A 57671-nucleotide genomic window follows, 5' to 3' on the forward strand; every position below is an offset into this window, starting at 1 on the left:
TATAAAAAATTACTGATTAATTTAACACAATTGGCACTATGTGAAATGCTTTGATCTTATTTTATTAAGATCGATATCCTATTCGTTTTTTAAATCTCAATAGCCTGTAGAGAGGTCGATTTGAAAAAAATTATATTCTCTCTAAGAAATTTTGATATGTTTTGCCGAGCTCTAATCGTATCTGTACGTTTTTTCTTACACCAATTCCAGTCAATGACCCATATTCGTACCGATCCAAATCACCTAATATCAACTCATCAGGAACAGGAAGTTCCAAAACATAAAACAAGAATGATAAGTTTGAGCATCAGGACGTGAGGTAGAACAGGAGTTATACCTAAAGTGCGAAATACGAAAAAGCCCGACAGGATGTCGGGCTTTTTTTTATTCGATTTGAATTTGTTTTGCCCAAAACTCAATAAGAAATTGCAGAGATTGGCTGAGCGGTTTGTAGCTTGGCCAAATCGCATGAATTGGCATATCTAACCGATTGGTCGTATCACTAAATGCTAAACGAACTAAACTTTGCTGGTTAAAATGCGCTTTCACAACAGAAAGGGGAAAATTTCCCCAGCCCAATCCTTGCTCGACCATCTGAATTGCCATCGACAAATTATCAGTCATCCAATAAGTTTCAGAAACCAGAATGCGTGGATCGGGTAAAGCATAATGTTTACTCGCCACAATAACTTGTCTAGGATCATGCAGATCAGTTTAATAAAAGCATTTTTGTTAGATTTAAGCCTGATGGTTCTGATACCTTGTTATACCTTTGTTTATAATTATCTTTTCGACCATATTTTTGATTTACCCAGTCATTTGGTAGAGTCGAAACCTGTATCTGTTTAAGTCATTCCTTCATTTGAAATGTATTTTTATCTATGTGTTATTGATCTCAAAATCAAAGAATTATTTGAAAAAAGAGCGTATTTATATACGCTCTTTTTGATGGATTTTTAATCTAATTTGAAGGAAAGATTTCAAATTTAGAGACGAATCCACGTCATATTTCTAAACGTATTATTATTCGGGTTTTTCGCATTTATTGTGAGCATTTTACCTGTTTTGCTTAAACGCGCATTCAAAGTATATTTATATCCATCATAAGGATTGATCCATACACCTTGTCCAAACTCTTCATTTAGATTCAGCATTTTAAGATTACTCAGTACTTCCATACCAATAATCGGCTGATTTTTTAAAGCACCAGTACAAGGGGTGCATAGTGTAGGAATCGCCTCTTTGCCTTGAGGGTACATTTTCACAATGACAGCACTGTATTGTTCAGTTTTAGAATTACGTCTGATCACAATATCAGATAGATAAGAACCACTCCGTTCATCTACCACTTTCCAAGTACCGATCAATGGATCAGTAGGCATGGCGATTGCTGAAAATGAACTACTTAAGCCTAGGAGAAAGGCGAAACTACGAAAGAAATGAGAATTCATAAAATATATTACGTCTAAAGAGAAATGTGTGAGCGGTGAAATTAATCAAAATATTATTATATTATTATTGTAATTAAATTGTAATATCAAATATTTAGGGAGCAATTTTAGCTCCCTCTATTTTAACCTATACGATACAAACGTTCTTTGGGAAAGACAGCGGTAAAGGTTGAGCCTTCGTTTTCTTTGGAGCTAATTTCTAAATGGGCGCCATGTTGCATTAACACATGTTTGACAATTGCTAAGCCTAAACCTGTCCCCCCTGTCTGACGGCTACGTGCGCTGTCAACACGATAGAAGCGCTCAGTTAAACGGGGTAGATGTTTTGGATTAATGCCAATCCCATTATCTTGTACGGTAAAGTAAGCGTGATCGCCATCTTCATGCCAGCCAATCGTAATAATGCCACCTTTCGGTGTGTATTTAATTGCATTGGTGATTAAATTACTAAACGCACTGGCAATTTCCATATCAGAGCCGATTAAATCACAATGACTGTCGATATCTAAATTTAAAGTATGACCATAATCGAGATTATAAGCACGCGCATCATCAAATAATTGATTCATCAAATTTGCCATGTCAATAATTTGATTTTTAGCAACTTTTTTATTGTTCTCTAAATTGGATAAAAGCAATAAATCATTCACCAATGCATTCATGCGTTTGGTTTGTGATTGCATTTGAGTGAAAGCGCGTTTCCAGCGAGGAGTAATGTCATCTTGATCGATAAATGTTTCGATATAACCACTCAATACGGTGAGCGGTGTACGTAATTCATGAGAAATGTTGTCCACGAAGTCTTTACGCATTTGTTCAAGATTATGTACGCGAGTAGTGTCATATGCCACCAATAAGCGGCTTTCACCACCAAAACGAGTTAACTTGACTTGCACATATCGGTCTTCGTCCATTTGAGCCTGTAAACGGATACCATCAGGTGCTTGATCGATATGATTAAAATATTCAATAAAGCTGGGTTGACGCAAAATAGCCAGTAAATTACGTCCGCGATCCAAAGGATTGATACCTAATAACTTTTCGGCAGCGGGGTTCCACCATTCAATCTGATGTTGGTCATCAATCAAAACGACAGCTTCCGCCAATGCAACCAGAGATGATTGAGCACGATCAATCAAACCTACCATTTCGGCTTGAACGATACGTTCTTGTCGCTGCGCTCGATAGACATTAAATAATAATGCACCCCAAATACCGCTTAGATTTGGGGGAACATCATAGGGACGATTTGAGATCCACTCATTGACTAAATACAGTGAGCGCAGTTGGAGTATAAAAAAAACGACAAACGCGACAAAAATACAGCTCCAAAAGTATCCAACCCCGAATCCAATTAAGCTCGCAATCAATAAGAAAAAAAGTAGCAGTCTTAGATCTTGTTTTGCAAACGTCCATAAATTGCTGTGACGGAAACGTTGATGTTCACGTGCCAGTTCAGGGACGGGATAAGGTTCATACATAAAGGATTTTAACCTGCTGCTAAATCAGCTCGTGTAGAAAAACGATAGCCTGTGCCACGTACTGTTTGTACAAAACGATCTACGCCAAAAGGTTCTAAGACTTTGCGTAAACGTCGGATATGCACGTCAATGGTACGATCTTCGATATAGACATTACCGCCCCAAACTTGATCCAGTAATTGTGCACGTGTATACGCACGTTCAGGGTGCGTCATAAAGAAAGCCAATAAACGATATTCGGTTGGACCCATATCGAGAATACTGTTACCAAAGCTCACACGCTGACTGACTGGATCAAGCATTAAGCCATTAGCATCAATGACTTTTTCGCCACTGAGTGCATTTGCACGACGCAATACAGCTTTGATACGAGAAACCAATTCACGTGTAGAGAATGGTTTGGTCATGTAATCATCTGCACCCGCATCTAGCCCTTGCACTTTATGGTCTTCTTCACCACGTGCTGTCAGCATGATGACAGGAATTTCAGCTAAGTTTTCATCACGTTTGAGACGACGGCATAGATCTACACCACTGACACCACCCGGTAGCATCCAATCCAGCAAAATAAGAGCAGGACGCTGATCGACGATAATCTGATGCGCTTGTTTTGCATCCTCAGCTTGTAAACATTGGAAGCCTGCCATATCCAAAGAGGTATGGATCATTTCGCGGATCGGTAGCTCATCATCGACAATTAAAATATAGTCATCTTTCACTGCGCAATACCCTTAAAATCTGTAACGGTGAACCGTTTTGTTGTTATGACAGGCTTATTACAAAGATTAATTATGACAATATCATTGCAAAAGAGTTAATAAAGTCGAATTTAGCAATAAATTGTGACAATTCTAAGGCAGAGTAGTGACCAAATAATGACAAGTTGTTTGCAAATAAAATAAATGAATTCATTTGGTTAATACCATCGAAACCTTTTTATTTTGTTCGTCACAAAACTGTAAAACGATTTTAATTTTTTTGTGAGGTGGTTTCAATAAATGATAAAAACACAGCACAACAAGCAGATAACACATCTTCTAAAGGCTGTTTAAAACCTTCGGAAACCCAACGAATAATAATATGCGTCACATATCCATTTAAACCTGTTGCCATTAATGAAACTTCTTCATCACTTTGTGGCACATTTGGCATGGTAATCATCATGAATGCTTGAATAATACGATCAAATTGGGTCAAAGTTTCCTGAATCGTGGCTTGATTATGCAGGTCTTGAACCAACATGGCATCGATATAAATAATTCGTGCCATACGAGGGTCATCTTTAATTGCACTTAATAATGCGGATAAACCTGCCGTGACCATATTCTTAGGTTCAGGTGCAGCCATGAGCACAGCTTGGGTTAAACAATTTTGCATTTTGCCAATCATTTTTAAGAATACCGTTTGGAAAAGTTCCTCACTTTTCTTAAATGATTCATAAAAATAACGCTCAGTCAGCTTCGCCTCATTACAGACATCTTTGACAGTGACCGAAAAAAAACCCTGTGTACCATAGGTCGCAATGCCTGCTTCAATCAATTTTTCGCGGCGAGCTTCTTTGCGTTCAGTTAAAGAGAGACCTTTAAACTGGCGCTCTTTCGCTTCGGTATTATTTTTCTTGCGTGTCGCTAGATCTTCAGTTGCCATGGAAAAACCGTTCCCTAAAAAGTCTTTAAATCGTATGTCTAAGATTTATTTGCATTTTAAACAGGTCTTGCGAATTTATAATAACTAAATTTCGTAAAACTTATTTCATCGTGTCTAAACATCTTACGTCATGAAATGTAAATAGACCTAATATGACAAGCAATATGTTGGTTATTGCCATTTGTCTTAAAGCTGTAGTGTACTATATTGACAACCCGTATTGTCAAAATTATATTGGTTATAGCTTAAACTGCACATGATCAAGACAAATGTGTGCATATCATTCGAAATACAAAGGATAGGCAATGAAAAATTTTAAAAATAAAGTCGCAGCGATCACAGGTGCAGGTTCTGGGATTGGACAGCAATTGGCAATTTTATTGGCTAAACAAGGTTGCCATTTGTCATTGAGTGATATCAATGAGAAAGGATTAGCGCAAACTGTTGAGTTGGTAAAACAAAATCCAATCAAAGTAACGACCAAAGTTCTTGATGTTTCAAACCGTGAAGCGGTGAAGCAATGGGCGCAAGAAACTGTTCAAGATCATGGCTCAGTGAATATGATTTTTAATAACGCAGGTGTGGCACTTGGCTCAACTGTTGAAGGCGCAAGTTATGAAGATTTAGAGTGGATCGTCGGAATTAACTTCTGGGGCGTGGTTTACGGCACCAAAGAATTTTTACCATTCATTAAGCAAACCAAAGATGGTCATATCATCAATATCTCAAGTATTTTTGGTTTAACTTCGCAACCAACACAATCTGCATACAATGCAACAAAATTTGCGGTACGTGGTTTTACTGAATCATTACGTCAAGAACTTGATATTGAAAAGAGTGGCGTAAGTTCTCTTTGTGTACACCCAGGTGGTATCCGTACCAATATCGCAAAAGCGGCGAAAATGAATGACAGTTTAAAGAGCTTGGGCATGGATCCAAACAAATCGATCAAGCAGTTTGATAAATTCTTACGTACACCGCCAGAAGAAGCTGCACGTCAGATTTTAAATGCAGTGTTGAAAGATAAACGCCGTCTGTTAATTGGAACAGATGCGCGTATTGTGGATTCTTTCCAGCGTTTATTCCCAACGGGTTATCAACGTCTTGCAGCGATTGCAACGAAAATGATGTAAGTCTTGGCATCATGATAGAAAAAGCCATTCTTAGAGAATGGCTTTTTTATTTGAGGATCAAAGAAATTTTTAAATAAGGACTTTGATCTTGGTTTTCTTCCAAACGAACTGATAATAAGAGGCTTGTAATACACATAAGCACACAAAAGAAAGCGCGTAAGCAGTCCAAATGCCCGTTAAGCCCCATAACGAACTAAACCAATAGGCACAAGGAACTTCAATTAAAATAATAGTGAGAATATTAATCATCATTGGTACATTGACGGTTCCACTAGCTCGCATGATTGAAGCAAAAATAGCGCTCGCACCGAAGAATAAAATTGACCATAACACAATAAATAAGAGCTGCTGCCCAAGTTCAATGACGCTGTGATCGGTAATAAATAGAGCCATTAAATATTTGGAAAATAAGTAGGCTAAAGTGATCAAACTGCCCGTGAATATGACATTCATTCCCAAAGCGGTTCGTGTGACTTTGGCTAATAGTTCGGGTTTGCCTGCACCAATCGCTTGAGCGGCAAAAATAGAAGCCGCAATTGAAATAGAGAGGGCTGGAAATTGAATGTAGTTCAGAACTTGATTGACTGCGCCATATGCGGCAGTTGCGTGTGCGCCATAACGATTAACCAAACCAATAATGACTAAGCCTGCCAATGAAGTTGTCACCATTTGGATGCCTGTTGGGATACCAAGCTTTAAGATTAGTTTGCTTAGGTTGCTATCGTGACGAATACTTTTCAATAGACGGGCATCTATTTTCAGTGGATGGTTCTTATAATTGAGATAGAAGCTCAGAAAAATAAGGACTGCGGCATATCCCATGATTGTTGCAACAGCAGGCGCGACAATGCCTAGAGCAGGGAATCCAAAATAGCCTTTGAGCAAAACAGGCGTGACCGTCAAACCAATCAGACTGGTTAGGCTCAATGCAATTAGAGGGGTAACACTATCACCGACACCGCGTAAAATCGAAGTATAAATAATATAGACAAACAATAATGGACTACCCACCAGCATCCATCGAACATAGGGCAGAGAGAGGTGCATGACTTTAGGATCTGTACCTAATAATTGCAAAATATGCTCGGCAAAGCTCCAACCTAAAACAGCAATAATGCTGCCACCAATCAAGGTCATAAATAGGGTAGAGCCAATCACACTTCTGACTTTTTCAAGATTTTGCGCACCCCATGCCTGTCCAATCAGTACAGTCGTTCCCGCGGAGATCCCGATCACAAATGCCAATAAAAAGAAAAGAATTGGGAAGAATACAGACACCGCAGCAATCGCATCTACTCCCATCATTTGTCCGACAAAGATGGTATTAATCGTTCCTGATAAGTTCTGTAAAATGTTGGTGGCAATCAAGGGAACCAGAAAAACAAAAAATGTTTTCCAGAGATTGGGTTGCATGACCAAAGGTTGGCGGGGTGTCATTCTATTTCCTTCACGCTTCGCCCAGAAACGTTTCTATTTTTCCACCATACCATCATCGGTCATATTGACGTCATGATTGTTCGGTTTATTTTTGTTGATCAACACTCTGCAAGGATTGCTCCTGCACGTTGTAAAGTCTGATCAGTTTTGGCAAAGCAGAATCGAATCAGGCGTAGTGACTCGGGCGCTTGTTGATAAAAAACGGAAATAGGAATCGCGACAATTTTGTGTTGCTCTGCGAGGAATTGGCACATTTCCACATCATTCAAGTCAGGGCGAATCGCACTATAATCGAGATTTTGGAAATAAGTGCCTTGTGATGGAATAAATTGCAAACGTGAGTTTTGAATTTGGGTATTAAAAAGATCCCGTTTTGCCTGATAAAAGTTCGGGAGTTCCTGAACGTGCTCAGGATGTTGCTGCATATAGTTCGCTAATGCTATTTGGCAAGGTGTGGTGCCGCAGAAATTGGCAAATTGATATATTTGACGAAACAAACGCATTAAATGTGGTGCTGCAACGCAATAACCCGTTTTCCAACCTGTGACATGATAACTTTTGCCAAAAGAACCGATTACATAACTGCGTTCACGTAATTCGGGGAATTGCAGTGCACTAAAATGTTTTTGTCCATCAAAAACGAGATGTTCATAGACCTCATCAGAGAGCACAACGATATTTTTATCTTGAATGAGTTCAATCAGTTGATGCCAGTCTTGTTCTGACCAAATCGCACCAGTCGGATTATGCGGTGTATTGACGATAATCATGCGAGTTTTTGCATTGATACAATCTTTAACTTTTTGCCAATTCACCTGAAATGTTGGTACCTCTAAATGAATATGAACGGATTTCCCCCCTGCCAGTTGTACTGCAGGGGCATAGCTGTCATAGCTCGGGTCAAAAATAATAACTTCATCATCTGCATGGATACAGGCTTGAATGGCACAAAAAATCGCAATGGTTGCGCCAGGGGTAATGGTGATTTCGGTGACAGGATCGAGTTGCAGTTGATCTCGTTGTAAAAACTGTTTGGCCAGTTGTTCTCTGAGTACTAAAACACCATCTCCCGCAGGGTATTGGTTATAACCTGAAAGCGTGGCTTGGCTCAGCGCTTCAAGCAATGCAGGTGGAGCAGGGAAATCGGGGAAGCCTTGAGACAGATTCAGTGCATTCAGTCGTTGTGCGAGTTCAGTCATCACGCTAAAAATAGTCACGCCTTGGCTTGGAAGTTTTGACTGAAGCTGCAACATTGTTTTTAACCTGATTGACGTTTTGTTTTGCCGTGATTGTATAGTGAAAAGTGATGCCTGACCAAGTTATTGTGATTAAGGTAAATGTTGAATTTTGCCGTTAATCGACTGAAAAAGGTGTCTTATGTCAGGAAAAAGCAGGTAATTGTGTCTGAATAAAAACAATAGTGACGGAATTGGTCATTTTTTATTGAAAATTGTCTAAAAAATTGTTGTTTTTCATGATGATACGCTATTTTAGTTGTTGCTGTAAAGCGCTATAATTTCTATCGAGGGGTTCAATTAAATACCAATTATCGTGAAATGGGACATAGAGTAATGGACAGTTTCGATCTAAAAATACGCTACCCACATCATATTGATTTAAAAGATGTAGAGCAGCTTGAGGCACTGAATACCATTGGGGTATTAACTCGTTTTGATAAAATGGGCTGGAAAAAACAATTAAGCCGTTGGCTGCAGCTTGATGGTGCTAGCCCAACGTTTACCATTACCGATGAAAAGACAGAACAGACCATAGAAATCGTATTGAATACCTACGGATCATCTCAGGAACTTAACTTTATCGTCAAGACAGACATTCCAGTGGTTGTCCCTAAAAAACAAATATTTGGATTAGTTACACGACAGGCGAAAGAAAAAGTTCATTTTAAACAACTTTCATTGGTACAAGTGAAAGCCTATCTAACTGCATTTTTAAAACAAGATACAGATACTTTGATTCGTTATTATCAAGAAAGTAAACAGCAACTGGCGCAATCTGCATAACGATGAGGAGCAAATTCCCCCATCGTTCTGTTGCTATTTACAAAACATTTTCAACAATGGCACGAATGATACCCAGCGCCAAACCAATAAACGCCCCGACAATCACGCCATTGACACGGATCATGTGTAAGTCACCACCGACCTCACTTTCGATTTTGGCAATCATTTCGCGTGAATCCCACTCGTGGATACGTTCGCTGATATAACGGATGATCTTGTCGCTGTATTGCTCACTGAAATTAGTCGCTAAGCCGACCATTTTCTCATTCAATACTTGACGTACTTTTTCATTCTGAATCAGGCTTTCACCAAGCTGTTGTAATGCCGCCTGTAAATTCGTTGCAATACCAGAATCTGCCTGCATTAAATCCGTTTTAATCGCATCACATAAAATTGCCACAGCACCACTAATAAAGTTCAGCACCTGTGGACTGTCCAGCACATCATCCTTGCTCTGATTTAAGCGCTTGCTGGCTTCACTGTTGCTGTCCGCAAGCTGCAACATCAGATTATGCGTGGTGGTTTCAATGTCCTGCCGCCACGGATGTTCAGGGTTGGCCAACATCGATTCAACTTTTTCAATCAGTGAGTCAATTGTCCGTTGTTGCACATCAATCCCAATCCAGCTTGCGCCTTTGGCTAGTTTCCAAACACCTAATTCTTGGAACAGTTTACGTGATAGATCTCGTGCCTTTTCAGGATGAGAGACCATCCACTCATGCGCCAGATCAAGACCGCGTTGTAATACGTCTTGATGGAAATCATTTTCCAAAACAGCACGTAACATTTCACTGGCGAGTTTATTGATTTTGGTACTGCGTACCCATTGCACACTATTGTTTTGCACAAAGTAGGCAATTTGATCTTGGCTCACAAATTCAAAAATTTTCGGTACAGTATGTTGAATCATCTGTACGACTTGTTGGTTATTTTGAGGGTTGGCTAGCCATTGACCGACGGCCAAACTGAGGTCAGCATTTTTTAAACTGCGTTCAACGATTTGAGGAGATAAAAAGTTTTCTTGTACAAAGCGGCCCATTGATTCTGCAATACGCGCTTTATTCCGTGGAATGATTTCGGTATGGTCACGCAATAGTTTGGGTAAAGGCATTTTTCCAAAAGGATTGCGGAAAAGTACAGTGACAGCGTACCAATCAGCCAGCCCACCAACTACACCTGCTTCCGCACCTAACATAAAAATATGAATGACCCATTTATATTCAGGTAAAAAATGCGCCGCGACCATTAAGCCAATCCATGCTACAACCGCAATGATCAATGCCATAGTGGCGAAGTACTTACTTCTTTGCAGGCTCGGTACGTGAATTTCTTCGACTGAATTCATTGAGTCATCCTTATCAATTTACTTTTTGTTTTGAGGTGGCGCAGGGGGCTGCAACACATCTCCTGTTGGACTCAATCCGTATTTTTGCCCTAATGATTGCAAAATGAGTTGCGCATCAAAAGCATCAGGTGATTGCTGCTGAGTCTGAAAACACTCGATAGTATACGACACTTGGATTGGATCAAGATTGACCACTTGAGGCATATCATAGAATGGGTCAGGCCAAAAGGCAGGATGTCGGCGATAATAACCATATGGGTAATAAGAGGGTGTCGGATAAATCACAGCTTGGCGTTGCGTTTTATGTCGTGCATTACTTGGATCATCAACAACGGTAAAATAACGGAAACCGTTTTTGACTGTAGTTTGTGCGGCTTTGAGTAAAGTAATTTCTTCTGCCGTACCATAACTCAAATTATTATCTGCCTGAAAACCGACACGGAACGTTTTATTGTTTAGTGGATAAGCGGTGAATTGACCCAGTTGATCGAAGGTTTTGGGTTTTGATGGAACAGTTGCACATCCTGCCAGTGTTAATGTAACAAGGAGAGGGGCACATATGAATAAAGATTTCATTTTGCAATTCCTATGTTCAATATCTCAGGGGACGAGAGACTTAAAAGCTGCTATTCGGTTGTGTTAAAAAGGTCAGTTCTTCAGGTGTCGAGCTTCGACCTAAGATGGCATTGCGATGTGGATAACGCCCAAAACGGTCAATAATCACTTTATGCTTTTTTTCAAAGCTCAAATTAATTTCGTTCCCTAAACGTTGGAACAGTTTTAAAGCAAACTCGTGCATTAATTTAGATTCACTATGCATAAATGGCATATATAAAAATGAGCGTTGTTCGGGATTCAGTTGAGCATCGAGTTGTAAACTAATTGCTTCTTGAGCAAGCATCAATGCCATGCTGTCATAGGCAAAAGCTTGCGCTTGATCACGGTATAAGTTGCGAGAAAATTGATCCAACACAATGATTTCGGCTAAACGACCCTCTGGTGTGTGTCGCCAAGACCAAAGCTCTGCTTGGATCGCTTGATGGTGAATTATTTGAAATTGGTCGCGAATTTTTGCATCAAACTCATCACTTTTGGCAAACCAAAGTGAACGATGCTCAGGGTCAAACCAGAAGTTAATAATGTCCTGTGCTTGCATAGTTCAGTGCTCATGAGAAGATTTATTTTTAATAAAATCACAATTTCAGCATGTCTTATATAACAAGATTGTGATAAAAATTGCCAAACTAAATCAGATGACTAGATCACAATTGTCGTTATAATTGGCAGAATAACCAAGTCGCGACCATTTATGTGGTTGGCTGATCTTAAATAAGCGAGCATATAAATTATGAATCAACCCAGCATACATTCTTCCTCTGTGATACCGACTTGTGTAGATGCTTCGCTATTAAAGGGGATGCTACGCGGCATTGAACGCGAAAGTTTACGTATGCAAAGCAATGGATTTTTATCACAAAAAAATCATCCTGAAGCTTTAGGTTCTGCACTAACACATCCGCATATTACGACAGATTATTCAGAAGCATTGATGGAGTTTATTACTACACCGAAAACAACCATCACGGCTGCATTAGATGAATTAAGAGATATTCATAGCGTGGTACATCAGCAGCTAGAAGAAGGCGAAAGATTATGGCCACTGTCCATGCCGTGTATGTTGGATGATAATGAAGAAAATATTCGATTAGCACAGTACGGCACTTCTAATATTGGCCGCTTTAAAACCTTATACCGTCATGGTTTAGGTGTACGTTATGGCCGCCGTATGCAAACCATTTCTGGCGTGCATTACAACTTATCTTTCCCGGATCAATTGTTTGCAGTATTGCAACAACATGAAACCAAGCCAGAATTAAAACAACTCAGTTTGCAGGATTATCGTAGCCATCGTTATTTTGGCCTGATTCGGAACTTTATCCGACTTACCCCTTTAGTGATGTATCTGTTGGGTGCAAGCCCATCGGTCTGCCGCTGTTTCCTAACAGGCCGTGAACATCATCTACAGCCACTGGTCAAGGGCACTCTCTATTTACCTGAGGCAACTGCCTTACGCATGGGGCGTTTGGGCTACCAAAATTCAGCACAAAAAGAATTGGGCATTCATTATAACGATCTACACGATTATCTTGATGGATTACAAAAAGCGGTACATACCCCTTATCCTGAATTTACCGATTTAGGTTTAAATGATGAACAGGGTGAGCCGATTCAAATCAATGATCACGTGCTCCAAATCGAAAATGAATACTACAGTCTAGTTCGTCCGAAACAAGTACCACAAGCAGGTGAAACCCCATCACAAGCATTGAAGAATCGTGGTGTTGGGTATGTAGAATTACGTGCCGTAGATGTGAACCCTTATAGTGCGATTGGAATTGATGAAATTTCAGCGGGTTTTCTTGAAAGTTTAGCATTGTATTGTTTATTAAATGACAGTCCTGATTTGTTTGCAGAAGAGCAAGAGCAAATTGATCATAATCAAACTGAAGTGGTCAATCGTGGACGTGCAGTAGATGCTAAAATTATAGAAGGTGAAACAATAGTTTCACTGCATGATTGGGCACAACGTCATTTAAATGCGATTCAAGACTGCGCTATTTTGTTAGATCAAATGGATGGTTCACAGTTATATTCTGAGGCAATCCAAGTGATGCAGCAGCGTTTAGATCATGTTGAAAATACCCTTTCCGCGCATGTGATTAAAGATACTTTGGATAATGGTGGGACATGGAGCTTTGGGAGTATCATGGCTCAACAACATGTCAATCATTATGAACAACATCAATTGAGTGCAGAAAGAGAACAATATTTTGCAGAATTAGCGCAAACATCGTTGCAAAAACAGGCGCAACTTGAACAAGATAACGACATCAGCTTTGAACAATATCTTGCGCAATACCGTTAAAATTTTAGAGGACTTCCCATGCGATGGACTTACCGCTTAGTTAGTGCATTATTGGTACTAACGAGTATTATTGGTATCTCGTTTGCGTTGTATTTAGAACATGTGCAAGGTTTGGAGCCTTGCCCACTGTGTATTTTCCAACGTATTGGCTTAATTGGAATGGGATTGATTGCCTTAGTCGCATTTATTCATAATCCGATTTCAAATGGTTTTAAACGTTTTTATGCACTATTAGCAACCCTATCCATCGGTTGGTCAGTGGGCGTGGCATCTCGTCATGTTTGGCTACAGCATTTACCACCTGATAAGGTGCCAAGTTGTGGTCCAGGCTTGGACTATTTAGTTGATGCATTGCCAATGAAAGCGGTATTTCAGGAAGTGCTTTCAGGTTCAGGCGAATGTGCAGCAATAGATTGGACTTTCTTAGGACAATCTCTACCCGTGTGGTCGTTGCTGTATTTTAGTTTGATCTTATTGGTATGTTTGTGGCAGTTGTTTAGACATTATAGTGTTGCTAAATAATAAAAAAGCCAACGATACGTTGGCTTTTTTTTAGATCAAGAAGACTGACATCAGGTTTCTACGATGCCATCTAAATCATCAAAAGTATAATTATTCGGAACATTGATTAAATGTGTTTGGATACCTTCCTCAACGACTTCGTCAACATCGGGATATAACCAACGTGTAATCTGTTCAGCAACACTCGAATGGTACTGAATTTCAAAATGGTTTAAACCATAGAATACGGCTTTATGGGTTTCTGGTAATTTGAGTTGGAAGCGTGGATTTTGATGTTCACCTAGCGCACTTTCCACACTGACCAAATAATCGCCAATGACAGAGAGTGCTTTATTACGCAATTTCTCAAATTCTAAAGTACCTGCGATTAAGAAGGTATTGATATGAGAGGGTAATGGTGCAGGTTTACGATTATCATCAGCAAAGCCAATACGTGCATTATTATGTTCCCAATCGTCATCTCGAACACTGCCATGACGCAAATCTAAAATACCATTACTACGAATGTTGATCAGTTGACCAATTAAGCTAATAAAAGGAAACGCGCCCAATTTATCCTGCAAAATAAAACCAAAGCGTTCTAGCGCCGCACCATGATGTGGCGAACCAATACAAACTAAATTCTCAACCATATGCACCCATTGATAGAGATTCTGTTTGCCATAAAATAGGGCACTACGAGAAACCAAGCCACCCATACTATGTCCGATTAAATCAATGCTGGTGATTCTTGGATTTCGTTGTACTAAATCTTCAAGTACATTGGCAAAGCTTCGACCATTTGCAGAAATACGACGCCCTGTATTGTAGTTCAGATATAACATGGTGTTGTTGTCCCGTTGCGCAAGCAGACGTTCACCAATTCCACCATAACGGCTATTTGACCAGCTGAGATGATTCATACACAGACCATGTGTAAGAATGACAATACGACCAGTTAATTCACCTTGTTGTAATGATCCATAATGATCATAAAGCACCATAGGTAAAGCCATTGGGTTGTGTTGTTTTAAGAAAAAGTCTCCAAAAATCCCGTTTAATGCACCCACCACGAAATGCAGTGTTGGTGTCAGGGGTTTATCATGCAGCACAGGGAATTTTTCAATAATATGACGTAAACTTGGTGCAAGAAAACTGCTACCGTACTTCTGTAATGTGTCATAAGAAAATTGATAAAATTTTTGTAACTGTGGAAGTTTCTGTAAATTTTTAGCTTTTTGTGCGCTTAAACCAAGTGTTGTCCGTAACACTTCTGTTTGCACTAATTGCACCAATTCGTGAACACCACTTAAGCTCGTGCTCACAACTTGCGCCAAACCTTCCAAAACATCTGCCTGACTCGGGGGTGTACTGTCCCATTTGCAGTAGGTTTCATGCAGAGGCGTTAAACTTGGCATATTGATTTCCCCATCCTTGATATATACCGAAGGTTTGAAGTAATTGACTTAATATTCTGTAGATAAACTACAACAAACGCTTACATCTTATGTGTTTCATAAGTAATTTTTTTAGAATACTGATGAACGGAGTGCACTATCGTTTTTTGTGTCAGACAATATCAAGCTTAAATGTAATTTATATTGTTATTTATTTATCTATTAACCTAAATAATGTGATTTATTTGATAATAAGTCAAGCTGTTGCCTATTATGGTGCGTATGCAATTTATTTATTTACATGGCTTTCAAAGCAGCCCCATGTCAAAAAAAGGGCAACAATTAGAACAATATTGCACAAATGTTGAGCATGCTGATGTGCATTTACCTGATTTGAATAAACCGCCTGAACACGTTTTAAGAGATGTTTCTAAGCTGATTGAAAGTTTACCACTCGATCAAGTTAGATTGGTTGGAAGTAGCTTAGGGGGATTCTATGCGACATATTTTGTCGCAAAATATGGATGCCCTGCTGTACTGATTAATCCTGCTATGCAACCATGGCAGTTATTCGAAGATTTATTCGGGATTGAACAAATCCCACTCAAAGTCACTGATTCATGGACACTCGATGCCGACCAATTGCAGCAATTACAATCAATTGCTGACACGAAGTTAAAGCATGCTGATAAAATTCTTGTACTGTTGCAACGAGGTGACGAAGTCTTGGATTATCGTCAAGCACAACGTTATTATAATGCAGCACAGCCATCTGCATTGATTTTAACCGACGCTGATGGTAATCATGCAATGGATGATTTTGAAGAAAAATTACCTTTCGTACTCCGATTTTTATCGACAGCCCTCTAATAAGGAAGTCAGACCCAGTGACACAATACACGGCACAATCCCTTGAAGTTCTTTCAGGTTTAGATCCTGTTCGTCGTCGTCCCGGTATGTATACCGATACCTCACGTCCAAACCATTTGGCGCAAGAGGTGATTGACAATGCGGTGGATGAAGCACTTGCAGGACATGCCAATCAAATTTGTGTCACCGTATATGAAGATGGTTCATTGTCAGTCGAAGATAATGGACGAGGTATGCCAGTCGATATTCATCCTGAATATGGACAAAGTGGTATCGAAATTATTTTGACCAAATTACATGCAGGCGGAAAATTCAGTACCGATAATTACCAATTTTCTGGTGGTTTACATGGTGTCGGTATTTCTGTCGTGAATGCTTTATCAACACGCGTTGAGGTTGCGGTACAACGCCAAGGTAACTTGTATCAAATGGCGTTTGAACAAGGTGAACCTGTTGCACCATTATCGGTGTTAGAAGGTAAAGTTGCGAAACGTGCGACAGGAACAACCGTTCGCTTTTGGCCAGAAGCAAAATACTTTGATAGTCCAAAATTTGCACTAAAAGCATTGAAGCATAATTTGAAAGCTAAAGCCGTTTTAGCGGCGGGCTTAAAAATTATTTATGACGATAAAATCAATAATGAAAAAATTGAATGGCAGTTTGAAAATGGTCTAGTCGATTATTTAATGGATGAACTCGAGGATCGAGAGATTCTACCTGATCCTGCCTTTGTCAGTAGTGGACAAGCAGAGCGAGCAGCTTGTGAATTTGCGATTTGCTGGAATGTTGAGGGTGGTGAACAAATACAAGAAAGTTACGTCAATTTGATTCCAACTGCACAAGGGGGAACCCATGTCAATGGATTGCGTTCAGGGGTCACGGAGGCGTTACGAGAGTTCTGTGAATTACGTAATTTATTACCACGTAATATGAAACTTTCGGCAGAAGATGTTTGGGATGGGGTCAATTTCATTCTATCGCTGAAATTTCAGGAACCGCAATTTTCGGGGCAAACCAAAGAACGTTTATCGAGTCGTGAAGCCTCCAATATTGTGCTGAATATCGCCAAAGATGCCTTTGCTTTATGGTTAAACCAACATGCTGAGATTGCAACGCAGTTAGCTGAAATGGCAATTGCTAAAGCTGGGCGTCGCTTAAAAGCAGCGAAAAAAGTGGAGCGTAAAAAGATCGTCTCTGGTCCTGCGTTACCCGGAAAACTGGCTGATTGTGTGGGTTTAACGCGCGAAGACAGCGAATTATTTATTGTTGAAGGTGATTCTGCGGGTGGAAGTGCTAAACAAGCGCGTGACAAGAATTTCCAAGCGATTATGCCGATTCGTGGAAAAATTCTAAATACATGGGAAGTATCTTCGGATGAGGTGCTCGCTTCTCAAGAGGTTCATGATATTGCGATTGCCATAGGGGTTGATCCTGGTAGCGATGATCTATCTGAACTACGTTATGGCAAAATCTGTATTCTTGCCGACGCAGACTCTGATGGTCTACATATCGCGACATTACTCTGTGCCTTGTTTGTGAAACATTTCCCGACTTTAGTTGAAGATGGTCATTTGTTTGTCGCAATGCCACCACTGTATCGTATTGATATTGGTAAAGATGTTTATTATGCGCTAGATGATAGTGAACTCGAAAGCATTTTGAAAAAAGTGAAAGGTAATAAAAATCCGCAAATCACTCGATTTAAAGGATTGGGTGAGATGAATGCGAGTCAATTGCGTGAAACCACGATGGACCCAAATACGCGCCGTTTAGTCCAACTTGATTTGGATGATGCGCATTTTACCGCAGGGTTATTAGATAAATTGCTGGCAAAAAAACGTTCGAGTGATCGTAAGCATTGGTTAGAACAGAAAGGTAATTTAGCGGATATAGTTGTTTAATTCTTTTTAATTGAAAGATTAAAAGCCAAGCTCATGCTTGGCTTTTCTTTATCTAGGGTCTAGCCCTATTTAGGATAAATTAATCTGCATCATTTTAGTTCATCTCGTTCTTTTTGTATGCAATGTTGTATACAAGATTGGATTCTTGTTTATTTTATTTAATAAATATTAAAATAAAACAATAGTTTAAATTATTGGCATAAAAATTGAATAACTCCACTCAGTAAAAATCAAAAGATCAATCTGTGGAGAACAAAGATGCAAAACAAATTAATGTCAATGTCCGTTCTTATGGCAGCGATGATGGGGGTAGGACTGGTCGGTTGTTCAAAACCAGCCGAAAAAACAGAACAAACAAAAACTGAAACGAAAGCGGCACCTGCTGCAAATGGCGATACGATTAAGGTGGGGATTTTACATTCACTCTCTGGCACGATGGCAATTTCTGAGACCTCTCTGAAAGATACTGCATTGATGACCATTAATGAAATCAATGCCAATGGCGGGGTGATGGGTAAAAAACTCGAACCTGTCATTGTTGACCCAGCATCAGATTGGCCGCTATTTGCTGAAAAAGCACGTCAGTTAATCACTCAGGACAAAGTTGCCGTTATTTTCGGTTGCTGGACGTCAGTGTCACGTAAGTCAGTTCTTCCAGTGGTTGAAGAGTTAAATGGTTTATTGTTCTATCCAGTGCAATATGAAGGTCAGGAACAGTCTAAAAATATTTTCTATACAGGTGCAGCACCGAATCAGCAAGCCATTCCTGCGGTGGAATATTTAATGGGTGATGAGGGGGGTAAAGCACAACGTTTTGTTTTACTCGGTACAGATTACGTCTACCCACGCACCACCAATAAAATCCTGCGTGCTTTCCTGAAGTCTAAAGGTGTTGCCGATGCAGACATCATGGAAGAGTACACACCGTTTGGTCATAGCAACTATCAAACCATCGTTTCCAATATCAAGAAATTCTCCGCAGGTAAAAAGACTGCGGTGATCTCCACCATCAATGGCGATTCCAATGTTCCTTTCTATCGTGAGTTAGGCAACCAAGGTATTAAAGCTGCTGATATTCCAGTGATGGCTTTCTCAGTTGGCGAAGAAGAATTACGTGGAATTGATACCAAACCATTGGTGGGTCATTTAGCGGCATGGAACTATTTCATGTCAGTTAAAAATCCGAAAAACACCGAGTTTGTGAACAAATTCAAGCAATATGCGGTGGAGTACAAACTTCCAAATGCCGATAAAGTTGTGACCAACGATCCGATGGAAGCGACTTATGTTGGTATCAATATGTGGAAACAAGCGGTTGAAAAAGCAGGTACAACGGACGTTGATAAAGTTCGTGATGCGATGGCGGGTCAAACTTTTGCTGCGCCATCAGGTTATACCCTCAAAATGGATGAAACCAATCACCATTTACATAAACCTGTGATGATCGGACAGATCCGTGGTGATGGTCAATTTGATGTGGTTTATAAAACGCCTCAAACCATCAAAGCTGAGCCTTGGAGCCCATATATTCCTAAATAATTGTCCCATGCAACCTGCTGTTTTGGCAGCAGGTTTTTCTTAGTTTTATTTCTGATTGATTTAAATAGAAAATATAAGGGGGAGTCTTATGGCGAAACACTATGTTTTGGCAATGCTCTGCATCATGGCACAGATCATGTTTAATCCTGCATGGGCAGAAGTTACCTCACCAACAACCGTGACGTCTACAACTTCTCAAGATGCCATCCAAACTTTTGTTAAATCTGACTTTGCTACTCGTCGTGCTATGTTGAATCAATGGCCAGCCAGTATTGAACAACTGGATCAGTTGGTGGCATATATTGATCAAAATGAGTTATATACCGATAGTTCAGGTCATACTTACATTTTAAAAAACGATGAAAAATTATTAAGTTATCCGCAATTGCAAGCCATCGACACTTGGCCCTCAGATTTATCTCAAGTGACGCTGGTCAATACTTTACGTAAGGCACTGAACTTTGGACAAGCCAAAGTTAAATTGAATTCAGACGATGCATCACAACGTTTAGCTGCGGTGGACATTTTAGAAAATAATTTAGATGAGCTCGATGTAGCAACGATCAAACAACTCTATCTCAATGAAAAAAGTGAAGCGGTTAAAGCACGTTTGGCACAACTGAAAGCACGTTTAGATTTTAATAGTTCAGATGAATTCACCAAGATCGAAGCAGTAAAAGTTTTGGCGGATTCAAATCGTCCCGATGTATTCGCATTGATTAACCAAAGCTTAGAACAACCACAAAATAATCCCGCATTGAAAGCAGCTTTAGTTGAAGCACAAAATAAAATTAAAACGCGTATTCAAATCAGTGAATGGTCAGGGCATGTATTTTCGGGTCTCAGTACTGCCAGTATTTTACTTTTAGCAGCGCTTGGTCTTGCAATCACCTATGGTTTGCTTGGTGTCATCAATATGGCACATGGTGAACTCATCATGATCGGTGCTTATACCACTTACGTTATTCAAAGTTTTTTTAAAACGCACTTTGCAGGCTTAGTCGATTGGTATTTATTGGCTGCGATTCCTGCTGCATTTCTGGTGAGTGCGCTGATCGGCATGTTGATTGAACGTACTGTGATTCGTCCGCTTTATGGTCGCCAATTGGAAACATTATTGGCAACTTTTGGTGTGAGTTTAATCTTGATGCAATCGGTTCGGATGATCTTTGGCGCACAGAATGTTGAAGTGTCGAATGTCGCATGGCTCAGTGGTGGTATTGCCCTGACGCCAAGCCTGATGTTGCCATATAACCGTATTGCGATTATTGGTTTTACTGTGGCGGTCTTACTGCTTCTAGTTTTCTTATTAAACAAAACCCGTTTCGGATTATTTGTTCGTGCTGTGACACAAAACCGTCAAATGGCGCGTGCCGTGGGCATTCGATCTGCACGTATCGATATGCTGGCATTTGGCTTAGGTTCAGGCTTGGCTGGATTGGCAGGTTGTGCGCTGGCACAAGTGGGTAATGTCGGTCCTGATCTTGGACAAAACTACATCATCGATGCTTTCCTTGTTGTTGTCGTCGGTGGTGTGGGCCAAGTGTGGGGTGCAGTACTTGCAGCCTTAGGTTTAGGGATTAGCGGTACAGTTCTAGAGATTGGTTTAGGTGCGGTTTTAGCAAAAATTATTCTCTTGGTTCTTGTGATTTTGTTTATCCAAAAGCGTCCACAAGGTTTGTTTGCCATCAAAGGTCGTTTCGTGGAGTAAGCCAATGAAAATCACTTCTTTATTTGCAGATAAACCGTATAGCGCAATTGCGATTGCCATTTGTTTTGCCGTGTTATTGAGCTTACCTTGGTTACATCTGTTATCCCCTGATTCAGCATTTTATCTGTCAGCGTATTGGATTACGTTAATTGGCAAAATCATGTGCTTGGCTTTGGTCGCATTGGCACTGGATTTAGTGTGGGGTTATGCAGGGATTTTAAGCTTGGGGCACGGTTTGTATTTCGCCCTCGGTGGTTACGCCTTTGGCATGTACTTGATGCGCGAATCCGCAGGCGATGGTTTACCGGATTTCATGCGTTTCCTCAGTTGGACAGAACTCCCTTGGTATTGGGTGGGGACTGAGCATTTTGCTTGGGCGATGATCTTGGTTTTATTTGTGCCTGCCTTAGTTGCGTTTATTTTTGGTTTCTTTGCTTTCCGCTCAAAAATCAAGGGTGTGTATTTCTCAATTATTACCCAAGCCATGACCTTTGCAGCGGCACTCTTGTTCTTCCGCAATGAGACAGGTTTTGGTGGAAATAATGGCTTCACGGGTTTTAAAACCTTACTTGGTTTTGATATCACCTCAGCGCCGATGCGTGCCACTTTATGTTTTGTCACTGCTTTGGTGTTAATGCTGTGTTTTATCGGCTTACGTCAACTTATGAATCGTCCTTATGGTCGAGTGCTTGGCGCGATTCGTGACAGTGAAAACCGTTTGCAATATTTGGGCTATCGCACACTGTGGTACAAGCTTTCAGCATGGGTGCTATCGGCAGTGATTGCAGGTATCGCAGGGGCGTTGTATGTGCCACAGGTTGGTATTATCAACCCAAGTGAAATGAATCCAGTCAATTCGATTGAAATGGCAGTGTGGGTTGCAGCAGGGGGGCGTGGCACCTTGATTGGGGCGATTTTAGGTGCAGGTTTGATTAATGCAGTGAAAACTTATTTCACTGTGGCTGCGCCCGAAGCGTGGTTACTGATCTTAGGTGCGCTATTTATCGTAGTGACGATTTTCTTACCTAAAGGCGTGATTGGTTTATTTGATCGTTTTAAAAAGGAGAGCAATTAAATGAGTGATTTATTCATAGACTCAGCTCAACATGGCGGTCAACTTGGTGAGGGCTATGGTCGTGCCAAAACCCAAGGTGCAGATTTTAGTCACGGGATTGCTTTGTATTTAGAAAAAGTCAGTGTCTGGTTTGATTCGTTTCGTGCGTTAAATGATTTATCACTGTACATCGCTGAGAGTGAATTACGCTGCATCATTGGACCAAATGGTGCGGGGAAAACCACATTAATGGACGTGATCACAGGTAAAACTCGTCCGACTACTGGCACAGCATTTTTTGGACAAAACTATGATCTTGCCAAAATGGGCACAGAGGAAATTGCGGAAGCTGGGATTGGGCGCAAATTTCAGAAACCAACGGTATTTGAAAATTTTACAGTCATGGAGAATTTACTACTCGCTGCACCACGCGATAAGCGAGTGAAAAAGAGCTTGTTTAGCCGACTTGATCCAGAAGCACAATTGGCATTGGATGAAAGTTTAGAGCAAATCCGTTTAAAGGAATTTGTAAAAAAGCCCGCAGGATTATTGTCCCATGGTCAAAAGCAGTGGTTAGAAATCGGCATGCTATTGATGCAACGTCCGAAGCTGATTTTATTGGATGAGCCTGTGGCAGGAATGACCGATGCAGAAACAGAACGGACGGCTGAACTGTGTTTGGAATTGAAAAAAAATCATACGCTTGTGGTGGTAGAACATGACATGAGTTTTATTGACACCATTAGTGAGAAAGTTACGGTATTGGCGCAAGGCGCAATTTTGGCAGAGGGCACATTGGCAGAGGTACAAGCCAATGAAGATGTGATTGAAAAGTATTTGGGACGCTAGGAGACTGCCATGTTAGAAGTGAAAGAAGTTAACCAGTTTTATGGTGGTAGTCATATTCTGCGTGACGTGTCTTTTCAAGCGCCTGTAGGGAAATGCAGCGTCGTTTTAGGGCGTAATGGCGTAGGTAAAACCACGTTGCTGAAATGCTTGATGGGGATTTTACCGATTAAATCAGGACAAATTTTGTTAGACGGCAAAGATATTGCCAAGATGTCGCCTGAGCAACGAGTACGTGCAGGATTGGCCTATGTACCGCAAGGACGAGATATTTTTTCAACCTTGACGGTAGAGGAAAACATCCTGATTGGCATGGCAAAATTTTCAGGCGCAAAAAACCGAAAAGTACCGAGTCATCTCTACGAAATTTTTCCTGTCTTGGATGAAATGAAGCATCGCCGTGGTGGAGATTTGTCAGGTGGTCAGCAACAGCAGCTTGCGATTGCTCGAGCGTTGGCTTCTGAGCCGAGTGTCTTGATTTTGGATGAGCCAACTGAGGGGATTCAGCCGTCAATCATTAAAGATATTGGTCGGGTCATTCGTAAATTAGCAGATCAAGGGGAAATGGCGATCGTTTTAGTTGAGCAGTTTTATGATTTTGCTGAAGAGCTTGCAGATAACTATACGGTGATGGCGCGTGGACAAGTGATCGCGCAAGGACAGGGGGGCGATATGCCTGAAAAGGGGATAAGGGAGTTGGTGGCGATTTAGTATCGACCCTATATCTCATTTTACTATTTAGAAACTAGATATTAAAAAAATGATTATCTTTCGGAGTCATACCTAGTAGTCTTCTAATTTTTAAATACGCCTTCCGCTGGAGTTACTTTGGTTTTGCCCAAAGTAACCAAAGGCATTGTCATTCACAAAACCTGTTCAATTCTTGGATTTTTTCTATTGTTTCGCAGAAACAATATCTTTCAAAGATTACGCAGGTTGTGAATGACGTTTCCGAGACTCATAAGTTTTCTTAAATTTTTTGTTGAGTTTGAGGGTAAAGATCATTTATTTACCTTCAACCTTATAGAACGTGCCGCCCGCATAGACGTTATGCCCAAAACCACATCCAGACTCGCCACTATTTTGTTTCACCTCAATTTTTTGACCATTATTTGTATCATTCGTAAATTGAAGCTTAATCTGGCAGTCCTCATAATGATAGTTGGCTTGCTTTGCAGTGATCGGCATTGTGGTATCAAACTCACCTAAATTGGGACCATAAATAAGACCACGAATGCCAAAATAATAACCTTCAAAATTAATTAGATATTTATTTTGTTGTTTCTTGACCGTGATGTAATCCCATTGTCCGAAACCATTGGCTCGGACATAAGTGCCTTGTAGGTCTTTCGTGATTTGCGGTTTAGGAAGCTGTTTTAAATTGTATAGACTGATTTTTGAATCTTCATCTCGTAAAAACCATACTCTTGCCCATTGTGGCTTGCCTAATTTTGCATAACTCAACCCGACATTATTATTGGCTATTTCAATCTCACGGTCAGTCACTTTAATACCGCTTTCTTCAGCATTCATTTGGCAGAAATGTGCCCATGCGGCTTGATCTTCAAATTGTTTCACTGCTTTGGCATATTGCTTTTGGTCGTAGAGCTTTTTCCCATTTAGAGCGTATTGTTTTACTTTGGCACAGCCTTGCTGTAATTCTTGCTCAAAAGACGTTTCTGCAAAACTAACGGTTGTTGCTGAAGCACATGTAATGATTAAAGCGAGTTGTGAAATTTTCATGTTTTAAATTATTTTGTAAATGAGATGTTTTTATTCTAACCAACTACATATGCATAGTAGAGATGAAATTGTTCTGTTTATGAACGACTCAATTGTAGCTGCATTAAAACTAAATCACGCCATTTGCCAAACTTTTGTCCCACTTGTGGCATATAGCCAGTTTGAATAAAACCCAGTTGTTGATGTAATACGATTGAACCGGTATTTTCGCTATCAATCGCAGCCACTATGACATGCATATGCTGTTGAGTCGCAAGATGAATCAGTTGTTGCATGAGGGCTTTACCTAAACCCTGACGAGCATAATTCGGATCAATAAAAACAGAATGCTCAATACTGTGTCGATAGCCTGTAATACTACGAAAGGCAGAGTAATAGGCATAACCCGCAATTTTTCTCAATGACTGATCTTCGACGACAATCATAGGAAATTGCTGTTGTTGCATCTCCTGAAAGCGCTGTTGATATTGCGCTAAAGTAACGGCTTGATCATTCCAGTTGGCTGTGCCCGTGATGATTTCATGATTATAAATAGCGAGAATCTGCTCAAGATCATCAGTAGTTGCAAAACGAATTTGATAAGAGTTTTGTAGTGTGTGCGTTGCAAGTATAAGATCGTGAGACATAACAAAATAAAAGAAAATTCATCTATTTCAATATGCGCGATCTAAAAAAAAACAGCAAGGAATTCCTTGCTGTTTTGATCAGTCAAAACCGTTTAGAAATGGTATTTCACTAAAGCACTGACATTATTTTCGTCGCTGCCTTTGATACCAAACTTGTTATTCCAAACAGAATGTTCTACGCCCAAATATAAACGTGTTTCAGGTGAAATGTGTTTACCTACATTCCATTTATATTGGGTTGTCCAGTTAAGTTCACTTGCATGGTCTTTTTCTGCTGTAGACCAGTCAAGGAAACCATCAACTAAGAAATCTTCGCTAGATACTTTAAATGGAACCGCATAAGCGATAGTCATTTGATAGTCATCTGCTGTATTTTCATTGTTTGCACGGTAGAAATTGACATTCGCATATTGGAAATAAGGAATTGCAAGATCGAAACCTACGCCGTATAAGAAGTTATCAAAACTAGAAAAGTCATCATTGTTACTTTCCCAAGTCGTTGAGATCAACACATCTTTAATCGGACCAAAAGCAAGTTTCTGACCTGAAACCTCACCCAAGCTCAAGCGTGGAGAAAGCTCGAAATAAGTGCTTTTATGATCGTCGCTACCACGCATACGATCCATAAAGAAGAACACATCGGCATATTTTACTTTTGCCGCATATTCAACTGTTAAAGTCGTTTGTTTTTCATCAACCACTTCGTAGTTTTCGCCGTATAAACCCGTTAGGCTGAAATCCTGCCAAATTGGTTTCGCTTGAGCGAAAACTGCTGTAGATAAAAATAAAGATGTAGCCGCAAGTTGCTTCAATTGCATTTAAAAAATCTCCCCCACAAAAGGCGTGTAAAGCATACAAGTTATGAAGCAAAAATAAAGCCAAATTTGACCAAATGCTCAAAAGAATTGTATACGGTAAAAGGTCTGCCAAAGATAAGATTCGGTAAGAGAATCTTTTTGATCAAGTTTTAATAAAAATGTCAAAAATCAGCTTGCATATTTGTTATGAAAGTCAGATATTGGAGTTATAGAAGATCTTCTTAACTACTGAAAAGCAACAGATGCGAAGCAAGGAGACCACAAGCATTTACATAATCAGAATATACAACTGCACTGAATGAATGCATGCTCAAAGTGTGCCAGATAACAAAGTTTTGTAGCACCGTCTCAATAGAAAAGAGAGGAAGATATTTATGAATATTGAAATCCGTACAGATAAAAACATTCAAGGTAGCGAACGTTTAATTAGTTATGTCCGTGCAGAACTTACGCAAGAATTTCAACGCTATAGCGAGCGTATTACACATTTTTCGGTTCATATTAGTGATGAGAATGGGGAGAAAACGGGCGATCATGACAAACGTTGTATGATCGAAGCTCGTCCAGCGGGTATGAAGCCACTTGCCGTGACTCATAAAGCTGCAAATATTGATGCATCTATTCATGGTGCGATTGATAAGCTAAAACGTAGTTTGGAACATTTATATGAGAAAAAAGAACATCATCGTGGTGGTTTACCAGAATATGTTGACGTCGATGACGATGTAAAAGTTGATGATGAAGCGTAAAGATAAATGCGAAAAAAAGTCCAGTTTTGGGCTTTTTTTTTGTGTATATCAAATTTATACATGATTTTTAGGTTGTTTTATAAAATCCTGTCGGGATATTCGGCATAATAGAAACATTAAATATATTGTGAGAATTGGTCATGTTAAGCAATCAGCAGCAGGCCTTGGTGCAAGCCATACAACAACTCGATTTAGACCAAGTGCAAGCATTACTTGCTGAAGGACTTGACCCAAACTTTATTGATCCAGAACAAGGACCACCTGTTTCAGTTCTTTGTGATGGTTTGTTTGCGTGGTGGGAAAAAATTTGTGAGGCTTATGAAGCTGGCAAGCCATTGAGTGAAGATGAAAAACAACAAGAACTTCACGTTTATCTTGCTATTTTAGACGCATTAATTCAAGCGAAGGCCAATCTTCATTTATGGGATGCGGAAGAGTTTTATGGTCCGCTTTGGGATGCTGCAAGTTCAGCATGCGCACCTGTGGTTCAACGCTTACTCGATGAAAAAGTCGATCCAAACACAAGAGATGAAGAGGGTCTCACTATTTTGTCATCCATTAGCCAGTTATTCTTTGACTGCGATTTTGATGAAATTGACTGGTCAGAATCTTTGGTAGAAGAGCGTGAAACACTCGAATTATTACGCAAACATGGCGCGAAAATGTCAAAAGAGCTAACGGCATAAGTCTAGCCAACAAGATATAAAGGGGAGAACAATGAAAAAGTTTCAAGTATTAGGCTTGGTTGCTGCATCAATCATGACAACAGCAACATTTGCAGCAGAATTTTCTTTTGACCGTCCTCGTGCAGGGATCGGAACAGGGATTACACCTGTTGGTCAACTTGCTTGGGAACAGGGCTTACCAACAGTAAGTTATCAAGAACAAAATATTGAAGGTGTAAAAGATAAAACTCTAACCCTAAATGGCGATATGTTGTTGCGTACAGGTTTAGCAAATGGTCTAGAACTGCAATTGGGTTGGCAAGGTCAAGTATGGCAACAACACAAGCGAGCTGGATTTAAAACTGAAACTGATGGTTTAGGCGATGTCAGTATTGGTTTAAAGAAAGCGATTGATCTGAAAGATGATCGTTTATCGATGGCGGTGTTAGCAGAAGCGATTATTGCGACTGGCAATGATGAATTCACGAATCAAGATGATATTTATAGCCTCACTTCAGCAGTTGCGTATAAGTTCAGCGATTTGGTGGGTACATCAATTACCATGCGTTATGAAGCACAAAATAGTGATTGGGCCGTGACTGCAATTCCAACCATTGATTATAAAATTGCGGGTAAATTATCTGGTTTTTCAGAGTTTGTTTATCGTAAAGCAGAAAGCCAAGACTATGAATATGGTTTAGGGACAGGTTTGGTCTATAGCTTAAATGATCGAGCTCAACTTGATGCCAGTATAGGTGTGGATTTGAATGGCGATCAAAAAAGCTATAACGGTGGTTTAGGTTTATCTGTTTTATTCTAGTCAAAATCTCCGCTAACTTTTGAAATCCTTCTGCAGGCAGAATGAGGTCTTAAGTTATCGGGAGAGTTACAGTGAGATGAACATGAAAATGTCTGTTCAGGGTGGGTACATTAGCCAATTAATGCGCTACTTTTTGGCTACTTTATTGTTGTTATGTACGTCTTTGGTTTACGCTCAAGACAATCTATCAGCACCATTACTGACTCCTGAACAGGCATTTGCATTTTCAGTTGAATCGACCAAAACCAATCAAGCGCGGTTACACTGGACCATTCAGCCTAATTATTATCTCTATCAACATAAATTTGAGGTTCAACAAGGCAATCAACCTGTTACGTTGAAATTACCCAAAGCAATTGAACAGTACGATGAAAACTATGGTCATAGCCAAGTTTATTATCAGCAAGCAGAGTTTGAGATTAGCACTCAAGCATCTCAACATTATCGTGTTACATGGCAGGGTTGTGCCAAAGACCGTATTTGCTATCCACCTCAAAATATTGAATTTCAAACCGATGCTGATGGGTTGGTTAGTGTCGAAAATGTCAGTTCTAATTCACAAAAACGTTTTTTAGATGTTGCTCGTTCTGCGAATAGCTTAAATGCTCAGACCGCGGAGAGGGATGAACTTACAACTGAAAAATCTAATGATGTAAAGCTGAATAATTCAACCAATATGGCGCAAGACCAACAGTGGTCAAGCACATTGGCACAGCACTCTCTTGCTTATAGCTTGTTATTATTTCTAGGGTTAGGAATTTTATTGGCATTTACGCCGTGTTCTTTACCAATGTTGCCGATTTTGACCTCATTGATTGTTCGTGAACATAAAGGCGTTAAAGCGTGGACGATTGCACTTACTTTTGTATTTAGTATGGCAATGGTCTATGCCGTATTGGGTTTAATTGCCTCTGTGGCAGGGCTAAATTTCCAACGATGGTTACAGCAACCTGCGACATTAGTTGCATTTAGTCTATTGTTCGTTGTATTCGCTTTAAATCTGTTTGGTTTATTTGAATTGAAACTGCCACAGAAATGGGTGAATCGCCTCGACCAAATGCAGTCAGTGCAACAAGGTGGGACTTTGCTTGGTGCAAGTATCATGGGCATGATCTCAGCATTGTTAGTCGGTCCGTGTATGACTGCACCTTTAGCGGGTACATTACTCTTTATTTCACAAACGCAAAATCAGTGGCAAGGTGCTCTACTATTATTCACCTTGGGATTTGGTATGGGTATTCCATTACTGCTTGCCAGTGTTCTAGGTGCAAAGGCACTACCGAAAGCAGGGGAATGGATGCATCAAATTAAGGTTATTTTTGCCTTTTTGATGTTGGCGTTAAGTATTTATTTTATCCGTCCGTTATTACCTGAATTAGCGATTCAAATACTTAGTCTTGTATTGGGCATGGCATTTATTGGTTTCGCGATATATCGTCTGTTTGTGAAGAAAGGGCAATTACAGTGGTTATATGCATTGTTGCTGATGATCTCAGTTCCATTTTTAGCTTTTAACCAATATCAACATATTCAAAATTTAAGCGCAGTTCAGGCAGATAAATTAGCAGAGTGGCATGTGGCGCAAACCGCCGATGAATTTCAGCAAATTCTGGCAAATGCACCCAAAGATCGACAGATTGTCATTGATGTCTATGCCGACTGGTGTGTGGCTTGTCAGCCGATTGAGCATCGAATTTTAAAGGATGTAGAGGTGCAGCAAGCTTTAGCACCTTATTATCTGATTAAACTGGATTTAAGCCATTATGATGCCTCACATCAGGCACTGCTCAATCAATGGGATATTTTAGGGCCACCAACCTATTTATTTTTAGATTCGCAACAACAAGAAATCCGTGCATTACGTTTAACTGGTGCATTTAAGAAAAGTGAGCTATTACAACAACTCACACAATTAAAAGAGAAATCACCATGAGCTATCAATTATTTATAGGGAATAAAAACTATTCGACATGGTCAATGCGTCCGTGGATTTTATTAAAACAACTTGGCATTCCATTTCAGGAGCATTTAATTCAATTTGATAGTTTTGAACCTAATAGCCAATTTAAAACTGAGATTTTAAAATTGAATTCAACGGGCAAAGTCCCAACACTCATGCATGATGATTTGATTATTTGGGATAGCCTCGCGATTTGTGAATATATTGCTGAACAAAATCCTGAAAAGAATGTGCTACCTCAAGATAGAAAACAACGAGCCAGAGCACGATGCATTAGTGCAGAAATGCACAGTAGTTTTCAAAGTTTACGTAATTTGTGTCCAATGAATGTTGAGGCTGATTTGTCCCATATTGGACAACAGCTTTGGCTGGACAATGCCCAGCTTCGTGCAGATGTGGCGCGGATTGAACAAATTTGGTCTGAGCGTCCAGCTGAGGACAGCTTTTTATGTGGTGAGTTTAGCCTTGCCGATGCATTTTATGCGCCTGTGGCTATGCGTTTTGAATGTTATAAATTACCCATCTCTGCTTCTAGCCAAAGTTATATGCACAAGATATTGGCTTTAGCATCAGTTCAAGAGTGGATCGCAGAAGCCAAACAAGAACAGATGTTTGTACCCTTTGATGAGCCTTATCGTAATCATCGTGAAGAATATTTAAAAGACTAAACAACAGGTCAAAAATAAAGGCATCTTTGGATGCCTTTATTTTTGGATTAATTTAAGAAAAGTTAAGTAAAAATTTTGACTTGATTTCGACCAGATGCTTTTACCGCATACAATGCTTGATCTGCCTGACTAATAATTAAGTGAGGTTCATCGGCACTGAGTGTGCTACTGATGCCAAAACTGGCACTGATAGAAAACTCTTGGTGATCTTCTGAGGTAAATTTTAACTCACCAATCGCTAAGCGACAGCGCTCGGCCACACTATATGCCTGTGTAGTGGTAGTATTGGGTAACAGTAAAATAAATTCTTCGCCACCAAAACGACCAATCACATCTTGATCACGCACATTATTTGCCAAACATCTCGTGACCTGAATCAAGACCTGATCCCCCATACTATGCCCAAACTGGTCATTAATATTCTTAAAATGATCTAAATCGAGTAATACAATCGAGTAAAGTTGATTTGGTTGCTGATGTAAGCGCTCTAAGTGATTGCTAATACTGCGACGATTCATCACATTCGTGAGCGGATCTAAAAGACTGAGTACTTGAATAGCCGTTTCTCGAATTCGCCATTGTTTGAGCAGACTTTCAAATAGCAACAAACAAGCAATTAAAATTGGCAATAAGAAGAAAAACATACTGCCAACCCAAAAAGGATGCATTTGAGCTTGATTCAGGACTTCTAGCTTAAATATCGGTGCATATTGTAGGACACCATACATACTTAAAAAGTTGCAAAACAGCAGTGCGATTGTTGCTGGCACCAGTGCACAATAAATCATTTTGCGATCAAACAGAACCAGACCTACTCCCACAACACTGACATAGGCAACCATGGTTGCTGGACTAAAACTCCCAATCAGATAGCCTATATGACAGAGTAAAACAGTAACGACCTGTACGCTTAAAATCGGAATGATTTCTTGTACCCAAGATTTATCTTTATAAATAAAGCAGGGCATAATCAAACTTAAAAAGACAAAAAGCATGATTACATTGGTCCAAAGTTTAGATCGAACCAACGGTAAATTTACCCATTGCCATGTAAATGGATTCAGCAAGACAAAACTGTCCCAAATAATTCCAAATAGACTTATAAGTGAGGCTAAGATTAGCAACAAAATACATTTCTTTAACATGTTCCAATTAATTAATGGTTCATGTTCCCAGAACTGCGAGAAATTCCATTTTTCTCTGTCAACTAACCTCTTAAAATGAATCCTCATGATTGGCATGTTTCCTTATATGCAATGAGATTTCGTGGGAACTGTAGGATTGTCGTCAAAATATTGAAGAATAATAATTAAAATAACAATAACATCTTTAGAATGAGAAAAAAGTCTAGCCATCGGCTTTTTAATGCAAATTAGAACGGGAAAAATATTTTGAAAAAGAAGCAATGATCTAAATATTCAATCAAATTTATTTTATGATGACAAAATTAAATTAAGAATGACAATGGTCAGACATAGCTGACCATTTTTTTGGATAAAACTTAAAGGATTTAGTCACGGTCAAGCGAATGGGCGAAATCGGCAATATCCGCCAGTGCCTGTTTGGCTTCAGGAAACCATGCATTAAACATCTGGAAGTTATGCCACATGCCTGTGTACAGCTTGAATCGAACCTTGACACCTGCCTGTTCCGCCTTTTCCCTAAAGCGTTTTGAATCATCCAGTAAAATTTCTTTTGAGCCAACTTGCACCAGTGTTGGCGGTAAGCCTTTAAGATCATCAAATAGAGGTGAAACACGCGGATCATCCGCTTGTACACCATCTTTTAAGTAATGATTAATTCCTGCTTGTAAGGCTTCAATAGAGAGCAGAGCATCATGTTTTTGGTTAAAGCGTAATGATTCACTGGTGAGGGTTAGGTCTAAATAGGGTGACATTAAAATTAAACCGCTTGGCATGAGGTCAGGTTGTGCTTTTAACCGTAAGCACAATGCTAAAGCGAGATTGGCACCACAAGAATCCCCCGAAATAATAATATCTTTGGGTTGAATACCTTGTACTAATAGTGCTTGATAAACGTCAAAAATCGCATCAATTGCTTCAGGGAAAGCATGTTCAGGGGCTAAAGGATAATCCACATGAACCACTTGCATTTGCGTGCGCGCAGCAATATCAGTCATGAGGGCACGATGAGTATTTAAACTCCCCAAGAAAAAAGCGCCGCCATGAATATGAAAAATAAGTTGTGTGGCAGAAACTTGTGCTTTGATTTCTTCACCACGCACGCCTGCTAAGCGCAATGGTCGAATTTGTACTGTTGGATCTTGGGGGAATAGACGACAAAGTTGGTCTAATAAAGGTCGCAAAGCATTCGGGGCTAAATTAAACTGACTCGGCGTACGAATGGTCGCTTTTAGTAATGATTCAGTAAAATAATATTTCCAAACAGTACCAAATTTCATAATTTTTCCATATTGTTAGGTCAGTATATAACTAAGAGAATTTTGACTCGTGTGCCTTGCGCTGTCATTACAGCAATCTTTTGTTGTTGCTCAGGCTATACCCAATAGTCATAATCAAGAATTGCAATATTGATAGAAATTCTCAATACTCTTAATCTTGAAAAGACCCCTTAAGGATATTACAAAAATGAAGAAAATTGCTTTAGCATTTGGATTGCTCTGTTTAACAACTTTTGCCAATGCTGCAGATGCATTAAATGGCTCAGTATGGCAAACCATTGATGATGAAACAAAACAACCAAAAGCGATCGTGAAATTTACGGAGCTGAAGGATGGCACGCTTACCGCATCTATTCAAAAATATTTAGTTCCAGGCCAAGAGAATGCATGTTCAAAATGCGAAGGAACATTTCATAATAAGACATTAAAAGGGGTAACGATTGTTCATAGCCTTAAAAATGTTGGTGGCGTAAATTATGATGGTGGTTCGATTCTCGATCCTAAGACTGGCAAAACTTATAAATTGAAAGCTGAAATCATCGAAGGTGGTAAAAAGCTTAAATTACGCGGTTATATTGGTGTAGCGGCGCTTGGTCGTAACCAAACTTGGATTCGTGCCAACTAATTACACTTTAAGCGTAAAAAAAACCGAGTCCTGTGACTCGGTTTTTTATTTTATTTCTTTAATCGGAGAGGTTTTGATAAGTCGCTTCATCAAAGCCAATGACAAAGCCTTCAGGCGTTTGTAAAACGGGACGTTTAATCAAACTCGGCTGATCAATTAAAGTTTCAATCAAATTTTCCTGATTACTTGTTGCATGAGCCTGTTCTGCTTCGGTTAATTTACGCCAAGTCGTACCTTTTTTATTGAGAACCTTATCTGCGCCAATCTCTTTTAGCCAAATTGCTAAAGTGTCGGCATCAATCCCTTGTTTTTTATAATCATGAAATTCGTAAGAAATTCCTTTTGCTTGTAGTGCATCAAAGGCTTTTTTCATCGAATTACAATTTTTAATTCCATAAATTTTAAACATACTGAAAACCATAACAACACAATGAAAGATATGCGTTAAAGCCTAACTTAAAAGGCAGGGAATGTACCAGTTGAAAATTTTTATCAAGTGAATCGATGTTATGTATTAAGCGTAGATTAAATGACTAAATCTTTCTAATTTTTTGAACTAAATGGCTAAATACAAAGCAGAGGAAAAATATTTAATATCTAAAAAAGAGAAAACCCACATCTAATCATCCTGATCATGCGGGTCTCATTTCAACGTCCAATGTCTCATCCTTGCAAATAAACTTAATCTAAGTTTATTTTGTCTTCCTACGGCGTCCTATCCCTTTTTGGTCATCCTGACCGCTTCCCTGTGCCGTGGTGCTATAATGCCGTTACAGCTGGTAAATAAAAATACACAAAAAACGACATGATATGTAAGCTAAAGAGACGGGCAAAGTGAACATGTGTTCACTTATTCGTGTATTTTATAATCAATAATCACAGGTGCATGGTCACTAAACCATTGTTCTTTATACACCCAAGCATTTGCAGTGCGTGCTTTCCAATCAGGAGAGCAGGCTTGATAGTCGATACGCCAACCGACATTTTTCGCACGTGCTTGACCACGATTTGACCACCATGAATACAATTCAGCTTCTTTTCGTACCTCACGGAAGGTATCCACATAGCCAAGTTCATCATAAATATGGTCAAGCCATGCACGTTCATGCGGTAAACAGCCAGATGATTTCTGATTGCCTGACCAGTTTTTAATATCAATACGCTTATGCACGATATTGTAATCACCACACACGATGATCGATTTATTTTCATCTCGCCATTGTTTGAGTATTTGTGCGTATTCTTGAAGAAATAAATCTTTACGTGCTTGTGCTTCATCACCGCTTGAACCTGATGGTAAGTATAAGGAAGCAATATGAACAGGGTGTGACAGACCTAAATCGAATTCCGCTGTGATAAAGCGTCCTTGCGAATCCGCCAGTTCAAAACCTAAACCATTTTGTACAGAGACAAAGGGTAAGCGACTATAAATGGCTGTGCCTGCATAGCCCGCACGTTCAGCAGGGAACAGATGCGTATACCAACCTTCTGGTTTAAATTTATGCGTCCATTGTTCATGGGTAATGCGGCTTTCTTGCATACACACCACATCGGCATCAGACTGTTCTAACCAATCAAGCAGACCTTTGGTCACAGATGAACGTAGACCATTTACGTTAATTGAAACCACTCGAAGAATTTTTACATCACTTGGATAGCTATCCTTTGGTATCATACGTCTGTTTAACCTCAATTAAAGAATTTGGAGCACCTTATATGACAACGCCTGTGTCATTTCATCCGCAAGCTTTTATCGAACTCGCATTATCACGTGGTGTGCTTAAATTTGGTGAGTTTACCTTAAAATCAGGTCGTGTCAGTCCTTATTTCTTTAACGCAGGTTTGCTCAATGATGGCGAAGCGTTGTCTTTGTTAGCACAAGGTTATGCTGATAAATTGGTTCAGTGTGAAAACGTTGGTGTGATTTTTGGTCCTGCGTACAAAGGGATTCCTTTTGTTGCGGCGACTGCGGTGGCATTGTCTCAAGTGCATGGTAAGAGCGTTCCTTGGGGTTTTAACCGTAAAGAAGCTAAAGATCATGGTGAAGGTGGTGTGTTGGTTGGCGCATCGGTTGCTGGCCAGAAAGTCTGGATCATTGATGATGTGATCACTGCGGGGACTGCGATTCGTGAAGTTGTGACCATCTTAAAAAATGCAGGTGCGACGATTGCAGGGGTGTTGGTTGCATTAGATCGTCAAGAGCGTGGTCAAGGTGAGCTTTCAGCGATTCAGGAAGTACAAAAAGAACTCGAAATCCCTGTGCATGCTTTAATCACAATGAAAGATTTGATGGATTATTTGGATGCAAAAGGCGAGAAAGAAGCTTTAGCCAATATGCAGGCTTATCGTGAAAAATATGGCATCTAAATTTTAAGCGTAAGAGAAAAGGAAGCGAAAGCTTCCTTTTTTGTTGAGTTGAGCTAATAGATTATTGAAAATAATGATTAAAAAATAAGCGTGGAACGTGAAAAATCATAAAAAAAGCCCAAACGGGCTCGATTGGGCTATAAACTAGAAACTACAGTATTGATTTCTAAAGAAAATTATAACGCATTTCGTATAAGGTGTATTATGTTAAGTGTAGAAATATTTAAAAATTCCCCCTTCTAATCTTTAAAAAATAAAAAACAAATTTCTCATTACATCTCATTAAAATAATGATTGACTAATGATTTAAAAAAATTTATATTCCATATCAATTCTCATTATGCAAATGAGACAACTCATTACAAATTTTATGGAGATGAACATGGCTACAGACTTAATGATCACGTTAGATGAAAAAGTGTTAGCAGGGAGCTTAAATCAAGCTATCGAGCAGAATATTGATTTAAATACATACATCGAAAATGCTTTAAATAAGACTCTGCTTAAACCAATAGAGCCTAAAAAACCGTTGGCTCTAGATTCACTAATTAATCAAGCAATTCAAAATTCAGAAAAAAAAGCATCAGGTGCTGAGTTCCATATTAATGATGTTTGTTCTGATCAAATATGGGAGCAACTATCAAGTGGTGAACGTAAACGATTGGGTAGACTATTTCGTCAGGAAGTTGAATCTAGAAAAATTGCTACGTTTGTAAGACGCACTAGTGCGAATAAAGCGATCTATAAACGTCTCTAAAGTTAATATTCAAATTAGCTTTTGACACCATTTAACATAATGGCGGTTATGCACAATACATTTGTATATTAATATAAATATCAGATACTTAATAAAACAAGAAAAATCCAAAAATGCCCAAAAAGCCGATTTTGAAACAAGTCGGCTTTTTTATGAGCAGTTTTGATAGTTTTTGCCAACACTTTTGCTTAAAAAATGATCAAAACTAAGAATCACATACACTCTATAAGGCTTTCAGCCTAGACTCTAAATTTACCAACATGAAAGAGCTTCGTGTTCAACATCGAGGTAAACCACTGAGAGCTTTCAAGAAATCAGTCCTTAAATACTGCATAACTTCCTGTCTAACTTTTAGGGGTCAGATCAGGATGTCAGTTTTTTATTTTCACAGTTACTTTTTTAATTGCACAACTGTTTTAACATTATCGTTTTGATCGTAAGTAATTTGATAGGCAATATTATTGCCATCAAATCCTGACTCAACTGGAGTACCAATGATCTCCCAAAGTCCCAAAGTAGCAACATCAGCTACTCCATGAAACATCATACGCCCAAATTTTGCTGCCTTACCATAACCTTGTTTAAAAGAAAAAATATCGACAGTTTCATCACCATTCTTTACAGTTGAAACAGGAGCACCGAATTCAGCTAAAATCACAGCTCTCGGTACACCAACAGCAAGCATCTTAGTATCTTTTTTTTCAGGCTGTTTTGCAGCCATAAATACTGAACAGCCCGTGATATTAAACGTACCTACTATAAGTAACGTACAAAGACCTAATTTAGCAATTGGTTTCATATAAATCCCCCTAAAAACACACTAAGTAAGTTTATGCCGCGCAGTATATAGTGGATTTTTCATTTTTTAGTTATTTTTCAGAAAATATATATAAATCAAAATTATTTAACGCTCAATAATAAAATTACTCCTCTTGTTTCATATCAAAAAACAATGTGTTATGTCTTCTTAAATTAATTCTGTCACATTAAAATATTGCCTATTTTTAACATAAAATCTCTTATGCGAATCGCTTCTCCTCACACGTCTTGCATTCCAACATCACCCCTAACTTTTCCTTACGCCCTTGCTCAGTCAACACCCAAGGGCGATTTTGCCACGGTGGGTCATGGCGCACATGCTGACCATGACCACAGGCGAGGTCAGCAACCCAGTGGTTTTCTTCATCGAGGTGAAATCCAACAATAGCTTGCTGCATTTATTCACTCATGCTTTCGAGTTTAGAATCCTCCAAACCCTTTAAAAAACGATGACATAGATTATGAATTGCCACCAAATCATTCGGATCAACACCTAAAGAGCAGGCGAGTTTAAACGGAATTAAGGTAATTTCATCTTTTGCAGCAAGTGCTTTTTCAAGCAAGATCACCTTTTTCATACGCTCATCTTCTTTCACTGCAACGCGCTTTAAAAACTGTTTTTCTTCAAGTTTTTTAATAATTGGTGTCAGCGTGCCCGAATCAAAAAAGGTCTTTTGACCAATTTCAGACAGCGTCACATTGTCTTTTTCGTATAAAGCCAACAGCACAATAAATTGCGGATAGGTCAGGTCGTATTCCTGAAGCAATGGACGATATTGACGAATCATCGCATTGGTCGCGGAATACATTGCAAAACACACTTGATTATCCAAGTAAGAAAATTCAGTCATGCTTTGCTCCTCAACGTTATCTTTGCGAACTCACAGTATAGTTTGATTAATCGCAAAAGTATATTGCGCATAATTAACTTGCGCACAATATAATTGTGTGCAATATTAATTTGCATAGCTGAACAAATACACAAAGCTATTGGGCAAATAAGATTGATTGAATCAGAGCGAGATGTTGTATGACCACAATTTATGATTTTCAGGCTGAACTTTTAGAAGGCGAGCAAAAGAACTTTGCAGACTATCAAGGCAAGGTTTTATTGGTGGTGAACACGGCAAGCCAATGTGGCTTAACCCCACAATTTGAAGGACTTGAGAAGCTATATCAAGACTATCAACAACAAGGTTTGGTGATTTTAGGCTTTCCATGTAACCAGTTTGCTAACCAAGACCCATCAAGCAATGAAGAAATTGGCAACTTCTGTCAACGCAACTATGGTGTGTCATTTCCTATGTTTGCCAAAGTCGATGTGAATGGTTCAAATGCACATCCGATTTATAAATACCTCACCTCAGAAGCCAAAGGTATTTTAGGTAGTGAAAGCATCAAATGGAATTTCACCAAGTTTTTGATTAATCAAAATGGCGAAGTGATTAAACGTTATTCTCCAACGACCAAACCTGAAAAAATTGGCAAAGATATTCAAAAACTTTTGGCTTAATTCGACGCTGAAAGCGAATGTTGCACGAATTACTGGCGATGAAATCATTTGCCAGTAATTTTATAATTTTTATCACTCAGAAAATCGTCTATTTAAATAAATCGAATCTAGTGATTTGAATAAATTAGAATTTTTTAGATTTAATAATTACATAACTTGTTTAAACAACATCAACAAACTTCGCTATACTTTTGCCAAGATTAAAAATATGAGCGTTAAATTATGCGTGTACTTGTAGTGATGGATCCAATTGAAACGGTGAATCTTAAGAAAGATTCAACCATGGCAATGTTATGGGCGGCAAGCCGTCGCGGTCATGAATTGGGTTATGTATTACAACACGATTTATATATTGATCAGGGTAAAGCCTTTGGTTTGATTTCACCGCTTAAAGTCTTTGAAGATTACGATCATTATTATGAGTTGGGTGAGAAGCGCAAAGAGTCATTGGCGGATTACGATGTGGTGTTGATGCGTAAAGACCCACCGTTTGATATGAATTTTGTCTATACCACTTATATTTTGGAACAGGCTGAACGTGAAGGCGCGTGGATTATTAACAAACCACAATCGCTACGTGACTGTAATGAAAAGCTGTTCGCAACTCAATTCCCAGAGTTACAAGTACCGACTTTGGTGACGTCTCAACAAAGCCTAATTCGTGAATTCATCAAAGAACATGGCGATGTGATTGTGAAACCTTTGGATGGTATGGGTGGGATGGGGATTTTCCGTTTATACCAAGATGGGGTAAATATTGGTTCAACTCTGGAAATGCTCACCGAAATGGGCACATGTCCAATCATGGCACAACGTTATATTCCTGAAATTGTTGAAGGTGATAAGCGTATCTTGATGGTGAATGGTGAACCGATTCCATATTGTTTAGCGCGTATTCCGCAAAATGGTGAAGTACGAGGTAATTTGGCGGCAGGTGGTCTAGGTCAAGCACGTCCACTCACTGAAAATGACAAAATGATTGCGGCAAAAGTCGGTCCTTTCTTACGTGAAAAAGGTTTGGTTTTTGTGGGGCTTGATGTGATTGGTAATTATGTGACTGAAATAAATGTCACCAGTCCAACCTGTATTCGTGAGATTGATGCTCAGTTTGGTACCTCGATTGCAGATAATTTATTTGATGTGCTAGAAGCAGGGCGAAACAGCTAAGATTACGCCATTTTTTGACCAAACTGCCCGTTTGTATTTGGATTAAATTTATGTGCAAATGGGCATTTGGATATTGGTAGAACCTTGTTTTCAACAAAGAATTAAAAAAAGCTCAGCTTTCTGTTGTAAACAGGTGAAATTCGCTTTTCGTGAATGAAGCTTTAGGATTAGAATAACTTCCGAAAACAATAGACGATAACCTTCTTTTGAGTTGAAGAATTAGACCGTGACCAATTCGCTACAGAATAAACCTAAACATGTCATGATGATGGCCGCTGGCACAGGTGGACATGTTTTCCCTGCGCTTGCTGTTGCCAAACAACTGCAACAGGATGGCTGCCAAGTCTCTTGGCTAGCAACGCCTACGGGAATGGAAAATCGGTTACTCAAAGATCAAAATATTCCGATTTATCAAATTGATATTCAAGGCGTACGCGGTAATGGTATTTTACGTAAGCTGAGTGCGCCATTTAAAATTCTAAAAGCAACATTAAGCGCGATGCGCTATATGAAGCAATTAAACATTGATGCTGTGGCGGGTTTCGGTGGTTATGTCGCTGGACCAGGTGGTTTAGCAGCACGTTTACTCGGTATTCCTGTGTTAATCCATGAACAGAATGCGATTGCAGGATTTACCAACACCCAATTGGCGCGTATTGCCAAGACCGTGTGTCAGGCTTTTCCAAATACATTTGCAAACAGTGATAAAGTCGTGACCACAGGTAATCCTGTACGTGCTGAGATTACTGCAATTTTGAACCCATCATGGCGTTATCAAACCCGTGAGCAAGCACAATTACCACTGAATATTCTGATTGTTGGTGGTTCACTGGGTGCACAAGCACTGAATGAGCGTTTGCCTGAAGCTCTGAAAAAGGTCAATGTTCCATTGAATGTGTTTCATCAATGTGGCCAAAATCAGCAAGAGATTACGCGTGTGCGTTACCAAGGCGCGCCTTCGAGTTTGAATATTCAAGTTGAGCCCTTTATTCATGATATGGCAAAAGCCTACAGTGACGCTGATTTAATTATTTGCCGTGCTGGTGCTTTGACGGTGACAGAGGTTGCAACAGCAGGTTTAGCCGCAGTGTTTGTACCTTTGCCGATTGCCGTAGACGATCATCAAACTGCAAATGCGAAATTTTTAGCAAATGTCGGCGCTGCGAAAATTTGTCAACAAGCAGACATGACACCGGCTGTTTTAGATGAGTTGTTAGCCACATTATTAAATCGCCAACTACTGTCTGAAATGGCAATTAAAGCACGTCAACAAGCACAACCGAATGCAACTCAGCATGTGGTTGATCTGATTAAAAAATTGTAATTCGAGTTTATTTATGTCTCCAACAAATCCAAACCAAGCCAAAAAGCTCATCAAAGTGCCAGAAATGCGCCGTATTAAACATATCCACTTTGTTGGGATTGGTGGTGCGGGGATGTGTGGTATCGCCGAGGTATTGGCCAATCAAGGTTATAAAATTTCTGGTTCAGACATCAAAGCCTCAAAGACCATAGCGCAACTCGAAAGCAATGGTATTAAAGTTTATATTGGGCATTCGGCTGAAAATATTAAAAATGCCAATGTGCTCGTGGTATCAACTGCGATTGATCCTGAAAATCCAGAAATTAAAGCCGCGATTGAACAACGCACACCGATTGTACGCCGCGCCGAAATGCTGGGTGAGTTGATGCGTTATCGTCATGGTATTGCAGTCGCTGGAACGCATGGTAAAACCACAACTACCAGTTTATTAACAACGATGCTGGCAGAAGAAAATCTAGATCCAACTTACGTGATTGGTGGTTTGCTGAATAGCACAGGTGTCAATGCCGCACTGGGTGAAAGCCGTTTTATCGTAGCAGAAGCTGATGAGTCAGATGCATCTTTCTTGTATTTGCAACCGATGGCTGCGATCGTGACCAATATTGATGCAGATCATATGGACACCTATGAAGGTAGCTTTGATAAGTTAAAAGATACCTTTATTCAGTTCTTACATAATTTACCATTCTATGGTTTGGCAGTCGTTTGTGGTGATGATGCCAATATCCGTGAAATTCTTCCTCGTATTGGTCGTCCAACGTTGACCTATGGTTTTGGTGAAGATAACGATATTCGTGCTGTGGATGTGTTACAAGAAGGTATGCAATCGCACTTTACTGTACTACGTAAAGATCGTGAGCCATTACGTGTCACCATCAATCAGCCAGGTTTGCATAATGTCTTGAATGCATTGGCTGCGATTGGTGTGGCAACTGATGAAGGTGTTTCTGATGGTGCGATTTGCCGTGCTTTAGAAGGCTTCAGTGGAGTGGGTCGTCGCTTCCAAGTTCAAGGTGAATTTGCAGTGGGCGAAGGCTTGGTGAAATTGGTGGATGACTATGGTCACCATCCGAAAGAGGTAGAAGCCACCATTAAAGCAGCGCGTGCCAGCCATCCAGACCGTCGTTTGGTGATGTTGTTTCAACCACACCGTTTTAGTCGTACTCGTGATTGTTTTGATGATTTTGTCGATGTGTTATCACAAGTGGATCAACTGTTATTACTGGAAGTCTATCCAGCGGGTGAAAAACCGATTGTGGGGGCGGATAGTCGAGCTTTGGCACGGAGTATTCGTCTACGTGGTCAAGTTGAACCGATTCTAGTTGATCCAGTTGATGGCAATTTGCCGCATGTTTTACAAAAAGTGTTACAAGCGAATGACTTGTTATTAACACAAGGCGCGGGTAACGTGGGCGCAATTTCGGTAGAATTGGCTCAGCATCGTTTGTATGCCAAATAATTTATTTTCGTGAATATAAAAGTTTTACAGTTTTAAGGATATAAACGTGTCAAATGCTGCAAAATTCGGCAAAGTTGCTGTGTTGTTTGGTGGGAAGTCAGCTGAACGTGCTGTGTCATTGGATAGTGGTCAAGCCGTTTTAGAGGCTTTGTTGCGCTCAGGTGTGCAAGCAGAAGCATTTGATCCACAAGAGCGAAGCGTGACTGAGTTGGTCGGTTATGATCGTGCTTTTATCGTATTGCATGGTCGTGGTGGTGAAGATGGTCAGATCCAAGGTGTGTTGGAGTGGTTAAACCTTCCATACACAGGTACGGGTGTGCAGGGTTCTGCGATTGGGATGGACAAAATCAAAACCAAACAAATTTGGCAGGGTAGTGATTTACCAACCGCACCATACCGCATCATTACGAAAGACTCAGATCTGGATGCAGTCATTGCAGATCTGGGTTTGCCTGTGATTATCAAACCTGTGCACGAAGGTTCGAGTGTCGGGATGAGCAAGGTTGAGAAAGCAGAAGATTTTGCGGCTGCAATTGAAAAAGCGACACAGCATGATGCTGTGGTAATGGCTGAAAAGTGGATTACGGGTCGTGAATTCACCATTTCATTCTTGAATGGTCAGCCGTTGCCTGTGATTCGTTTACAGCCACCCGCAGACGTTGCTTTCTATGACTATGAGGCAAAGTATCAACGCAATGATGTGGAATATGGCATTCCTTGTGGTTTAAGCGAAGATGAAGAGAAAAGCTTACAAGCATTGTGTCTACGTGCTTTTCAAGCAGTCGGTGCGGAAGGTTGGGGTCGTATTGATGCAATGCAGGATGAGCAGGGCAATTTCTGGTTGTTAGAAGTCAATACCGTACCGGGAATGACCAGTCATTCTTTAGTGCCTAAAGCAGCTCAAGCCGTAGGTTATAGTTTCGATCAGCTCTGTGTTGCAATTTTAGAGCAAACTTTAACCCAATCGGCTTAATGATATATGGCTCAACTCCCTGCTTCTATGCGCCGTAAAACACGGCCAGCCATTAGCTCGATTCATGAGAAACCGCCTTCACAGAAACAAAAAATGGTGAATGCGGGTGGCTGGGCGTTGTTGATCATTGCTTTTATTGTATTGGCAATTGGTCTATATGGCTTATATAAAGTGATGACTGATGCAAAAGTCGCACAATTACAGGTGGTTGGGACTAACTCGGATATTGAAAATCAGCAGTTAGTACAATATCTAAGTCCAATGATCAAAGATAACTATTTCACTTCCGATTTAGAGCAGATTCGGGACCAGGCGTTAAAGGTCTCATGGGTTGACCGTGTCGTGGTATCACGAGCTTGGCCGAATGGGATTCGTGTAAGAGTTATGCCGCGTCACGCAATTGCGCGTTGGGGAACAGGGCGTTTGCTCAGTGACAATGGTGATGTCTTTAGTGAAGCTGTATTAAAAGTACATCCAAACTTGCCACTTTTACATGGGCCAGTCAGCCAATCCAAAATGATGATGCGTCGCTATAATGAAATTAATCAACTGTTTCATCCAGCGAATTTAAGATTAAAAGAATTGTATTTAACAGAGCGAATGACGTGGTTTATGCAGTTTGATTCAGGTCTACGGATTATTGTTGATCAAGATCAAACCATGAATAAGCTTCAACGCTTAAGCCATTTGGCACAAACGGATCTCAAACCTGTATGGTCGAAAATCTCAGCAATTGATTTGCGTTATCGAAATGGCCTTGCTATTCAATGGAAAAACGCAATCCCGCCAAAGATTGTCAATGGTCAGTTAGTTGTAACGATTGATGACACAAGCCTTGCAGGGGCAATTGAGGCAAAGCCATAATACGTGGCTTGAAAATAACAGGCAGTTTGCCCGTACTAAACAACAAAAGATATGGTAATGAAGTAATGAGTGAAGCTGTTTCCTCAGTTGTTGCGATTGATATTGGGACGCATAAAGTCTCAGTTTTGATTGGTAAGGTCCATGCACCGGATAAGATCCAAGTGATTGGCATGGCAACTGCTCGCAACCGAGGCATGGTTAAAGGCAAAATTGTGAGCTTGGATAAGGTGATTGCTGCGATTAAAAATGCAGTCTCTGAAGCCGAAGATATGGCGGAGTGTCGTATCCATAGCGCATGGGTGTCAATTCCAAGTACTGAATTGCAAAGTTTTTACGCATCAGGCCGTACACCAGTAGCTAATCATGATCATATTATTACGACAAATGAAGTGGTTAGAGCATTAGAGTTAGCCAAAGCGAGCCATGTATCGCCAGATTATTATTTTGCAAGTGCTGTTCCATTAGGCTTCGAGTTGGGCGATTCGGCTGAATGGGTGCAGAACCCAGTCAATATGTCGGCTCATAGCATGACTGGGCATTATCAATTGATGATGATGCCGATTAATACCATGCAAAACCTTGATCGTGCCATGAAAGGGGCCAATATCGGGGTAGAGAAAATGGTGGTATCTAGTTTAGCTACGGCTGAAGCTAGTTTGCTCAAAGATGAAAAAGAATATGGCGTATGCTTAGTTGATATTGGTGCAGGGATTACCAATATCGCAGTATATTTAGATGGTCGTTTAGCATTAGTACGTACCTTGCAACGTGGTGGTGAAAATGTGACCCGCGATATTGCAGCGGTTTTACAAACGACCACTGAAGAAGCTGAACGTATTAAAATTTTACATGGTTGTGTTGATCTCAGTGTAGTGAAACCTGACCATATGATTCAAGTGCAAGCGATTGATGGACAGCAGACCATTAGTCGTATTGAGCTTGCAGAAATTATTATTGCGCGTTATGAAGAAATCTTTACATTAATTCGTGAAGAGTTAGAGCATAGTGGGGCAATATATGGTTTATATCATGGTGTAGTACTCACAGGTGATGCTTGTCAAATTGAAGGTATGGTGAATTTGGCACGTCGTATGCTTGGAGTATCTGCACATTTAGGTAATCCACCTTTACAGGTCTACGCTGAAGACCAACATCTTGCTGCATTACGTCGTTCGATGTATGCGACAGCGTCAGGATTATTGATGTTTAGCCAAAGTGATTTGCAGGATGCAGTAGAAGAACCAGAAGAATCGAATGATCGAAGTTTTATGGATCGAGTGACCAATGGTTGGAATGCATTAAATAGCAAATTAAAAGCCATATTTTAAGTTGTACGTATTTTGGGGAAAATTTGTTAGGAAGTTGTAATAGTGAGCCGTTGTACTTGACAAGCTAGCTATTATTGAACAGCATCTTAACATCGGTTGTTTTAAAAATCAGGGCAGTAACGGGCTGAAGTGACTGCCATTTTATATATTAGGAAATCTAAAGGTCATGACCTCATTTGAATTGGTAGAAGATGAACTAGACGATGGCAACGGTCAAGCCCGTTTCACAGTATTTGGTGTCGGTGGTGGTGGTGGTAATGCCGTCCAACATATGGTGCAATCAGATATCCAAGGTGTAAAATTTATTTGTGCCAATACTGATAAACAGGCACTCGATAGCATGAATGCGCCTTTTAAAATTCAGATTGGTGAACAAAGTACGCGTGGTTTAGGTTGTGGTGGTAAACCAGAGATGGGGCAAATTTCTGGTGAAGAGAGTCGTGAAGTGATTCGCCAGCACCTTGAAGGCACAGATATGGTCTTTGTCACCGCGGGTATGGGTGGTGGTACTGGTACAGGTGCCGCTCCAGTGGTTGCAGAGGTCGCCAAAGAAATGGGCATCTTGACCGTGGGTGTGGTAACAACCCCGTTTAATTTTGAAGGTCGCCGCCGCCAAAAGTTAGCAGAAAAAGGTATTGAAGCTTTAGAAGAGCATGTTGATTCATTGATTATTATTCCAAACCAACGCTTACTCAGCGTTTATGGAGATATTTCAATGAAAGATGCTTATAAAAAGGCAGATGATGTATTACTTAATGCGGTACGGAGTATTTTTGATCTTGTAGTGAACCATGGTCATATGAATCTCGACTTCGCTGATCTGAAAACAGCTATGAGTACTCGCGGTTACGCAATGATGGGATCGGGTACAGGACGTGGTGAAGATCGTGCTCGTCAGGCGGCTGAACAGGCTATCCGTAGCCCGTTGCTTGATAATGTGAATCTCACTAATGCAAAAGGTGCATTGGTGAATATCACAGGTGGCGAAGATATTACTGGACGCGAAATTGACATTATTTCAGAAGTGGTCAACCAGATTGTTGATTTGGATGAAGGTGAAATTTTCTATGGTACGGTATTTGACCCAGATTCGCGTGATGAGCTGCGTGTGACTGTAATTGCAACAGGTTTGACACGTAATGCCAATGATACCGAACCCAAAAAACGTACAGTAACTCATACGCCAACAACAATCGCTAAAACCCAACAACCTGTAGATGAAGATGATGTTCCGGCGATCAGTAAACGTGCAAATGTAGACGCACCTGCTACAGCAGCGCCAAGTTCTACACCACGTTCATCGCCAATGAGTATTCAAGACTATCTGAAAAATCAGCAGCGTAAATAATAAAATCATATGTTTAGAGAAAGGGGGTAAGTAATTGCTCCCTTTTTTATTTTTTTAAAATGGCAAAATATGCTAAGTTATATCGGTTTTTGCAAATGAAGTTGTCATGGTATGGTGAAACAACGTACTCTCAAGCGTGTGGTGAAAGCGAGCGGTATTGGTCTGCATAGTGGTCAAAAGGTGCTGATTAATTTTGTTCCTCACCATATTGATGGAGGTATTATCTTTCGCCGTATTGACCTCAATCCTCCTGTAGAAATTCCTGCGAATGCTTTACTCATTCAAGAAGCATTTATGTGTTCCAATCTTGTGCGAGAAGATATAAAAGTCGGTACGATTGAGCATGTGATGAGTGCTATAGCGGGATTAGGCATTGATAATTTAATCATCGAGGTCTCTGCTTCTGAAGTACCTATTATGGATGGCAGTGCAGGTCCATTTATCTATTTACTCATGCAAGGTGAGTTAGCAGAGCAAGATGCACCAAAGAAATTTATTAGAATTCTAAAACCTGTTGAAGCACTTATTGAAGATAAGCGTGCTATTTTCACCCCGCATTCAGGTTTTCAACTCAATTTTACGATTGATTTTGATCATCCCGCATTTGCTAAAGAATACCAATCCGTGTCGATTGATTTTTCAACGGAAACTTTTGTATACGAAGTCAGTGAAGCGCGAACTTTTGGCTTTATGAAAGATCTTGATTATTTAAAGGCGAATAATCTGGCTTTAGGGGCGAGTTTAGAGAACGCGATTGGTGTTGATGATACAGGTGTGGTCAATGAAGAGGGATTACGCTTTGCTGATGAGTTCGTGCGTCATAAGATTTTAGATGCTGTTGGTGATTTATATTTATTGGGTCATCAGGTAATTGCTAAGTTTGATGGCTATAAATCAGGGCATGCACTCAATAATCAGCTGTTACGCAATGTTCAAAATGATCCGAGCAGTTATGAAATTGTAACATTTAATAACGATAATGATTGTCCAATTTCTTATGTGAGTGTGATATAAGTCATTGTCTTTTATTGGTTATGTTATATTATAACAATAAAAGTTGAGATTTAGTTCACATAAAATAAGTGTATATTTCAATACCTAAGATAAGTAGTTTACTTTTTATTGCTTGCCAAACGTAGTAAAGCTTGGCTAAGCTTAGGGTCGCTCACATATTCAGCGGCGCTGCGTAACTGCTCTTGGGTTTCTGAAGAAAGTGTTTTAGATGGGGGAGAAGGTTCACGAGGAACATTCATTTTGTTTCTTAGGCGAACTTGGATTTTTCGTAAGTCTTTGAGTCCTTCTAATTGAGCTAACTGCGCAACATAGTTGCTTTGTAAATAGCTGAGTTGACTAATCATCGCTTGATTTTCACCAGTTATGATCAGAACGCCATGTTGATAACAAACAACCTGCCATTGCTCTGGTTGGGGCAGTATAGGTTGAATAATTTTCGTAAGTTGTTTCCATCGAGTCACTTGCGTAGTCAGAAACGTTAAGTTTCCAGTTTTTATGTGTTGTCCTTTCTGTTGAAAAACGTTGCTAGGTTCAGACATGTTAACTTCCTTCGAGGTTATCGGCTCATCTTAAGCGTTCATTTTAACTGTTATCAAGGAAGAGATGATAAAGGAACTATTTAAGGACTGTTTCAAGAGGTTTTTTTATGCATATGCGTCGTATTTTACTTGCATTCTCACTCGCTGCTTCAGCCGCTTCGGTTGCTTTTGCAGATTATCAAAATATTGGTCAAGCAACAGATGGTGACCGCATAGAGCAATTATCTAAAACCTTAGCACAAGGTTCTTATAGCCATCCTGATGATATTGATTTGCCTGCCGTATCGAATGTATCAGTTAAATTGCGCGAAAAAACCATTGAATTGAATAATGCTACGATCGAAAGAAAATATGGTCGTTCAGCGATTTCATCGACTGCCGAAGATAATGCACCATCTTTTTCAGCAAATACAGGTTATTCGTGGTTAGTTAATCACCCACTTCAAGAAGGGCGGGTAAGTTCAACATGGGGTAACCGCACCTTATTAGGAACGACACGTCATCATTCGGGTGTTGATTTAGCGGCACCATCAGGTACACCTATTTATTCAACAGGTTCTGGTGTTGTAACCAAATCAGGTTGGGGGTCAGGTTATGGTCAATATGTTGAAATCGATCATGGCAACGGTTATATCACTCGTTATGCTCACGCCTCACGCTTAATGGTGAATGCGGGTGATCGCGTTAGTGCAGGCGAACATATTGCCAATGTAGGCTGTACTGGACGTTGTACAGGACCACATTTGCATTTTGAAGTTGTCAAAAATGGTCAACGTAAAAATCCAACAACTTATCTTGCCATGTTGCCTTAAGCTAATTTGTTAACAGTTGTATATTAAATTTAAAAAGAAAGCGCCTTAATTGGCGTTTTTTTATGTTTTTTGTTTCATTTGAGTCAATGACTATTTAGCAAGAAAATATTAAGGGAATTTGTATTCATTTGGGGCGATACCTCCATAGCACCAAAACATGATAAATATATAAGGTCAAAATAACTTAAGGGAAAAGGTGAATTGTATGGCGTTTTATGGCGACTCAGACGCGCAGGAAACCCAGGAATGGCAAGAAGCATTTGATTCAGTATTACAACATATGGGCACGGAACGCGCCGCATTCTTATTAGAAAAACTTTATCAACAGGCTATTGCAAAACATGTTCCGATCCAACGCTTAAATACACCTTATCTCAATACGATTTCTGTTGAAGAACAACCAGCGATGCCAGGCGACCAAGATATGGAGCGTCGTATTCGTGCTTTGATTCGTTGGAATGCCTTGGCGATGGTATTACGTGCCAATAAAACAGGCGATGATCTTGGTGGGCATCTTGCCAGCTTCGCATCTTCCGCCACTTTGTACGATGTGGGCTTTAACCATTTCTTTCGTGCTGCCTCGGACAATTTCGGCGGTGACATGATTTATTACCAAGGACACTGTGCCCCTGGTATTTACGCACGTTCATTTTTGGAAGGGCGTTTAACCGAAGATCAGCTCAATAATTTCCGCCGTGAAGTGGGTGGTAATGGTCTTCCGAGTTATCCACATCCGTATTTAATGCCGGACTATTGGCAATTCCCAACTGTATCCATGGGTTTGGGTCCAATTATGTCGATTTACCAAGCACACATTCAAAAGTACTTGATGAATCGTGGTTTGATCAAAGAAGAAAATCGTAAAGTCTGGGCATATCTGGGCGATGGTGAGATGGATGAGCCAGAAAGTACGGGTGCAATTTCACTTGCTGGTCGTGAAAAGCTGGATAACCTGATTTGGGTGGTGAACTGTAACTTACAGCGTCTCGATGGTCCTGTACGTGGTAACGGTAAAATTATTCAAGAATTAGAATCTTTATTCCGTGGTGCGGGATGGCGTGTGATTAAAGTGGTGTGGGGCCGTCATTGGGATCCACTACTGGCTAAAGACAGCACTGGTGCTTTAAAAGCGGTTATGGAAGAAACACTGGATGGCGAATACCAACGCTTACAAGTGAAGGGCGGTGCATATGCACGCGAAAAATTCTTTGGTAAATACCCAGAAGCGGCTGAGTTGATTAAAGACCTAAGCGATGAAGATATTGATAATCTAAATCGTGGTGGTCATGACCCTTACAAAGTTTTTGCAGCCTATGCAGAAGCATGTACAGCCAAAGGTCAACCAACTGTAATCTTAGCGAAAACTGTTAAAGGTTATGGCTTGTCTGATGAAATTGAAGCAGTAAACAAAACGCATCAAATCAAAAAGATGCAAATCGACTCTTTAAAATATGTACGTGATCGCTTCAATTTGCCATTTAACGATGAGCAATTAGAAGAAGTACCTTTCTATCGTCCAAGCGAAAACTCGCCTGAATTGAAATATATGAAGGCGCGTCGTGAAGCGTTAGGCGGTTATCTACCTGCACGTCGTAAAGAGAGTGAAACTTTAGCGATTCCTGAATTATCAGTATTTGATGCTGTATTAAATGGCTCTGGCGGTAAAGAGCAATCGACCACGATGCTGATGGTTCGTTTAATTGCTGCATTATTGAAAGAAAAAGCAATTAAAGACCGTGTCGTTCCAATCGTTCCAGACGAAGCACGTACTTTCGGTTTAGAAGGGATGTTCCGTCAGCTCGGTATTTATGCTGCGCATGGTCAAAAATATACGCCTGAAGATCAAGAACAGTTGATGCATTATCGTGAAGCAAGTGACGGTCACATGCTGCAAGAGGGGATTAACGAAGCAGGTGCGATGAGTGCGTGGGCTGCATTGGCAACCAGTTATTCAACCAATAACTTGCCGATGATTCCAATGTACATGTACTACTCAATGTTTGGTTTCCAACGTATTGGGGATATTGCATGGGCTGCGGGTGATGCGCAGGCACAAGGTTTCTTACTTGGTGCGACTGCTGGCCGTACCACATTGAATGGTGAAGGTTTACAGCACCAAGATGGTCATTCACATATCTTGGCGAACACCATTCCAAACTGTGTATCTTATGATCCATGTTTTGGTTATGAATTGGCTGTGATCGTACACGATGGTTTACAACGCATGTATGTGAACCAAGAGCGAGTGTTCTATTACTTAACCGTAATGAACGAAAACTACGAGCATCCTGCAATGCCAGAAGGCGCTGAGGAAGGCATTAAACGTGGTATGTACTTGTTCGAAAAAGATGAAAAAGCAACAGTTCAATTATTGGGTTCAGGTGTCATTCTTCGTGAGGTGATCAAAGCTGCGAAAATCTTACTTGATGAATACCAAATCCATTCAAACGTTTGGAGTGTAACCAGCTTCAATGAGTTGTCACGTGATGGGATGGCATGTGAAGAATATAACCGCTTACACCCGCTTGCGCTTGCTGAAGAAGTGAAAGAATCTTGGGTATCTAAACAGTTACGTGGTACTGAAGGTATTGTTGTTTCTGCGACAGACCATATGCGTGCGTACAGTGAACAAATCCGTGCATATTTACCAGATGGTCGTCCATTTGTTGCATTAGGTACAGATGGTTACGGCCGTTCAGATACACGTGCCAACTTACGTAGTTTCTTTGGTGTTGATGCTGCACATATCGTGGTTGCGACTTTGAAAAAATTAGCGGACGAAGGTGAGGTAGATGCACGTTTAGTGAAAGATGCAATTTCTAATTTTGAATTAGATACGGATCGTCCAGTGGCATGGGCGCCACAAGCGCATCCAGAAGTCCAGGCAGTTGCTGAATACAATGAAACACAAACAGGTGAGGGGAAATAATTATGCAAATCCAAGCACCTGATATTGGCGTAGATAAAGCACTTGTTGCAGAAATCTTGGTCAAAGTCGGCGATCATGTTGCAGTTGACGATAGCCTTCTAGTTTTAGAGTCAGATAAAGCAACGGTAGAAGTACCAAGCACTGCGGCAGGGATCATTAAAAGTATTCTGGTTCAACAGGGCGATGAAGTGACTGAAGGCATCGCATTGATTGAGTTAGAGTCTGAGTCTGCCGCTGAAGCACCTGCAAACGATGCACCGAAGTCAGAAGCGCCAAAAGCAGAAGTAAAACCTGTCGAAGCTGAAACAAAAGCACAACCAGTTGCTGCTCCAACAGAGACAGCAAGCCAGATTGTGGATGTAAAAGTTCCCGATATCGGTGTGGAAAAAGCGCTGGTTGCAGAAGTATTGGTCAAAGTGGGTGATCAGATTGAACCTGAACAAAGTATTGTGGTGGTTGAATCGGACAAAGCGACTGTAGAAGTCCCAAGCTCGGTTGCGGGGATTGTGGAAGCGATCCAGATTAAAGAAGGCGATAGCATTAAGGAAGGTGTGGTCTTGATTCAGGTCAAGACTGCAAGTTTGGCTGCTGCACCAGAACCACAAGCAACTCCAACTCAAACAGAAGCGCCAGTCGCAACGACTGAGGTACCAGTTGCAACGAATAGCTCAACGGGTCATGTTGAAATTGAAATACCTGATCTAGGTGTAGAAAAAGCTCTTGTTTCAGAAATTTTGGTCAATGTTGGTGATCGTGTTGAAGCTCAACAAAGCCTATGCGTGGTTGAATCAGATAAGGCATCGGTTGAAGTACCAAGCTCGGTTGCAGGGATTGTGAAAGCAATCCATGTGTCTGCGAATCAAGAAGTTCGTCAAGGCATGGCATTAGCAACGATTGAAGTGAGTGGCTCGACCACTGCACCAAAAGCTCAACCAACCGCTACGCCTGCGACTCAAGTAGTACCAGCAAAACCACAGGCGGCAGCGACAGCAGCCCCAAGTGCGCCTGCACAAGCTGAGAAACTGACCAAAGCGCAAGAAGCTGACAATGCCAAGGTGTATGCGGGTCCAGCCGTGCGTAAACTGGCACGTGAGTTAGGTGTTGTTCTTGGGCAGGTCAAAGCATCAGGTGAGCACGGTCGTGTGATGAAGGACGATGTCTTTGCTTATGTGAAAACACGTCTGACCGCACCACAACCGACTGCTGCAACGCAAGCCGCTCCAGTGGCTTCAGGCTTGCCGAAGTTACCAGACTTTAGTTCATTTGGTGGCGGTGAAGTGAAAGCGATGACGCGTTTACAGCAAGTGTCTGTGCCACAGCTGTCATTGAATAACTTTATTCCGCAAGTGACGCAGTTTGACTTGGCGGATATTACCGAGCTTGAAGCATGGCGTGGCGAACTGAAAGATGGCTTTAAAAAACAAGGCTTGAGCTTAACCATCTTGGCCTTTATTGCCAAAGCGGTTGCGCACTTGTTAAAAGAAGAGCCGTATTTTGCGGGGCATTTGGCTGATGATCAGAAGTCAGTATTATTGCGTAACGAAATTCATATGGGTATTGCGGTTGCAACCCCAGATGGTTTAACAGTGCCTGTATTACGTAATCCTGATCAAAAATCAATTAAGCAAATTGCAGCAGAATTGGCTGAACTCAGCCAAAAAGCCCGTGATCGTAAATTGTCACCGAAAGATCTACAAGGTGCCAATTTTACCATTACCAGCTTAGGCAGTATTGGTGGTACTGCATTTACGCCGTTGGTCAATTGGCCGCAAATCGCGATTTTAGGTATATCCCCTGCAACCATGCAACCTGTGTGGAATGGTAAAGACTTTGATCCGCGCTTAATGTTGCCGTTGTCATTGTCTTATGACCACCGTGTGATTAATGGTGCTGACGCAGCACGTTTTACCAATAAGTTGACCAAGCTTTTAAAAGATATTCGTAGCCTATTGCTCTAGTACTTTTTAACGATGGAAACCTCGCATATGCGAGGTTTTCTATTTTATAGCATTAAAAAATCGACTTTATTTGTGCAAGCTTTTGTCTAAAATTAATATAGTTGAAAGAAGTATTTATTCGGAATAAGGAGCAAGGATGTTAATCATTTATCGAGTTGTATTACCGATATTACTGATTATTTTTGTATTAATGGGCTTGTAGGTCAATTTTCTACATTTTGCATCAGATTGGGTGATGTACATCGTCATGGGTTTGGAAGTGTTAGCTGCAACAATTGTGGTTAGCATGGAATATCAAGCTCAAAATGTTGGCGGTGCAAGTGGTTGGGGGATTTTTGGTTTTTTTGGCTTGAGTGTGAATTTAGCTTTGTTATTGGGGATTGCCCGTTTGCTAATTTGGGGTTACCAAAAATTTTGGGCGTAGTGATTTAAAAAATTTAAAGAGTTTGATAAACTAATATCACTTCATTGGGGAGTAGCCGCTCTTTACGCAAAGTAAAGAGGTGATGGTCAACATAATTGTTCCACAGAACATGGTCATCATAGCAAAGAACCAAGAACAGCTGTTTAGCTGTGCTTTTGTTGGCAAGACCTTTGATTTACCACTCTGCATCAATCTACTTGATTTTGGCTAGCAGGAGGGGTAGGTCATCGGTATATTTTGCTAGCCAGAGCATTCAACTATGTATGAATTCCTCATCTCCACATCAATTGTTGCCCTTGCTGAAATGGGCGATAAAACGCAATTGCTGGCATTATTACTCGCCGCACGTTTCCGTAAACCCGTTCCGATTTTAATTGCAATTTTACTGGCTACCACGATTAATCATGGTATCTCTGCAGTATTAGGTCAATGGATTACGACTGTCCTAAGTCCTGAAATTCTATTATGGATTTTGGCACTTGGTTTTATCGGTATGGCGATTTGGATGCTCATTCCTGATGAATTAGGGGATGAAACTGAAAGTATTAATAAATGGCAAAAATTCGGCGTATTTGGTGCAACTTTTATTCTATTTTTCTTGGCTGAAATTGGTGATAAAACCCAAATTGCTACAGTTGCTTTAGCTGCACGTTTTGACAGTATTTTTTGGGTCATGTGTGGTACAACGCTTGGCATGATGTTAGCGAATGCGCCAGCAGTATTTATCGGCGATAAGTTAGCAGATAAGTTACCAATTTCACTTATTCATAAAATTGGTGCTGCCATTTTCTTAGTCGTTGGTGTTTCAACTTTGGTACAGCATTATTTCTTCTAATTAAGTTTTAAATTGCAAAAAAGATCCATCATTTATGCATGGATCTTTTTTGCATAAATTATGATAAAAATACAATATCTGATTGAAACAATAATAAAATCCCATTATTTTATCAAGGAATTAAAATATTTCATATTTAAAGAATTTTTATGGGGTTGATATGAGTTTTGAGCGGACTACGTCGCAAATACTATTTGATAATGGTACGCATAAATGCATTAGTTTTACTAGTTTGGTCAAGGGCGAAGGCATTCAAGCCAATCAATTTTTAATTATTGATCACGATCGTGCAGCGGTTCTAGATCCAGGTGGTGATCTGACCTATGTTCCTTTAACCATGGAGTTAAACCGCTATACCAAATTGAAAAATTTGGATTATGTGATGGCATCCCATCAAGACCCCGATATTATTACTTCGATGCCACGTTGGTTAGTTTATACCGATGCGAAAGTAGTGGCATCTAAATTATGGGCACGCTTTTTACCGCATTTAAACTCAGCATTTATGAGTGATCGAATGAAAGGGAATTGGGAAGATCGCTTAATTGAGCTTGCCGATACTGGACAAGTGATTCCTTTAGGTGAATCAGCAATCGTAGCGATTCCTGCTCACTTTTTGCATTCGGTGGGCAACTTCCAGTTTTATGATCCAGTCGCCAAAATTCTTTTTTCAGGGGATATGGGTGCCTCAATTGTTGATGATGCCAGCCAGCCGATTTCCGATTTTGAAGCTCACATCAAGAAGATGAAAGGCTTCCACCAGCGTTATATGTGTTCCAACAAGGTCATCCGTTTATGGGTGAATATGGTTCGCCAGATGGACCTCGACATGATTGTGCCGCAGCATGGCACCGCATTTGTTGGAAAAGAGATGATCAACCAGTT

54 protein-coding genes, 4 pseudogenes and 1 riboswitch (1 of these 59 only partly in view) are annotated in these 57671 nt (G+C 40.2%); of the genes and pseudogenes, 36 read left to right on the top strand and 22 right to left on the bottom strand.

Annotated features, from left to right (window positions below; genetic code table 11):
- Positions 1 to 384: 384 nt before the first annotated feature.
- Positions 385 to 714 (bottom strand): annotated as a pseudogene (locus HYG88_RS01605) (LysR substrate-binding domain-containing protein); the annotation flags it as partial.
- On the opposite strand from HYG88_RS01605, the pseudogene HYG88_RS01610 reads away from it, so the two are divergent.
- Positions 703 to 849: pseudogene (locus HYG88_RS01610) on the top strand (chlorhexidine efflux transporter); the annotation flags it as partial. The pseudogenes HYG88_RS01605 and HYG88_RS01610 sit on opposite strands and share 12 nt — an antisense overlap.
- A 137-nt stretch (positions 850 to 986) precedes the next feature.
- Here HYG88_RS01610 and HYG88_RS01615 read toward each other — a convergent pair.
- The 4 genes from HYG88_RS01615 to HYG88_RS01630 form a co-directional block, all read right to left on the bottom strand.
- Positions 987 to 1451 (bottom strand): DUF2147 domain-containing protein, encoded by a 465-nt coding sequence (locus HYG88_RS01615; protein WP_005156997.1) that lies wholly within the window; start codon positions 1449 to 1451, stop codon positions 987 to 989.
- Positions 1452 to 1573: 122 nt separating this feature from the next.
- The gene (phoR, locus tag HYG88_RS01620; protein WP_004659791.1) at positions 1574 to 2932 is read right to left on the bottom strand and encodes a phosphate regulon sensor histidine kinase PhoR; all 1359 of its coding nucleotides are present in this window, start codon (positions 2930 to 2932) and stop codon (positions 1574 to 1576) included.
- Between the two features lie 8 nt (positions 2933 to 2940).
- A complete protein-coding gene (gene phoB, locus HYG88_RS01625; protein ID WP_004659793.1) occupies positions 2941 to 3651 on the bottom strand; it encodes a phosphate regulon transcriptional regulator PhoB in 711 nt (236 codons plus the stop codon).
- Between the two features lie 250 nt (positions 3652 to 3901).
- Positions 3902 to 4579, bottom strand: coding sequence for a TetR/AcrR family transcriptional regulator (locus HYG88_RS01630; protein ID WP_005156994.1), 678 nt, complete (start codon positions 4577 to 4579; stop codon positions 3902 to 3904).
- Positions 4580 to 4884: 305 nt separating this feature from the next.
- Between HYG88_RS01630 and HYG88_RS01635 the strand changes: the two genes are divergently transcribed.
- Positions 4885 to 5712 (top strand): SDR family oxidoreductase, encoded by an 828-nt coding sequence (locus tag HYG88_RS01635; RefSeq protein ID WP_005156992.1) that lies wholly within the window; start codon positions 4885 to 4887, stop codon positions 5710 to 5712.
- 69 nt (positions 5713 to 5781) lie between these two features.
- On the opposite strand, the gene HYG88_RS01640 is transcribed toward HYG88_RS01635, so the two are convergent.
- Positions 5782 to 7149, bottom strand: coding sequence for an MATE family efflux transporter (locus tag HYG88_RS01640; RefSeq protein WP_005156990.1), 1368 nt, complete (start codon positions 7147 to 7149; stop codon positions 5782 to 5784).
- A gap of 98 nt (positions 7150 to 7247) precedes the next feature.
- Entirely contained in the window at positions 7248 to 8402 is a 1155-nt protein-coding gene (locus HYG88_RS01645) for a methionine aminotransferase (protein WP_005156988.1), read from the bottom strand.
- A 318-nt stretch (positions 8403 to 8720) separates the two neighbouring features.
- Between HYG88_RS01645 and HYG88_RS01650 the strand changes: the two genes are divergently transcribed.
- Positions 8721 to 9170: a hypothetical protein gene (locus tag HYG88_RS01650; RefSeq protein ID WP_005156986.1), complete on the top strand. Its 450-nt coding sequence runs from the start codon at positions 8721 to 8723 to the stop codon at positions 9168 to 9170.
- 37 nt (positions 9171 to 9207) lie between these two features.
- Here the strand turns inward: HYG88_RS01650 and HYG88_RS01655 are convergent, their stop codons facing one another.
- Genes HYG88_RS01655 through HYG88_RS01665 form a run of 3 tightly spaced genes read right to left on the bottom strand, consistent with a single transcriptional unit; the run spans position 9208 to position 11671 of the window.
- Entirely contained in the window at positions 9208 to 10515 is a 1308-nt protein-coding gene (locus tag HYG88_RS01655) for a DUF445 domain-containing protein (protein WP_005156984.1), read from the bottom strand.
- Between the two features lie 18 nt (positions 10516 to 10533).
- Positions 10534 to 11091, bottom strand: coding sequence for a hypothetical protein (locus HYG88_RS01660; RefSeq protein ID WP_004659808.1), 558 nt, complete (start codon positions 11089 to 11091; stop codon positions 10534 to 10536).
- A 40-nt stretch (positions 11092 to 11131) separates the two neighbouring features.
- On the bottom strand, positions 11132 to 11671 hold the full coding sequence (locus HYG88_RS01665) for a DUF924 family protein (protein ID WP_005156982.1): 540 nt from the start codon (positions 11669 to 11671) through the stop codon (positions 11132 to 11134).
- Between the two features lie 192 nt (positions 11672 to 11863).
- On the opposite strand from HYG88_RS01665, the gene gshA reads away from it, so the two are divergent.
- Together gshA and HYG88_RS01675 are read left to right on the top strand one after the other, a co-directional pair.
- Entirely contained in the window at positions 11864 to 13441 is a 1578-nt protein-coding gene (gene gshA / locus HYG88_RS01670; protein WP_005156979.1) for a glutamate--cysteine ligase, read from the top strand.
- A gap of 18 nt (positions 13442 to 13459) precedes the next feature.
- On the top strand, positions 13460 to 13963 hold the full coding sequence (locus tag HYG88_RS01675) for a disulfide bond formation protein B (RefSeq protein WP_005156976.1): 504 nt from the start codon (positions 13460 to 13462) through the stop codon (positions 13961 to 13963).
- 50 nt (positions 13964 to 14013) lie between these two features.
- On the opposite strand, the gene HYG88_RS01680 is transcribed toward HYG88_RS01675, so the two are convergent.
- On the bottom strand, positions 14014 to 15360 hold the full coding sequence (locus HYG88_RS01680) for a hypothetical protein (protein WP_005156973.1): 1347 nt from the start codon (positions 15358 to 15360) through the stop codon (positions 14014 to 14016).
- A gap of 261 nt (positions 15361 to 15621) precedes the next feature.
- Here HYG88_RS01680 and HYG88_RS01685 point away from each other — a divergent pair, with 261 nt between their 5' ends.
- The 7 genes from HYG88_RS01685 to urtE all read left to right on the top strand — a co-directional run bounded on the left by HYG88_RS01685 (position 15622) and on the right by urtE (position 23971).
- Positions 15622 to 16209, top strand: a complete 588-nt coding sequence (locus HYG88_RS01685; RefSeq protein ID WP_178882534.1) for a YqiA/YcfP family alpha/beta fold hydrolase — start codon at positions 15622 to 15624, stop codon at positions 16207 to 16209.
- 17 nt (positions 16210 to 16226) lie between these two features.
- Complete coding sequence (parE, locus tag HYG88_RS01690) at positions 16227 to 18110, top strand: DNA topoisomerase IV subunit B (RefSeq protein WP_004659820.1); 1884 nt, start codon at positions 16227 to 16229, stop codon at positions 18108 to 18110.
- Between the two features lie 258 nt (positions 18111 to 18368).
- Positions 18369 to 19649, top strand: a complete 1281-nt coding sequence (urtA, locus tag HYG88_RS01695; protein WP_178882453.1) for an urea ABC transporter substrate-binding protein — start codon at positions 18369 to 18371, stop codon at positions 19647 to 19649.
- An 88-nt stretch (positions 19650 to 19737) separates the two neighbouring features.
- A complete protein-coding gene (gene urtB, locus HYG88_RS01700) occupies positions 19738 to 21360 on the top strand; it encodes an urea ABC transporter permease subunit UrtB (RefSeq protein ID WP_178882454.1) in 1623 nt (540 codons plus the stop codon).
- A 4-nt stretch (positions 21361 to 21364) separates the two neighbouring features.
- A complete protein-coding gene (urtC, locus tag HYG88_RS01705) occupies positions 21365 to 22435 on the top strand; it encodes an urea ABC transporter permease subunit UrtC (protein ID WP_178882455.1) in 1071 nt (356 codons plus the stop codon).
- A complete protein-coding gene (urtD, locus tag HYG88_RS01710) occupies positions 22436 to 23263 on the top strand; it encodes an urea ABC transporter ATP-binding protein UrtD (RefSeq protein WP_178882456.1) in 828 nt (275 codons plus the stop codon).
- Positions 23264 to 23272: 9 nt separating this feature from the next.
- A complete protein-coding gene (gene urtE / locus HYG88_RS01715) occupies positions 23273 to 23971 on the top strand; it encodes an urea ABC transporter ATP-binding subunit UrtE (protein WP_178882457.1) in 699 nt (232 codons plus the stop codon).
- Positions 23972 to 24265: 294 nt separating this feature from the next.
- On the opposite strand, the gene HYG88_RS01720 is transcribed toward urtE, so the two are convergent.
- The 3 genes from HYG88_RS01720 to HYG88_RS01730 all read right to left on the bottom strand — a co-directional run bounded on the left by HYG88_RS01720 (position 24266) and on the right by HYG88_RS01730 (position 26447).
- Entirely contained in the window at positions 24266 to 25003 is a 738-nt protein-coding gene (locus HYG88_RS01720) for a hypothetical protein (protein WP_004909982.1), read from the bottom strand.
- A 77-nt stretch (positions 25004 to 25080) separates the two neighbouring features.
- Positions 25081 to 25629: a GNAT family N-acetyltransferase gene (locus tag HYG88_RS01725; protein ID WP_178882458.1), complete on the bottom strand. Its 549-nt coding sequence runs from the start codon at positions 25627 to 25629 to the stop codon at positions 25081 to 25083.
- A 92-nt stretch (positions 25630 to 25721) separates the two neighbouring features.
- Positions 25722 to 26447 (bottom strand): outer membrane protein OmpK, encoded by a 726-nt coding sequence (locus tag HYG88_RS01730; RefSeq protein WP_125272691.1) that lies wholly within the window; start codon positions 26445 to 26447, stop codon positions 25722 to 25724.
- A 374-nt stretch (positions 26448 to 26821) separates the two neighbouring features.
- Between HYG88_RS01730 and HYG88_RS01735 the strand changes: the two genes are divergently transcribed.
- The 5 genes from HYG88_RS01735 to HYG88_RS01755 all read left to right on the top strand — a co-directional run bounded on the left by HYG88_RS01735 (position 26822) and on the right by HYG88_RS01755 (position 31309).
- Positions 26822 to 27196 carry an HPF/RaiA family ribosome-associated protein gene (locus HYG88_RS01735; RefSeq protein ID WP_004659842.1) on the top strand — a complete coding sequence of 125 codons (375 nt, stop codon included), beginning with the start codon at positions 26822 to 26824 and terminating at the stop codon, positions 27194 to 27196.
- Between the two features lie 140 nt (positions 27197 to 27336).
- Positions 27337 to 27882, top strand: a complete 546-nt coding sequence (locus tag HYG88_RS01740) for an ankyrin repeat domain-containing protein (RefSeq protein WP_178882459.1) — start codon at positions 27337 to 27339, stop codon at positions 27880 to 27882.
- A 31-nt stretch (positions 27883 to 27913) separates the two neighbouring features.
- On the top strand, positions 27914 to 28681 hold the full coding sequence (locus HYG88_RS01745) for a transporter (RefSeq protein WP_004659845.1): 768 nt from the start codon (positions 27914 to 27916) through the stop codon (positions 28679 to 28681).
- Between the two features lie 82 nt (positions 28682 to 28763).
- Positions 28764 to 30614 (top strand): protein-disulfide reductase DsbD, encoded by a 1851-nt coding sequence (gene dsbD / locus HYG88_RS01750; protein ID WP_005156919.1) that lies wholly within the window; start codon positions 28764 to 28766, stop codon positions 30612 to 30614.
- Positions 30611 to 31309: a glutathione S-transferase family protein gene (locus HYG88_RS01755; RefSeq protein WP_178882460.1), complete on the top strand. Its 699-nt coding sequence runs from the start codon at positions 30611 to 30613 to the stop codon at positions 31307 to 31309. Before dsbD ends, HYG88_RS01755 begins: the two co-directional genes overlap by 4 nt.
- A 62-nt stretch (positions 31310 to 31371) precedes the next feature.
- On the opposite strand, the gene HYG88_RS01760 is transcribed toward HYG88_RS01755, so the two are convergent.
- Both HYG88_RS01760 and HYG88_RS01765 read right to left on the bottom strand, forming a co-directional pair.
- Positions 31372 to 32541 carry a GGDEF domain-containing protein gene (locus HYG88_RS01760; RefSeq protein WP_005156915.1) on the bottom strand — a complete coding sequence of 390 codons (1170 nt, stop codon included), beginning with the start codon at positions 32539 to 32541 and terminating at the stop codon, positions 31372 to 31374.
- Positions 32542 to 32819: 278 nt separating this feature from the next.
- Entirely contained in the window at positions 32820 to 33731 is a 912-nt protein-coding gene (locus HYG88_RS01765; RefSeq protein ID WP_178882461.1) for an alpha/beta hydrolase, read from the bottom strand.
- Positions 33732 to 33918: 187 nt separating this feature from the next.
- On the opposite strand from HYG88_RS01765, the gene HYG88_RS01770 reads away from it, so the two are divergent.
- Positions 33919 to 34356 carry a DUF2147 domain-containing protein gene (locus HYG88_RS01770; RefSeq protein WP_087547556.1) on the top strand — a complete coding sequence of 146 codons (438 nt, stop codon included), beginning with the start codon at positions 33919 to 33921 and terminating at the stop codon, positions 34354 to 34356.
- A 58-nt stretch (positions 34357 to 34414) separates the two neighbouring features.
- Here HYG88_RS01770 and HYG88_RS01775 read toward each other — a convergent pair whose 3' ends face one another.
- Together HYG88_RS01775 and HYG88_RS01780 are read right to left on the bottom strand one after the other, a co-directional pair.
- Entirely contained in the window at positions 34415 to 34765 is a 351-nt protein-coding gene (locus HYG88_RS01775) for an arsenate reductase (protein WP_178882462.1), read from the bottom strand.
- A gap of 441 nt (positions 34766 to 35206) precedes the next feature.
- The gene (locus tag HYG88_RS01780) at positions 35207 to 36031 is read right to left on the bottom strand and encodes an exodeoxyribonuclease III (RefSeq protein ID WP_178882463.1); all 825 of its coding nucleotides are present in this window, start codon (positions 36029 to 36031) and stop codon (positions 35207 to 35209) included.
- Between the two features lie 41 nt (positions 36032 to 36072).
- Between HYG88_RS01780 and pyrE the strand changes: the two genes are divergently transcribed.
- The 3 genes and pseudogenes from pyrE to HYG88_RS01795 form a co-directional block, all read left to right on the top strand.
- The gene (pyrE, locus tag HYG88_RS01785; protein WP_061393106.1) at positions 36073 to 36723 is read left to right on the top strand and encodes an orotate phosphoribosyltransferase; all 651 of its coding nucleotides are present in this window, start codon (positions 36073 to 36075) and stop codon (positions 36721 to 36723) included.
- 382 nt (positions 36724 to 37105) lie between these two features.
- A complete protein-coding gene (locus HYG88_RS01790; RefSeq protein WP_005156891.1) occupies positions 37106 to 37480 on the top strand; it encodes a DUF1413 domain-containing protein in 375 nt (124 codons plus the stop codon).
- 242 nt (positions 37481 to 37722) lie between these two features.
- A pseudogene (locus tag HYG88_RS01795) lies at positions 37723 to 37788 on the top strand (type II toxin-antitoxin system RelE/ParE family toxin); the annotation flags it as partial.
- 83 nt (positions 37789 to 37871) lie between these two features.
- On the opposite strand, the gene HYG88_RS01800 reads toward HYG88_RS01795, so the two are convergent.
- The 3 genes from HYG88_RS01800 to HYG88_RS01810 all read right to left on the bottom strand — a co-directional run bounded on the left by HYG88_RS01800 (position 37872) and on the right by HYG88_RS01810 (position 39150).
- Positions 37872 to 38279 carry a hypothetical protein gene (locus HYG88_RS01800; protein WP_005156886.1) on the bottom strand — a complete coding sequence of 136 codons (408 nt, stop codon included), beginning with the start codon at positions 38277 to 38279 and terminating at the stop codon, positions 37872 to 37874.
- Positions 38280 to 38499: 220 nt separating this feature from the next.
- Positions 38500 to 38697, bottom strand: a complete 198-nt coding sequence (locus tag HYG88_RS01805; protein ID WP_005156883.1) for a DUF3565 domain-containing protein — start codon at positions 38695 to 38697, stop codon at positions 38500 to 38502.
- The gene (locus tag HYG88_RS01810) at positions 38698 to 39150 is read right to left on the bottom strand and encodes a MarR family winged helix-turn-helix transcriptional regulator (RefSeq protein WP_005156881.1); all 453 of its coding nucleotides are present in this window, start codon (positions 39148 to 39150) and stop codon (positions 38698 to 38700) included.
- A 179-nt stretch (positions 39151 to 39329) separates the two neighbouring features.
- Between HYG88_RS01810 and HYG88_RS01815 the strand changes: the two genes are divergently transcribed.
- The 9 genes from HYG88_RS01815 (at position 39330) to lpxC (ending at position 49289) form a co-directional block, all read left to right on the top strand.
- Positions 39330 to 39812 (top strand): glutathione peroxidase, encoded by a 483-nt coding sequence (locus HYG88_RS01815; RefSeq protein ID WP_005156879.1) that lies wholly within the window; start codon positions 39330 to 39332, stop codon positions 39810 to 39812.
- A gap of 222 nt (positions 39813 to 40034) precedes the next feature.
- Positions 40035 to 40979: a glutathione synthase gene (gene gshB, locus HYG88_RS01820; protein ID WP_087537057.1), complete on the top strand. Its 945-nt coding sequence runs from the start codon at positions 40035 to 40037 to the stop codon at positions 40977 to 40979.
- Between the two features lie 226 nt (positions 40980 to 41205).
- Positions 41206 to 42303 (top strand): undecaprenyldiphospho-muramoylpentapeptide beta-N-acetylglucosaminyltransferase, encoded by a 1098-nt coding sequence (murG, locus tag HYG88_RS01825; protein ID WP_178882464.1) that lies wholly within the window; start codon positions 41206 to 41208, stop codon positions 42301 to 42303.
- A gap of 13 nt (positions 42304 to 42316) precedes the next feature.
- Positions 42317 to 43762, top strand: coding sequence for a UDP-N-acetylmuramate--L-alanine ligase (murC, locus tag HYG88_RS01830; RefSeq protein ID WP_178882465.1), 1446 nt, complete (start codon positions 42317 to 42319; stop codon positions 43760 to 43762).
- Positions 43763 to 43808: 46 nt separating this feature from the next.
- Positions 43809 to 44735 (top strand): D-alanine--D-alanine ligase, encoded by a 927-nt coding sequence (locus HYG88_RS01835; protein ID WP_178882466.1) that lies wholly within the window; start codon positions 43809 to 43811, stop codon positions 44733 to 44735.
- A gap of 6 nt (positions 44736 to 44741) precedes the next feature.
- The gene (locus tag HYG88_RS01840; RefSeq protein WP_178882467.1) at positions 44742 to 45599 is read left to right on the top strand and encodes a cell division protein FtsQ/DivIB; all 858 of its coding nucleotides are present in this window, start codon (positions 44742 to 44744) and stop codon (positions 45597 to 45599) included.
- 65 nt (positions 45600 to 45664) lie between these two features.
- Entirely contained in the window at positions 45665 to 46927 is a 1263-nt protein-coding gene (gene ftsA, locus HYG88_RS01845) for a cell division protein FtsA (RefSeq protein WP_087543588.1), read from the top strand.
- Positions 46928 to 47093: 166 nt separating this feature from the next.
- Positions 47094 to 48275 (top strand): cell division protein FtsZ, encoded by a 1182-nt coding sequence (gene ftsZ / locus HYG88_RS01850; RefSeq protein ID WP_005156855.1) that lies wholly within the window; start codon positions 47094 to 47096, stop codon positions 48273 to 48275.
- Between the two features lie 111 nt (positions 48276 to 48386).
- Positions 48387 to 49289: a UDP-3-O-acyl-N-acetylglucosamine deacetylase gene (gene lpxC, locus HYG88_RS01855; protein WP_005156853.1), complete on the top strand. Its 903-nt coding sequence runs from the start codon at positions 48387 to 48389 to the stop codon at positions 49287 to 49289.
- Positions 49290 to 49387: 98 nt separating this feature from the next.
- Here the strand turns inward: lpxC and HYG88_RS01860 are convergent, their stop codons facing one another.
- Positions 49388 to 49828, bottom strand: coding sequence for a hypothetical protein (locus HYG88_RS01860; protein WP_005156852.1), 441 nt, complete (start codon positions 49826 to 49828; stop codon positions 49388 to 49390).
- 107 nt (positions 49829 to 49935) lie between these two features.
- On the opposite strand from HYG88_RS01860, the gene HYG88_RS01865 reads away from it, so the two are divergent.
- The 6 genes and pseudogenes from HYG88_RS01865 to HYG88_RS01890 all read left to right on the top strand — a co-directional run.
- Entirely contained in the window at positions 49936 to 50640 is a 705-nt protein-coding gene (locus HYG88_RS01865; protein ID WP_178882468.1) for a M23 family metallopeptidase, read from the top strand.
- Between the two features lie 205 nt (positions 50641 to 50845).
- On the top strand, positions 50846 to 53569 hold the full coding sequence (gene aceE, locus HYG88_RS01870; protein WP_178882469.1) for a pyruvate dehydrogenase (acetyl-transferring), homodimeric type: 2724 nt from the start codon (positions 50846 to 50848) through the stop codon (positions 53567 to 53569).
- 2 nt (positions 53570 to 53571) lie between these two features.
- The gene (locus HYG88_RS01875) at positions 53572 to 55527 is read left to right on the top strand and encodes a 2-oxo acid dehydrogenase subunit E2 (RefSeq protein ID WP_005156849.1); all 1956 of its coding nucleotides are present in this window, start codon (positions 53572 to 53574) and stop codon (positions 55525 to 55527) included.
- A 136-nt stretch (positions 55528 to 55663) separates the two neighbouring features.
- Positions 55664 to 55951 (top strand): annotated as a pseudogene (locus tag HYG88_RS01880) (hypothetical protein).
- 34 nt (positions 55952 to 55985) lie between these two features.
- Positions 55986 to 56126, top strand: a riboswitch (yybP-ykoY riboswitch).
- 84 nt (positions 56127 to 56210) lie between these two features.
- Positions 56211 to 56786, top strand: a complete 576-nt coding sequence (locus HYG88_RS01885) for a TMEM165/GDT1 family protein (RefSeq protein WP_004659895.1) — start codon at positions 56211 to 56213, stop codon at positions 56784 to 56786.
- A gap of 160 nt (positions 56787 to 56946) precedes the next feature.
- Positions 56947 to 57671, top strand: partial view of an MBL fold metallo-hydrolase gene (locus HYG88_RS01890; protein WP_005156846.1) — the 5' portion only. It continues 73 nt past the right edge of the window; the window shows 725 of its 798 coding nt (coding positions 1–725); it begins with the start codon at positions 56947 to 56949; the stop codon falls past the right edge of the window.

The sequence above is a fragment of the Acinetobacter sp. SwsAc4 genome, from assembly GCF_013391535.1.
Lineage (GTDB): Bacteria > Pseudomonadota > Gammaproteobacteria > Pseudomonadales > Moraxellaceae > Acinetobacter.

Excerpts from the sequence above, each read along its gene's own strand:
- HYG88_RS01615 (WP_005156997.1), bottom strand. The coding sequence starts at position 1,451 with ATGAATTCTCATTTCTTTCGTAGTTTCGCCTTTCTCCTAGGCTTAAGT.
- phoR (WP_004659791.1), bottom strand. The coding sequence starts at position 2,932 with ATGTATGAACCTTATCCCGTCCCTGAACTGGCACGTGAACATCAACGT.
- HYG88_RS01630 (WP_005156994.1), bottom strand. The coding sequence starts at position 4,579 with ATGGCAACTGAAGATCTAGCGACACGCAAGAAAAATAATACCGAAGCG.
- HYG88_RS01635 (WP_005156992.1), top strand. The coding sequence starts at position 4,885 with ATGAAAAATTTTAAAAATAAAGTCGCAGCGATCACAGGTGCAGGTTCT.
- HYG88_RS01640 (WP_005156990.1), bottom strand. The coding sequence starts at position 7,149 with ATGACACCCCGCCAACCTTTGGTCATGCAACCCAATCTCTGGAAAACA.
- HYG88_RS01645 (WP_005156988.1), bottom strand. The coding sequence starts at position 8,402 with ATGTTGCAGCTTCAGTCAAAACTTCCAAGCCAAGGCGTGACTATTTTT.
- HYG88_RS01650 (WP_005156986.1), top strand. The coding sequence starts at position 8,721 with ATGGACAGTTTCGATCTAAAAATACGCTACCCACATCATATTGATTTA.
- HYG88_RS01655 (WP_005156984.1), bottom strand. The coding sequence starts at position 10,515 with ATGAATTCAGTCGAAGAAATTCACGTACCGAGCCTGCAAAGAAGTAAG.
- HYG88_RS01660 (WP_004659808.1), bottom strand. The coding sequence starts at position 11,091 with ATGAAATCTTTATTCATATGTGCCCCTCTCCTTGTTACATTAACACTG.
- HYG88_RS01665 (WP_005156982.1), bottom strand. The coding sequence starts at position 11,671 with ATGCAAGCACAGGACATTATTAACTTCTGGTTTGACCCTGAGCATCGT.
- gshA (WP_005156979.1), top strand. The coding sequence starts at position 11,864 with ATGAATCAACCCAGCATACATTCTTCCTCTGTGATACCGACTTGTGTA.
- HYG88_RS01675 (WP_005156976.1), top strand. The coding sequence starts at position 13,460 with ATGCGATGGACTTACCGCTTAGTTAGTGCATTATTGGTACTAACGAGT.
- HYG88_RS01680 (WP_005156973.1), bottom strand. The coding sequence starts at position 15,360 with ATGCCAAGTTTAACGCCTCTGCATGAAACCTACTGCAAATGGGACAGT.
- HYG88_RS01685 (WP_178882534.1), top strand. The coding sequence starts at position 15,622 with ATGCAATTTATTTATTTACATGGCTTTCAAAGCAGCCCCATGTCAAAA.
- urtA (WP_178882453.1), top strand. The coding sequence starts at position 18,369 with ATGCAAAACAAATTAATGTCAATGTCCGTTCTTATGGCAGCGATGATG.
- urtB (WP_178882454.1), top strand. The coding sequence starts at position 19,738 with ATGGCGAAACACTATGTTTTGGCAATGCTCTGCATCATGGCACAGATC.
- urtC (WP_178882455.1), top strand. The coding sequence starts at position 21,365 with ATGAAAATCACTTCTTTATTTGCAGATAAACCGTATAGCGCAATTGCG.
- urtD (WP_178882456.1), top strand. The coding sequence starts at position 22,436 with ATGAGTGATTTATTCATAGACTCAGCTCAACATGGCGGTCAACTTGGT.
- urtE (WP_178882457.1), top strand. The coding sequence starts at position 23,273 with ATGTTAGAAGTGAAAGAAGTTAACCAGTTTTATGGTGGTAGTCATATT.
- HYG88_RS01720 (WP_004909982.1), bottom strand. The coding sequence starts at position 25,003 with ATGAAAATTTCACAACTCGCTTTAATCATTACATGTGCTTCAGCAACA.
- HYG88_RS01725 (WP_178882458.1), bottom strand. The coding sequence starts at position 25,629 with ATGTCTCACGATCTTATACTTGCAACGCACACACTACAAAACTCTTAT.
- HYG88_RS01730 (WP_125272691.1), bottom strand. The coding sequence starts at position 26,447 with ATGCAATTGAAGCAACTTGCGGCTACATCTTTATTTTTATCTACAGCA.
- HYG88_RS01735 (WP_004659842.1), top strand. The coding sequence starts at position 26,822 with ATGAATATTGAAATCCGTACAGATAAAAACATTCAAGGTAGCGAACGT.
- HYG88_RS01740 (WP_178882459.1), top strand. The coding sequence starts at position 27,337 with ATGTTAAGCAATCAGCAGCAGGCCTTGGTGCAAGCCATACAACAACTC.
- HYG88_RS01745 (WP_004659845.1), top strand. The coding sequence starts at position 27,914 with ATGAAAAAGTTTCAAGTATTAGGCTTGGTTGCTGCATCAATCATGACA.
- dsbD (WP_005156919.1), top strand. The coding sequence starts at position 28,764 with ATGAAAATGTCTGTTCAGGGTGGGTACATTAGCCAATTAATGCGCTAC.
- HYG88_RS01755 (WP_178882460.1), top strand. The coding sequence starts at position 30,611 with ATGAGCTATCAATTATTTATAGGGAATAAAAACTATTCGACATGGTCA.
- HYG88_RS01760 (WP_005156915.1), bottom strand. The coding sequence starts at position 32,541 with ATGAGGATTCATTTTAAGAGGTTAGTTGACAGAGAAAAATGGAATTTC.
- HYG88_RS01765 (WP_178882461.1), bottom strand. The coding sequence starts at position 33,731 with ATGAAATTTGGTACTGTTTGGAAATATTATTTTACTGAATCATTACTA.
- HYG88_RS01770 (WP_087547556.1), top strand. The coding sequence starts at position 33,919 with ATGAAGAAAATTGCTTTAGCATTTGGATTGCTCTGTTTAACAACTTTT.
- HYG88_RS01775 (WP_178882462.1), bottom strand. The coding sequence starts at position 34,765 with ATGTTTAAAATTTATGGAATTAAAAATTGTAATTCGATGAAAAAAGCC.
- HYG88_RS01780 (WP_178882463.1), bottom strand. The coding sequence starts at position 36,031 with ATGATACCAAAGGATAGCTATCCAAGTGATGTAAAAATTCTTCGAGTG.
- pyrE (WP_061393106.1), top strand. The coding sequence starts at position 36,073 with ATGACAACGCCTGTGTCATTTCATCCGCAAGCTTTTATCGAACTCGCA.
- HYG88_RS01790 (WP_005156891.1), top strand. The coding sequence starts at position 37,106 with ATGGCTACAGACTTAATGATCACGTTAGATGAAAAAGTGTTAGCAGGG.
- HYG88_RS01800 (WP_005156886.1), bottom strand. The coding sequence starts at position 38,279 with ATGAAACCAATTGCTAAATTAGGTCTTTGTACGTTACTTATAGTAGGT.
- HYG88_RS01805 (WP_005156883.1), bottom strand. The coding sequence starts at position 38,697 with ATGCAGCAAGCTATTGTTGGATTTCACCTCGATGAAGAAAACCACTGG.
- HYG88_RS01810 (WP_005156881.1), bottom strand. The coding sequence starts at position 39,150 with ATGACTGAATTTTCTTACTTGGATAATCAAGTGTGTTTTGCAATGTAT.
- HYG88_RS01815 (WP_005156879.1), top strand. The coding sequence starts at position 39,330 with ATGACCACAATTTATGATTTTCAGGCTGAACTTTTAGAAGGCGAGCAA.
- gshB (WP_087537057.1), top strand. The coding sequence starts at position 40,035 with ATGCGTGTACTTGTAGTGATGGATCCAATTGAAACGGTGAATCTTAAG.
- murC (WP_178882465.1), top strand. The coding sequence starts at position 42,317 with ATGTCTCCAACAAATCCAAACCAAGCCAAAAAGCTCATCAAAGTGCCA.
- HYG88_RS01840 (WP_178882467.1), top strand. The coding sequence starts at position 44,742 with ATGGCTCAACTCCCTGCTTCTATGCGCCGTAAAACACGGCCAGCCATT.
- ftsA (WP_087543588.1), top strand. The coding sequence starts at position 45,665 with ATGAGTGAAGCTGTTTCCTCAGTTGTTGCGATTGATATTGGGACGCAT.
- ftsZ (WP_005156855.1), top strand. The coding sequence starts at position 47,094 with ATGACCTCATTTGAATTGGTAGAAGATGAACTAGACGATGGCAACGGT.
- lpxC (WP_005156853.1), top strand. The coding sequence starts at position 48,387 with ATGGTGAAACAACGTACTCTCAAGCGTGTGGTGAAAGCGAGCGGTATT.
- HYG88_RS01860 (WP_005156852.1), bottom strand. The coding sequence starts at position 49,828 with ATGTCTGAACCTAGCAACGTTTTTCAACAGAAAGGACAACACATAAAA.
- HYG88_RS01865 (WP_178882468.1), top strand. The coding sequence starts at position 49,936 with ATGCATATGCGTCGTATTTTACTTGCATTCTCACTCGCTGCTTCAGCC.
- aceE (WP_178882469.1), top strand. The coding sequence starts at position 50,846 with ATGGCGTTTTATGGCGACTCAGACGCGCAGGAAACCCAGGAATGGCAA.
- HYG88_RS01875 (WP_005156849.1), top strand. The coding sequence starts at position 53,572 with ATGCAAATCCAAGCACCTGATATTGGCGTAGATAAAGCACTTGTTGCA.
- HYG88_RS01885 (WP_004659895.1), top strand. The coding sequence starts at position 56,211 with ATGTATGAATTCCTCATCTCCACATCAATTGTTGCCCTTGCTGAAATG.